This window comes from Anaerococcus hydrogenalis, assembly GCF_002871895.1.
Taxonomy (GTDB): Bacteria; Bacillota; Clostridia; order Tissierellales; family Peptoniphilaceae; genus Anaerococcus; species Anaerococcus hydrogenalis.
The window spans coordinates 115,344-173,014 of record NZ_PNHP01000002.1; the positions used below are offsets into that span (position 1 = coordinate 115,344).

Sequence of the window (57,671 nt, forward strand, 5' to 3'; positions counted from 1 at the left end):
AGGCAATTCCTATAATCGCCATAAGTATCCCCATTAACAATTGCTTTCTTTCTTTTAATTTTACATACTTTACAAGTTCTTTTGTTGCTTCAATACTAAAATAAATACTTAGTATTCCATAATTAAAGGAATTGAAGAAAAAAGCTTCAATTCCAAATAGGATGGCAGCAACAGCTAATCCGATTTGGCTGGAAACTTCACCTGCTTTTTTAAAAATGTCAACCACCATCTCATCGTGATCTTTATACTCCTGACGACTTCTTGCTAAAACTTCATCTCTTTTCATATTCATTCTCCTTTATTCTTTCGCCAAGTTTACTTGGTATTTATATTATATCATGCCAAGTTTTATTGTCAATAGTTCAGAATAAGTATTTTACTTTTCGAATGATATTCTTTAATACCCCCTTTGAACCCGTTTTTTTGTGCGTGAGAGGGCGGCACCGTTGGTAGGGAAATAAGTCGTAGAGATTAAGACTCCCCCTCCCCACGTAAAACTATCCTCCAAACCTATCTCCACTCTTTGCATGAATCTTTGAGTGACAAGATTTACAAAGACTCATAAGATTATCTTCGTCATTAGTTCCACCACGAGAAAGAGGAAGTATGTGATGTACTTCCTCTACCTTTGTCATTCTATTCTCTTTTAAACACATCTCACAAAGTGGATGCTCTGCTACATATCTTTTCCTTATAAGTCTCCATGCTTTTCCATAACGCTTATGGGTTTTAGGATCTCTTTTATATTTTTCATAGTTTCTGTTGTATTCTTTCTCATGTTTCTTGCAAAATCGTCCATCAACTAATTCAGGACAACCCGGATGTGAACATGGTCTCTTAGGTTTTCTCGGCACTTTATCACTCCATAAAGAAAGCCTTGAAGGTGAAATCTCCAAGGCTCTTTTAATTATTCTTTTGCTATTTTAACTATACTACAACTACTTACTCTCATTCTATCAACTTTACTACATAGATTTAATCGGAATAGAAATCTTTCCTAGTGCATTTCTATGGACATTAAAACAGTACTGAATTGAGTAATTCATATCTACTGCAATCTGCTCCCAAGTATTAAAACAAAGATATCTTTTTTCAAGCACTGTTTGTTCCTCTTTATCTTTTAATTCAAAAATCGAATTAGCTATTTCCTTCTTCAAGTCTACCAAATTATCTATATCCCTATTAATCTCTTCTTGGAGATCTATAATCTTAACAATAGTATCTTCAAGTTTTGATGGTCCTCTATTAGGACTCTTAGGCATATCTGATAAGGTCGATGTAGCTTTTGTTGCTAGAGCGTTGAGTGATTCAACTTGCTCCAGCTTTGAGTTTATTCTCTTGTCTAAATAAAAAGCTTGTTTTAAATATTCTTTTGCGTTCATTTCTTACCTCCATAATTTTTTGAGGTAAGTTCTCCATAGAACTCCTGCTCGTATATTAAGCTTATCAAATGTTCTTAGTGACATTCTATGACATTAACTCTCCAGATTTGCTTTTACTGCATCAATGAGTGCAGCTTGTGCCTTGTTCTTATTTTCTAATGCTTTCATCACGTCTTCATCAATAGTTCCTTTAGATAAGATATGATGAATTACAACTGTTTCTTTCTGACCCTGCCTATATAGTCTGGCATTGGTTTGTTCATAAAGTTCTAAGGACCAAGTAAGAGAAAACCAAATAAGTGTTGAGCCACCTGCTTGTAGGTTTAATCCATGACCAGCAGATGCTGGATGAATAATGGCAACTGGAAACTTACCTTGATTCCATTCTTTAAAGTCCTTACTTGTCTTAAGTTCTCTTACATCAAACCTATCTTTTATTCTTTTCAAATCTGACTTATACCAATAGGCTATTAGAACAGGTTTACCATTTGCACCCTCTATTAAATCTTCTAAAACATCAAGCTTTCTATCATGAATATGAATCATATTTTTATCTTCATCATAAACTGAGCCTGATGCCATTTGCAATAACTTATTAGAAAGGGCTGCAGCATTTACTGCATCTATATCTTTATCCTTAATACTAACAACCAAGTCTTTTTTTAAGGTTTCATAGATATCTCTTTCTTTATCTGATAGATTTACAAAGACTTCATTGTTTATCTTCTCTGGCATTTTTAGGTAATCTTCAGCTTTCATAGATACTGTGATATCTGATATCTTTTCATAGATTGCATCTTCAGCAAAAGGCAGTGGTTTGTAGGAATAAATGATTGGTCCATTTCTCTTATCTGGTTTGAAGTATATTTCCCTGTACTGACCAATGAATCTTCCAAGTCTCTCTCCCATATCAAGGAGTCTAAACTCAGCCCACAAATCCATTAGTCCGTTAGATGATGGAGTTCCAGTAAGACCAACTATTCTTTTTACCATTGGTCTAACTTTCATCAAGGATTTAAACCTCTTTGACCTATGAGATTTAAAAGATGATAGTTCATCAATTACAATCATATCGTAGTTAAATGGTAATTCGCTCTTATTTATTAACCAGTCTACATTTTCCCTATTGATTAGATAAATATCTGACTGCTCATTTAATGCTTTTATTCTTTCTTTTTCACTACCTATTACTACTGAATATTTTAATATATCAAAGTGGGACCACTTTTCTATCTCTTCCTTCCAAGTATCCCTAGCAACCCTTAGTGGTGCTATGATTAAAACTTTAGATATTTCAAAAGAATCAAATAGTAAGTCTTTTATAGCTGATAAGCTTATAACCGTCTTACCGAGACCCATGTCCAATAGAAGTGCAGATTCTTCATTTTCTTTTATAAATTCAGTTGCATATTGTTGGTATTTATGTGGAGTGTATTCCAATTAGTCACCTCCAATCCTCTTTATTATTTCATCAATGTTTTCTTTGGTATCAAGAACATAAACCTTAAAACCTAAGTTTTTAAATTGTCTTATTCTTTTTTTCTGAATTGGTCTTGGTTCTCCTCCAGGTCTTTTTGTTTCCACAAATCCTATCTTTCCTTTAGGTAGAAGTATTATCCTATCTGGTATTCCCGTCATTGAAGGAGATGTAAATTTAAGACAAAGACCTCCATGGATTTTTACCTTATCGACTAAGGCTTTTTCTATTTCGTTTTCTAGCATTGATATTTCAACCTTTCTAGTGATTGTGTGAAGGTCTCGAAGGTCTCTTCTATAACCTTTATATATATACTAATTTTAATTTTATTACTATATAAAAGTTATATATATGACCTTCGAGACTTGCACAATGTCTAAATTTACACAAAGTCACTTTTTAATTTTAACCCCTGAATCTTAATTCCATCACGGAGTTTCACTCTATTAAATCCATTGGATGAAAGAGCAGAATAAAAATCAGTTGTTGACCTTACATAGTCACCAATTCTTAGACAATAGGCCCTATATTCTCGATAGACTTCTCCAGATTTTTCTTCAAATGATGAATCAATCTCGCAACACTCATTTAAGAAATGCTTGAACCAGTTATTTGATTCTTTATATTCATTGATGGCATCAGCCACTTTTTTAGGTAGGCTGAATTTAAAATCTTCATCAATAGCTTTTTTAGCACCCTCGATTAACCACTTAAGAACTGCTCCCCCAGCCTTATCTACTAAATAATCAGTGTAGTTTTTAATATCACTACTTCTCTCTATTTTTGCCTCAAAAGGAATTACAATAAGCCTTCTCCAAGTACCTTCATCTAAAGCTCCCACCCTTGGTAAATGGTTAGTATATAGGACAAGGGTATGAGAGGGTATGAACTTGAATGGATCTCGATATTTTTTCTCTGCTACAATTTCATCTGTAGAACAAAGCTGTTTTACATTTGAAGTATTTAGTCTTAATCCTTCTTGAAGTTCTGCTGCAATTAAAAGTCTTTTGCCTCTTGTTTCAGCAAGTTCTGGTTTAGCATTTCTCTTAGAATTAACAGTAAGAATATCTGCTGAGATTGACCCACTATATAAGTTTAGAACTCTTGAGATAGTATTCCAAAATGTGGACTTTCCATTTCTTCCATCACCATAAGCTATAATTAGAGCCTCAATATAGACCTTTCCGATTAGAGAAATACCAGCCACTTTCTGCACGTATTCTATAAGTTCACTATCTTTTACAAAAAATGTATCTAAGGCATCAAGCCATATATCCATATTTTCATCACTTGGATCTACAGATGTTTCTTTGGTTATATAGTCTTCTGCCTTATGCTCTCTACATTCTCCAGTTTTTAAATTAACTGTAAAGGATGGAGTATTTAACAAGAACTCATCCGTATCAAGGTCTCTTTGGTCTATTTCAAGCATTGGCTTTGATTCTTTTAATGTTGCATGGATGGCTCTGGTGTCCCCTCGCTTTACAGCATATTTCTTATATGCCTCAAGCAAAGTTAATTTATAATAAATAGATTTTTGATTTTTATCAAAAACCTCCATTGCCTTTTTCTCACTCATTGAGGCCATAATATCTCTAACTCCTGATTCCTTAATGTCTTCATCCATTTTTAGAAACTCGTTGTCTATTTCTGCTAGTTGCTTTAGAACCAATTCTTGAGAATATTCTTGTGCTTTTAGTTCAGATTCCTCCCAATAAGAATCATTGTAAACAAGAAACCCTGTAGAAGGAGAAAAGCGAATTCTATCTTTGTATTCCCTAACAAATACTTCTGCTTGACCTATGTCTGAAAATTCTGACGGTCTTAAATTTATGCCTTCAGTATATTCTTCAGGTGGAACATAATCTTCACTTGCAGCTACCTTTTTATAGAATTTGCAAGCAGACCTCCATATTTGTTCTAGTTCATCATCTGGGAGTGGTGGTGAGCAAAGACTAGCTTTTTTATCAAATAGTTCTCTCGCCTCATCTGTATTTCCATATCGAACTAGAACCCTACCTGCAAAATGGTTCATAGTTGAATTTCTAGAGCCTTGCTGAATCAAGTCTTGAGAGTTATCGAAGTCTTCAAAGTCATCTTTTAGAATTTCTGTTACATATTTCCTTCCCCTAACTATTTCAACAGCAGGATTCTTAACTCCAAAGAAAAACCTCGCTCCATCTAAGGCATTACCATCAAAGAAAGTATAAGTCTCCGCTAAGCTTTCTTTTATTCCTACATATTCAGCTAAATTTGTGATCTTAGGAATTGGAAAATATATGTGCATTCTTGGTCTTGCAGCTTTTCCATTTTTTTCTTTTCTATGGTTTCTGCTGTAAACTATGGCAAATTTAACTCCATCAAATATTCTCTTTAAATCGTTAGTTGAAATCCAATCATCTGGATTTTCTGAATGGTCGTTGTCTATATCCATGGGAACACATTCTGACTCTATAAAATTATCATTGGACCTGTAGGAATTTTTATACTTAGCCATTACATGGTCAAAACTTGCAGCTTTCACAAAAGACCTAACATCTACTGCATTAAACTCATTTGGATAAACACAATTTGACTCCACTCCTATTAAATTCGAGGTATATATCTTCAATTAGGCACCTCCTTTATAAAGCGAATCTTCATTTTTCTCTTCTCAGCAATCTTTATTTCTTCAGCCATTCCAGTACTTATATAGTCACCAAAGACCCAGACTTCTTCACATTTTCCTAAAAGAACATAATTAAAATGCATAGCAAGTCTTCTTTCACTTTCATCACTCATAAACTGAGGAAATAACAGATGTGGTGCGATGGGAATATTTCCTTCATCTAAAGCATAGCGAGAATACTTCTGTGCCTTGATTACATTATTTTCTACATCTCCAGAAAATAGACTGCAGATATATACCAAGGGATAGTATTTAGTTTTTTTCATTAGGCTACCTCCATTAATCTTTCTTATAAAATTCACTTTCAAATCCATCTGCATCTAGAATAAGTCCAGGTGCCCAACTAGGAACTATGGACATAATTTGATTTACTTCCTTGATACTAGATGAATCACTTTCTATAACAACTTCGTCATGAATATGCATGACGATATTAAATCCTTTTTCCTCAAGTCTCGTCATAGCCTCAGCTAAAATATCTCTTGCTATTGCTTGAACTATATTCTCTACAAATTTTCCACCATAGGATTCAATCTTGTCCCATTTATTTCCAACTACGATTCCTTGATATACAATTGATTCTCCACCAAATCGATTCATCCCTATCTTTGCCTTTGGATAAGCAAGCCTTCTTTTTGAAGGTAGTTCTATAAATAGAATGCCTTTTTCATAGCTAATAACTAAATTCTTGTATTTTTCTTCAGTTCTAGTCTTTACGACTCTTTTTACTACAGAATCAATATCCCACCAAAGACTAACTATATTTGGATTTGCCTCTCGCCAGGAGTCGACTATTGATTGAAGTTCATCTTCAGATAAACCCATCTCAATACCCCCCATTGCTTTTAGAGCACCTAAGGCTCCTTGATAACCACAGGCTAAAGTCGCTATCTTTCCTTTTTGTCTAAGGTGACCATTTACTCCATGCTTTTCAACTGGGACGCCAAACATCCTCGATGCTGTTCTGCAATAGATATCTTCTCCATTTTCAAAGGCATCTAGCACCCATTGTTCTCCTGCAAGCCATGCTAGAACACGGGCCTCTATTGCTGAAAAGTCTGAAATAATAAACCTGGTGTCTTCTTTTGCTATAAAGGCTGTCCTTATTAGTTGGGATAAAATATCAGAAGGAGATTCATAGAGAATTTCCATAGTTTCATAATCTCTATTTTTTACAAGACTCCTAGCAAGTTCTAAATCCTTTAGATTGTTTCTCCTTAGGTTTTGAACTTGAATAAGCCTTCCTGAATATCTCCCAGTTCTACTTGCTCCATAAAATTGGATCAGACCCCTTGCTCGATTATCTTTTCCTTTTACATTTTTCATAGCATCATATTTTCTAACTGAAGACTTAGATAATTCCTGTCTAAGTTCCAGTACTTCTTTAATATCTCCTTCAGCATTTTTAAGAGCAGACTCTACATCTTTTTTAGCTAAGGAATCTATCTCTAAGCCTTTTTTATTAAGCCATTCTTTTAGCTGTAAGGGAGAGTTTGGATTTTCAAGACCAGTTAGTTCTATGGCTCTATCCATATTTTCATCTCGTAAGATTTCATCAAATTTAATAGCTGAATCAACTAAAACTTCATCAATCAAAATCCCTCTATCATTGATGTTCTGATCTATCCAGTAATTTTCCCATTCTGATTGAGGCATAGGAAAGGCTGATAGTTTTTTCTTTATCTCCATTTCTGTTTCTACATCTCTTTTGTTGTATTCATTAAATATAGACCACTTTTCCAAATCATGATGTGGTAAATTTCTTGTCCTCATACCATTGGCCTTAGTTGGTTTACAAGGAATAGAAAAATATCTTATAAGAGCCTTGCCTTCATTCATCTTTTGCTTATCAAGTTTTAAAACCTCTCCGACTTTTTCAAGCGATAGGGGGAGACCAAGATAGGCTGACCAAATCATAGTGCAGTACCAACCTTTTGGATTTAGCCTTTCACCAAGAAATCTTGAGAGGCACACCCTTTCAAAGTTTGCATTAAAAGCCCACTTTTCTATACTTTCATCACTAAATGCTGATAATATTTCTTCAGGAATAATCTCTCCATTTGCTAAATCTATAACCTGGACTTTCTGATCATTTAATGAATATGCAAAGAGGAGGATTTCAAAATCCTCACTCTCGGCATATTTGTATACACCACTTTTTCCTAAATCAACTGAAGAATAGGTTTCAAGATCTATGGATATTCTCTTCATAGTTATCACTTAATTCTTCTAATAGCCTCTTACATTCCTTAACTTCACGTTTAATATCTTCTATTCCAAATTGTATTTTTCTATATATTTCTCTAATTCTTGTATTTGATTCTTTTAGCTCAGCTTGAACATAACCAAACTTATACCAAACAAATGCCCAAACACCTAATATAGACGCTGTTATAAAATATTCCATTTCTACCTCCTATGCCAAGAAATCTTCATCATCATCTTCCATAGCATCGAAGTCATCTGCTGCATTAGACCTATTTCCTAGAGGTTGTCCATCTCTAAGTTTTTGAATATTTCCAAGGCCCACGGCCACTCCTTTATTGCCATTTACATTGTAGGCATAGAAGTTAAGAGATACCCTTGCATAAACTCCAGAATAAACTTCGCTCCTATCTAGGATTGGTTCTACATTTCTATCTACAATTTGAGGTGCTGTCATAGAGTTGGCATTTAAGAAGTATGCATCTGCATAAGCCTCATCATCTTTTTCTGTATCACCATCCCTTAATGGAAGTTTGATGGCTCTTTTATTTGGTTTCTTTCCATTAAATTTAGAAAGTCCTTCATCAATAGCAGCATCAACTGCTTTTTCAATTTTTTCGATTGTCTTTTGGTCACTCTTTGGAATTATGACCGATACTGAGTATCTTTCTTTGCCACCATTGATTGACTTTGGTTCCCAAACATTCGCATAGCTTAATCTAACTTCACCTGTAATTACTTTTGTTTTATTGATATTTGACATATTATTTACCTCCGAATTCTTCTTTAACATTGTCAATTTTTACTTCTTCTCGCTTGTCATCAATACTTACTAATGTCAACTTTCCTTTTGGCTTTTCTAATAATTCAGTAATATTTTCATCAAAGACTTTCTTACCTAATAACTTAGTCATAGCTGTGATGCCAAGTAATTTTTCTTCAAATGGATTGAATCCCAGTTCTTTTACTTTTTTGATAACTTCATCTTCATTTACATATTTTCTATTTGACCTACCTTCGACAAGTTTTAGGTCCTTCCATCTATGACCATTCATTGCTTTTTCTAAAGCATAGGCCTTTATATCTTTGGTCCATTGTTCCAGTTCATCTAATTTGGGTAGAATCTCTTCAATTTCATCATCCGATAGTTCTGGTGGTAGGGTAAATTCTTCTTGTGCTAGTTTTAGGTTCTCTTCTGCTCTTTTTCTGCATTTGTTCTTTGCTTTGCAGAAGATACACCATTCTCCACAAGAGAATTCCCCATGTCCTTTATAGGCTTTCTCAGCAATCTCTCGTACATATTCTCCCCACTTATAAAGTTCTGTCTTTTTAATTTCATAAGTTGATATATTACACCTTCTTGGTTGATAGATATGAAAATTTACTTTCTCAATATCATAAATTCCATCAAAGAGAATTAGAGCACCAAGTCCATATAACATGAGTTGAGTATTTTCCCTGGCATCTACTAAAAGTCCTTGACCGTATTTTAAGTCAATTACATGCAGGTCTTCTCCTCCAACTACTACACAGTCAGCTGTACCAAAGGACTCCTTAACATATTCTGATAGGTCAAGCCTTTCTTCCACAAAGACGGCTGGGCTTTCGTATCTACTTATAACTTCTGTTACATATGATGCATATCCTTCGGTTAACTCATCCATTTCTTCATCATAAAAATCTAAATCCTCTGTTGGGTCTTTAGTATCTAAACCTAATAACTTCTTTAGTTTATATTCTGCTAAGGCATGAGCTGAGGTGCCTTCAAGTGCATAGGGACTAACTTCATCTTCGTATTTTTGAGAGAGCCTAACGCTTGGCGGACAGTGAATCCATCTATTAGAAGATGATGCTGATAAAATAGCATGATCGCCCATTACAACTTCTCCACATCTGCTACCAAGCCTTTATAGTTACTTGGTTCAATCTTAGATAACTTTTTAGCTCCATACTTTTCTAAGAGTTCTCTTATCTTTGCTGTATGTCCTAATCTTGATTTGTCGGCTAGTATCTTTCTAACATCTTCAATCTCATAGGTCTTTTCGTTTTGTTTTACTTCCTCTCCCTCTTTAGGAACTTCCTCATCACTTTCTAAAGCTGTGAGAAGGACACCTATACTAGATGCAAGATTCTCTGCATCTTCTTTGATTTCCATTAGTAGCTTTATTCTTGACATCTTTTTCTCCTTTCTCGATTTCTCTAACGTCCACTGAATCAACTGTCATCCCAGGGTCTAATAGATAAATTTGTCTGTAGCCTCCAAACAAAAATTTTATTAATCTGTTTGGAATTTTTCCGACTGCACCTTTAAGGACATTTGTCTTTTGTCCTTTCTCATTTGTTACATTGATGATTATTTTGTGCCTCATGTTTGCCTCCTTTCTGAAAGGGTCATCTCCCTTACAAATCACAGGCAAAGAAAAAGGACGAGTTTTTAACCTCGTCCTAAAATATTTAAAAATTATTTTTAATTGTCTCTTTTGCTTTGTCCAAATGTTTCTTAACCCCAGCTGAAGATATGTTCATTAAATCTGCAATTTCTGACTGCTTGTATGCGTCTACATACATCAACTTGATTACTAATCGCTGTTTATCCGTTAATAAAGAAAGTATATCTTCCATATGCTCCGACCATTCAAATTCTTCATTCATGTCTTTGGATTTAATAGTTGCTATTAATCTTTTATCTGGATCAATATCCCCATCGTTATCGAAATCAAGAGATAAGTTATAATTTCTTGGGAATCTTTCCTCTACTTCTCCTTTTAACAAATCCTCATTAGGTTCATATCCATGACTCTTTTTAAAGTCGCTTATAAATTCTTGTTTCCACGCATCTATTTCAGCTTTCTCTTCTTTAGTTCGTTCAGGTCTTAGATTCTTATTGTTATAGTAAACTTCACTGTCATCTAAAGCATGTAGTTTTTTGATATCTATTTCTGTAATTCCATCTTTTCCTGGTTCTAATTCCACTTTTGTTTCATCTGCAAACCTATAAACATACATGGTTCTTTCATCAGATCTAGTCTTTCTAATTTTCAAAATATTCCTCGCTTTCTTCCCTGATAGCAAGGAGCGAGAAATACGAATTTTACCTACAGTTTATGGAGCATAGTTGTCTTTCACCTAAAAAAGGCCATAAGAAACTAGAGGTACTCCATATACTTCTTTCAAAATTGATTGAAATTAGTTTATGTATGTATCTCACGCCCTTATAGCTAATCAGGCTTGATGTAATTTGTAATAAAAAAAGCCTAATTCATCCGTTAAGATAAATTAGGCCGTCTTGCAGCTCTTAAAAATTTACGCTGATTTTTTGTAACTCTTTATGTCGTACTCTGTTTTATCTATTCTTTTAACTAAGGTGATACATCCACCTCTAGCTAGTTGAATACTTTGTCCGACTTCAAGTCTAACTTTAATTTCTTGTTTTTTATAGATATTTTGTAATATCCCAGTTTCCGATTCAATTTTACAAATAAGTTTATTATTTGCATCTTTTACTTCTTGAATTTCTTTAATAGGCATCTTCCTTTCTTTTATATTTTAGCTTGCGGTAGAATAACTTCTACATTAATGTTGATTTAATGGAACGTACAACTTAAAAAAAATATAAGCTATCTCGTTCCATCTATTCAACACAAATTATACCACACGTGTTGATTATGTGCAACACTTGTGCTATAATATTATTATAAGGAGGAAGTTTATGAAAGACACTTTGGGAAAAGTTATATCCAATAGACGTGAAGAGCTAGGAATCTCTCAGCGTGAACTGGCAAAAAAAGTAAAAATTAGTAATTCTACTGTTTCGAGAATTGAAAATGATGATAAAATCACTCCAGATAATAACACTCTTAAGGCTATATCTGAAGTTCTACAAGTCGACTATAACTATCTGCTTGCCTTAAATAAGCAAATAGATGATGAACCAGAAATTCGTATTATTCAGAGAGCAGCAAGAAACATGGATCAAGGAAAAAAAGAAGAGATGTTAAAGGTATTAAAGCAGCATTTTGAAGAAGAATTTGGTAGCGCAGATGGAGATATGCAATAGTGAGGTATACTCCAGATTATAAGATTTCCCTAGAGAAATCATATGAATTATTGGAAGATGCAGATATCTCTGAAATTCCTGTTGATTTAAATAAAATTATTGATTGCTTTAGCAATGAAATCAGTGTAAAAACTTACTCTGAATACATGAATGATGCTAACTGTTCTTTACAGGATGTGATTGATTTTTTCGATAGTGATTTAGGTGCCTGTAGTTATAGGCACGATACAAATAAGTATATTATTTATTATAATGACGTGGATAAAACTGAGAACTGGATTAGATTTACCATCGCTCATGAACTAGGACATATTTTTATTGGTCATCACCAAATGTATGGTGTTGATGTTCTATCCAGAAAGGGTGTTGGTAAACATAAATACGAAGAACTTGAAAAAGAAGCAAATAATTTTGCTAGAAATTTACTAACACCTGCACCACTTGCTGAACAAGTTGTAGCATTTGAAAAAAAGGAAAATCCTTCTACGCTTTCTAGTTTATTTGAAATTACTTATAATGCTGCAGAAGTAAGATTAAAATATATATCAAGAGATTTAAGAGATTTTTCTAATTCTATGTTAGCTTTTTTCAAAAACACATTTAATCCTCTGAGTATATATTGCCCTGAATGTGGTGTTGAACACGAAAAAGGAAAAAACTATTGTGCTAATTGTGGCTCTAAATCTTTAGCTTTTGGATTTAAATATAAGCGTTTATCTGATAGTAACAATTCTATTAAGTATAGTACTTGTATTATATGTGGTCATAAAAACTTTAATCGTCATGCAAAATTTTGTCCTATATGTGGGGTTCCTATATATAACTCTTGTTCTGATAACAAGGATCACGAAGTTAGACTAACTGATTATTACTGCTCAACATGTGGAAGTCCCACTACAATGAAAGATTATATTAAAGAGATTACAGAAAAAAGAGGTGAACGAGATATGCTTTATGAAGATGGTGTAGAATTTGATGAATCAACAATGAAAGTAAAAATTTGTCCTAAATGTGGAAACGAAGAATTTAGTGATAATGCATTATTTTGCAAAATATGTGGAACGAACTTATATAATGATTGTGAAGGAATTCACACTCAGAGTTTTAATAGTTTTGATGATATTGGTGAAATACATCATAACCCAAGTAATGCCAGATACTGCGAAACTTGTGGGGCTAAAACAAGATTTTTTATAGATGGAATCTTATGCGAACACAGTGAATACAATAAAGATTTTACTGATGATTCTAATTCAGGATTTGACTTTTCAAGTGATGATCAGATTCCTTTCTAACTAAAAGAACTAGCCTATTTATTTTTGGCTAGCTCTTTTTTTTAATATATTTTATATGTCTATTCTGTCCACTCTCCTATAAATATCTATCTTGTCTACACACCTCTACAATTTTTACTATTAATATGTTCCCAAAAGGTGTTTTCCAAATAGAAAAATGGCTTTTAAGATTTTTTAAAAAATCCTAAAAGCCATTGATTTCAAAAGTTTTATAGCTTGTTATTCTATTTCCTTGACATCAATGCTATAGTCTCCACGTGCGTTGTCTTTTGATTGGGAACATAATTTTTTATCCTCGTCATTCTTGTAGGAACACAATTTATTAATGTCATTGTCTTTGGCATTTTTTCTTTTATCTTTAAAGTTATTAGAATCTTGACTATCTTTAACTCCTGTTTTGAAATAGAATGTTAAATCATATGGATGAACTGTTCCGTCTTTGTCAATTCTACCCACCACAACTTTATCAACTATGCTTTCAAATACTGTTCTGTTAAATTCCTCTATAATTTCTTTATTTTCTAAGACCTTTTTAAATTGCTTTAATCTTTCTTTAATAGAGTCTTCATCTTTTATCGTTAGTTCCAGTGTTTTCTTTTCATCAAGTAATTCTTCTTTTTGTTTTGTAAGTTTTTTATACTTTTTAGCATAAACTTCTTCGTCTATACTATCTTCTAAATGAAGATCAACTAACTTTCTTTCTTGACTAATGATTCTATTTAATTGGTTTTCTATCTTTTTCAGATCCTTGACTAAAGTATTATCATTTATTTCTTCTTCAATAATTTTTAAAAAGTCATCTATTATTGTTGAATCTGCATGGCATAATTGCCTATAACTTTCAACAAATGCTTTTTCTATTGCTGCTTCTTGTATTCCTTTTGAATGAGGGCAATATTTTTTACCTTTTTTTGTTGATTTTACACATTGCCAGTTAATTTTTTTATAAATTGAACTAGTGTGCCATGTTCTTCTTGAAAGTATTTCACCACAAAATCCACATTCCAGCATACTTGAAAAAGCGTATTGTCTTGATAGTTTTTCTCTTTTTCTATCCTTATTAGCAATGGTGTTTCTGTTTTGTGCTCTTCTAAGTCTGATCTCCTGTGCCTTTTCAAAATCTTCTTTTGATATAATTGGCTCGTGATGATTTTCAATGTGGTATTTATCAGATTCACCAAAGTTTGCTAGTCTTCTTTTTGTTATGGGATCAACTGTGAAGGTCTTTCCCATTAGTATATCGCCAATATACTTTTCATTTTTAATTATTCCTAACACTGTAGTGTCAGACCATTTTGTTTTACCTCTAGGGGTGAGATATCCTTGCTCTTCTAGTTCCCTGCCAATGACTGAACCACCATTACCCTCTAAATATCTTTTAAAGATGTATCTGACAATTTTGGCTTCTTCTTCATTTATAGAGATAGTTTTTGTTGCAGGGTCATAATCGTATCCAAGACAACCTTGAAAACCAATAAGTTCACCTTTTTCCATTTTCATTTTCAGTCCTTTTTTCACATGGGCTGAGGTATTTTCTACTTCTTGTTGAGCTACTGAACTTAATATTGTTAATAGTAACTCTCCATCCATTGTCAAAGTATCTATATTTTCTTCTTCAAATACTACACCAACATTGTTTTCCTTTAATAGTCTTACATACTTTAAGGTATCTAATGTATTTCTAGCAAATCTTGATATAGATTTAGTAATTATCATGTCTATATCTCCATTTTGGCAATCACTTATTAGTCTCATGAAATCTGCTCTTTTAGTAGCAGTCGTTCCTGTTGTGGCTTCATCTGCATATATACCAGCTAAAGTCCAGTTCTTATTATTTTTTATTAGATTTGTGTAATAATCAACTTGCGATTTATATGATTCAAGTTGGTCTTTACTATCTGTACTTACTCGACAATATGCTGCAACACGTTTTAAATCTAAATCTAGTGCATTTCTATTTCTTGCTCCAGTATTTGAAGCTTTTATTACTTTTACTTTAGTATTCATTTTACCTCCTTCCCATTTTGTATCTTTCTACAGTGTTATTATATCACAAGATTAACTACTTTCTATTCATCTTCTTATAATCATTTTCTAATCTGTTCTTAATTTTTGTATATTCCTTATCATTAATTAATTTGAGATCATAAAGTCTACATAACATAGCAACTCTCATGCTATAAACTTTTATTGCTTGCATTTTAACCTCCTATGTAAGTTGATTTTTTTACCATGGTTAGTGGATTAAATTTGAAATATACTAATCTCACATAAGTATTTTCAAGAATATTCACACTTCAAAGTATTTTGATTTTTATAAAAAGATGACAAAATACCCCTCACCTTATATAGTGAAATTTGACCTCTTTGGTAACCTGAATTTTTATTTTTTATAGTATTTTTGAGTTTCAATGATTAATTTAAGCATAAAAAAATGAGGACTTATGCTACTAGGCATAAATCCTCTAAATTGAAAAAATATTATAAAATTTATTTTATGGAATATTATAAAAAATACTATTCACAACTTCTCGTTTTTCTTGCGTTTTTATCATATGTCCCTCTTGTAATTTACTAATGTATGCATTTTCATAAATAAGTGAAATCAATCACTTTATCACAAACTGACTCTAAAAACTCAACATCATGGGATATTATTAAAATCAACTTATCTTCTTCTTTTACTTTCTTTATGTTTTTAGCTACTATTTTCATATTTCTATAGTCCAATCCACTGGTTGGTTCATCGAAAAATAGAATTTTCTTGTCTGATAGTAAAGCTGATAAGATAATTACTCTCTGTTTTTGTCCTCCTGACAAGGTGTGAGGATTCCTATCACTGATATTTTTTAACTCCATATCTTTTAACCAAGTATCTAAAGCATTAACATCTTTAATATTTGATGTTAATACTATTTCATCTTTGACAGTGTCCGTGAATAACTGACAGTTCACTTCCTGCATAATAAGCAGGCTCTCATTTAGCCTACTTTTTATATTTAAATTCTCATCATCTTTTAAAATTTTACCTTTATTTTCTTTGTATAAGCCACATATAATTTTTGCTAATGTAGACTTCCCAATTCCATTTTCTCCAACAATCCCAATAATATTCCCATAGCAAAAATTAAGATCCTCAATGGACAAAATTATTTTGGTATTTCTTTTGAATATTAGATCTTTTAGCACTAATAAAGTCCCTTTATTTGAAGTTTCAATATCATCAAATCTTTCAATAGCTTTATAATCAGAATGCCTAAGTCCTGTTCTTATTCGTTCATCTTCACTTAGATTTTCAATTTCATCCATACTATATTCTCTGATGATTTTTCCATCCTCTAAGTATATTGCTCTATCAACAATGTCTTTTAAATACCACAACCTGTGTTCTGCAATAATAATAGTTTTTCCTAAAGATTTAAGCTTTTTTATTGTAAGCGATAATTCTTTCATTGACTCTATGTCTAAGCTTGAAGATGGTTCATCAAGAATAAATATCTCAGGATTTAATGCGTAAATGCTTGCTATAGCAATCTTCTGCTTTTCTCCTCCAGAAAGATTGAATATATTTTTATTCATCAAGTTTTCAAGATGAAGCTCTTTTTCAACTTCTTCAATCCTTTTGTTAATTACTTCTCTTTCTATTCCGTAATTTTCTAAACCAAAAGCAATTTCATCGGTTGTATTGGTTGTATAAAACTGTGTTTTAGGATTTTGAAAAACCGAGCCTACATTATTAGATAATTTATAAATTGGTGTGGTAAATGTATTCATACCATTGACCATAACACTGCCAGAAATGTCCCCATCATAAAACTCAGGTATTATGCCATTCATAAGCTTTAATAGAGTGGACTTTCCACAACCACTCCTACCACATAGAAGAATGCATTCCCCTTTTTTGATTTTCAAGTTTATATCTTTTAATGAGTAATCAGATCCTCCCTTATACTTAAAACTTAATTCTCTAATTTCAATCATAAATCCCACCCTGATACTTTCATAAATATTACTATTGATAAAATTAAAATCATAAGAATTAGAACACCAATATCATTTTTTCTAAACTTAATTAGGTGTCTACTTGTTTTGTTAACAGGAGCATCGAGTCCCCTTATAATGGCTGATTGAGAGAGCTCATCCCCAATTTCTATCACACTTACGAATAATGGCACAAAAAAATATTCCATAATTAATGTTGGTCTTCTTGTTAAATTGATTAAGTTAAAATTAATTCCTCGAGTTTTCATCGCCATATTTATATGACTCCATTCGTCTTTAATCGTAGGCAAACATCTAAATATTACAGAAATCATTATGAGCGAGTCTTTTGGAAGTTTTAATTTTTGTAAAGTTGCTACTGCACTGGAAACAGATGTGGAATTTAAAATCCATTTACCCACGATAATACATGGCAGAAACTTTCTTCCAATTGCCAAGATAAATAAAATTAAATTCAAAAGAAAATTCATATTAAAATAGGCTAAAGATTTTTCCAATACTACACTTATTACAAAAAATAAAATATACCTTATAGTGGATTTTTTATAGCCATCGCTAATAATAATGACAAGGAAAAATAATGTAATAAGGCTTTGATAGATCCAATCAAACCCTAAAAAAATTAAAATATTCGCACCTATAAGCAAGATAAGTTTTGTTCTGAGGTCATATTTTGACCCCAGAACAAACTTTGAATTTTCCATTATAAAACTCCTGCGGATTCCAACTTTTTATTTAGTATTTTCTTTGTAAAATAAGAACCAATCAAAGAGAATATAAATGTTCCTATAATCATAACTGGTAACATCCATATTGGTGTCCATGCTCTTACTGTGTTACAAAAGCTTTGATCTAATTTACCTTTTATTAAACTTTCAAAAAATGCTTCTCTCATAAGCCAAATTGGTAAGAATCCTCCAAATAAGTTTAGAGAAAAAAACATATGACTAATTGTATTTTTCTTAAAGTCTGTATAATTTCCACCTTTTGCTATCAACATAGCAATTATTCCGGCAGGCACTGCCACTAATGGTGCAATTGGAATATGTCCAGTTGCAACTAATAAAATACTTGGTAAAGTAGCTGCGATTACAATAGCAGTAGCTGACTTTGTCTTTGCAAGAAGCATATGATAGGTTGGTGCAGCAAATAGTGCTACAAGCATAGGCATTAGTAAAAATAAAACAGGGACTGGCATAGATATTGCCCCAATGACTGCATATGTTACTAAGTAAAGTGCAATCAAAACACCGGCTGTAACTGCATTTTTTGATGATTTCTTTTGTGTTTTCATAAATTTCCTCCTTTAAAATTGATTGTTACTGTACAATCTTCCATTCTTTAGACTTTTCTTGATAATTCCATAAGTCTTTATATAGTCCTTCATTTTTAATAAGTTCTTCATGCTTCCCAACTTCCTCTACCTTTCCTTTGTCTAAAACAACAATTTTATCAGCTCCCATTACGCTTCTTAATTTATGGGCTACAACCACAACTGTTTTATTTTTAATTAAATTTGATATGGCTTCCTGTATAATAAGTTCATTTTCAGGATCAAGCGAAGATGTTGCTTCATCAAGTAGTATTATTGGGGCATTTTTTAATATTGCTCTCGCTATTGATATTCTTTGTTTCTCACCTCCAGACAGAGTCGCTCCTCCTTGTCCAATCATAGTGTCAAATCCATCATCTTTTTTGACTATAAAGTCATAAGCTCCTGCCATTTTTGCAGCATTCATGATTTCATCTTTACTTGCATCTTCATTTCCAAATTTTATATTGTTATAAATTGTGTCTTTAAAAAGATACACATCTTGAAAAACAACAGAAAATTTATCCATTAATTTATCAGGGTCGGCTGTTAGCAAATCCACTCCACCAATTTTAATTGTCCCTTCATTAGGATCATAAAATCTGGAAATTAATTTAATTAGTGTAGATTTTCCAGAGCCAGAGTAACCAACAAAAGCAGTTAATTCATTTTCATTAATGTCTAGTGAAACATTATTGATAACCTTAGATTCCTTGTAAGAAAATGAAACATCGTGGATTTCAATTTTGTTGCTTTCGTTTACATCGGAATTTCCTGACATAGGTTTAGCGTTAAGTAAGTTAATGATTCTCTCTCCTGAAACTGATGCCGTTTGTAGACCTGTATAATTTACAAGTGCAAGCTCCAAGGGATCAAAAATCCTTGTGCCTACAAATAAGAACATTAAAAATGTATCAATTTCCAAAGATCCATTTATAAATAAATAGGAACCAACTAAACTCATCAAAGGAAGTCCTATTCTTAAAATCATACTTGCTATAGTAGTTAATGAACCAACCCCTTTCTCACTCTTAATATTTGCATTTCTTGAGTTATCTATATCTTCTTCAAGTTTTGTTAATGTATCATCTAAGCTGTTATAAGCTTTTAGAGTCTTAATGGCATCCAAATATTCATTTATATCTTCTTCCTCTTTTATCCTCATTTTCTTTGTTTTTAAATAAATTTGTTTCTGAAAGTTTTGCATGAGTGTAAGAAGTAGAACAGAAATAGGTAGTCCTATAAGTGTTGCTATTCCCATTTTTACATTAATTATCAAAAATAATATCGAGCAAAGAATCGCTACACATATACCACTGAAAAATTGAGGTAATTGATGCGTTACTGCCGTTTCAACTTTGAAAAAATCATTCATTAATGTATCTAAGATCTCCGCTGAACTTTTTCCTGAAATATAACCTATCGGCAATTTTCTTATGTGGTCTGCAAGCTCTATTCTTCCATCTGCACTTGTCTTGTATCCAAGTTCATAGGTATATTTTGTGGCTAAATTTTCCAATAAGAATGTTATTAAGAAAAATACTGCCATTATCCCAAAATACTTCCATAAAAGGCTCGTATCTATACTATCTGCACCTCTATTTAAAAATAGTGTTTCTACAATTTTCGCCAAAGCAATAAATGGTATAAGGTTGGAAATAGATGCCAAAACATTTAAAATAATTGATTTTCTTATATTATTCATCTTTCCTAATGTAATATTTCTTATCATTCATTCTCACTCCCTTCTATGTCCATTTGCCAAATATTTGTCTTCTTATAAATATCAAAGAGTCGCTTATATATTCCATCTGCAACGATTAAATCTTCATGCTTACCTCTTTCTGCAATTTTTCCATCAGATATTACTAAAATTTGATTTGCATGCTCTATGGTATTTAACCTATGAGCAATCATAATAACCGTCTTATCCTTAACCAATTCAGATAAAGCTTCCTGCATAAGATATTCATTTTCAGAGTCTGCAAAACTTGTTGCCTCGTCTAATACTAATATTGGTGCGTCCTTTAAAATCGCTCTTGCTACGGCAATACGTTGTTTCTCTCCTCCAGATAAATAAGTTCCTTTACCCAAAACTGTGTCATATCCTTCAGGAAGTTTTACAATAAAATCATGACATCTTGCCTTTTTACAAGCTTTTATGACATCTTCTTTTGTAGAACCTGTCTTTGCCATAGCAACATTATTGAAGACTGTATCTGTGATAAGATCACTGTCTTGAAAAACAAATGCTATCTTGTCCATTAAGGCGTTTATCGGAATATTTTTTATATTAACTCCACCGATTTTAATAGAACCTTCTGAAGGATCGTAAAATCTCGGTATTAGCGTTCCAATAGTAGATTTACCTGCTCCCGAATATCCAACTAATGCTGTAACTTCTCCTTGTTTAGCACAGAAGCTTATATTCTTTAAAACCTCTTCATTTCCATAAGAAAAGCTTACATTCTCAAATTCAAGATCATGACCTTTTATCTCTTCCTCACTATTTTCAATTGCAAATTCTTTTTGATCTATAATTTCGTAGATTCTCAAAACAACTTCATTTAGTAAATTCATTCCTTCTGCAAAATCTCTCAGTTTTAATGCAGGTACGCTAATGGCAGGTGCAAGAATCAAATAGAAAATAAAGACTGTAGCAAAATCCAAGTTATTATTTCGTGACATTAAAAGTATTCCTACTGGAACTATGAATGTAGCAACAGATAGAATAAACATTCTAAATGAGACAAATCCTGGTCTTATCATTGATGTCATCGAACTTGTAAAATCTCTATATTCTCCTACTGACTTTGAAAAAGTTTTAAATGATTTTATTCCCGTTCCAAATATTTTCACTTCCGGCATACCTTTAACGTATTCAGTAGTTGCTGAATTAATTTGATCCAAAATCACAAAGTTCTTCTCAAGTCCACCCGACTTTATAATCTTTGCCATGATTGCAATCTGAATTCCTAAACCGACAAATATAATTAACAAAGTCGTAAGACCTAATATTAAATTTATCTTCAACATAACAATTATCATTGCTAAAATTAGTACTAAAGTTGAAATTAAATTTGGTAATTGATGAGAAAAATATCCCTCAATTTGATTCATGTCCGATCCTAATACTTGCCTTATTTTTGACTTGTTGTCTCCAGTAAAAAATCCTAAAGGAAGATTCCCAATATGAAATAATATCTTCTTTTTTAAGTTAGCTATTAAAACATATGAAAACTTATGGCATAAAATACCGCCAATGTAAGTTAAGCAATATGACAATACCACTGCTGCAAGTCCATAGATGCAGAACTGTATTGTACTTTGTTCTAATTTTCCATATAAAAATAGAGATTTTATGACTTTGTATATCACCAAAATTGGACAAATACTTAATAGCATCCCAATACTAACAAATAATATTCCTCCTACAAGTTGTCCTTTTTTTATTTCACTATAGGAAATAATATCTTTGATTGATTTCTTCTTTTTCATCTAAAACATGCCTCCTTACCGAACGAGTTCGTTCATTTACCTTAAAACTAATACAAGGAAAACACCGTTGATGTTTCCCTTGTAAAATACTTATATTTTATTTTTCTCTACTGAGGTCTTTGAAATAGTTCGCTTATTATTCCAAAGGCTTCACTTGAATTTGTTTTGTTTTCTCCCTTAATAATATAGTCATTATATATTGTTCCAACAGCTCCGTATAAAATAAAAGCTGCAAAACTTCTCACATTTTCTCTGTTTATTCCCATATTATTTTCTATTTTTTTATTTTCAATTCCTTCAATTATAAACTCTGAATAGACATCTATAAATTTTCCAATGTAATGAATCAATTCCCATAGCCTGTACGAGTTATCTGTAATTGAATTCTCTTTTGAAAAATTATATCTAGTCGTGAACTGACCGATATCTTTTACTATAAGTTCTCTTAGAATTTTTATTCTTTCTTCGTAATCTATTTCCTTGTTTTGAAGGATACCTAACTTATTTTTTAATTTTTCATCAAAGTATGTTTCCATACACGCCAAGAAAATATCTTCTTTTGATTTGAAATAATAATAAAACATTCCCGGCGCTCCATTAACTTCTGCGAGAATATCTCTAACAGAAACTTTCTCATACCCATACTTTTCAAAAAGTCTGGATGCTATATTTATAAGTTCCTGTTTTCTTTCTTCTGGATCTTTTACATTTCTCTTTGCCAAAATCTCACCACCTATTGACCGACACTCGTTCTTTAATAAAGATTATCATTTTCTTATACTTTTGTCAATAGTGCCCTGAAATTATATTCTGAGTATGGTATAATTTTATTTACTATAAATAACACGCTTAACGCTTATAGTCTTAATTACACAATAACAGGGTCTGTAAATAATTTTGTGTATCAACCTAAATCCTGTTTAAAGGGTAATGGTTGATACATTTTTTATGCTTCAATCATCATTGGTGTAGCTACAACTTTTTCTACATCAACATTTTTATCTTCTAGATTATCTTCAAAATTCCCATATTGATTTAGGAACGAAAAAAAGAGCAAGTGGTTTTTCTTGTCCACCTGCTCTAAATATTTTTCATGTTCAGAGACTTTAAATATTTCTTCCTATCAATTATTTAATTTCCATGATTCCGCCTTAGTTTTTGCATTTATAAGGTCAGAATAAAGTCCATTATTTTTAATCAGTTCTTCATGATTACCACGTTCTACTATTTCTCCATCTTTTAAGACTAAAATCTGGTCAGCATTTCTAATTGTCTTTAGTCTATGAGCAATCATTATTACTGTCTTATTTTTTGTTAATGATTCTATTGCTTCTTTAAGCTTATCTTCATTTTCCGGGTCTATATTTGCTGTTGCTTCATCAAAGATTATGATGTCCGCGTCTTTTAGCATGGCTCTGGCTATGGAGATTCTTTGTTTTTCTCCACCAGATAGACTTGCTCCACCTTCCCCAATGATAGTGTTATATCCATCTGGTAAAGCTTCTATAAATTCATGACACCTTGCTTTTTTAGCAGCTTGAACTACTTCTTCATGGCTCGCATTTTGTTTTCCAAATTTTATATTGTTTTCAATTGTATCCTCAAATAGATATACATCTTGAAATACCATGGAAATTGAATTCATAAGGTTTTCTATCTTATAGTCCTTAATATTCTTTCCACCTATTAAAATTTCTCCAGAATTTACATCCCAAAATCTTGCTATAAGATTACAAAATGTTGTTTTACCAGATCCAGATGGTCCGACAATGGCAGTCATAGTATTTTCTTTTATCTCTGCTGATACATTTTTTAAAATTTGTCTATCATCATAAGAAAAGCTGACATTTTTAAATACAATATCATGATTTTTTATTGGCTCTGTAATACTTCCTTCTTTCATATCTTCCATATCATTTACATAAGAATAAGAATCTATTGCATTCTCAACCATTCTTAGCATAGCCATAGCAGAGCCAGATGTTATAAGCCCATCAAATATTACAAAACTTGCTATAAGTATCATAATAGTATTGACTATTTGACCATTTTCAACAAAATATAATTTTATTGAAATAAACAACATCAAACAAATTGTTATAGCTATTATGATTTTAGCTAATAAACTATATGGCATTATAGTTTTTTCTAAATCAAAAGAATATTCACTAGCACTATCAAAGCTCTTGTCAAGTTTTTTATTATTACTTCCTCGTAGATTATATGATTTTATAATTTGCATTCCTTGCAATGTTGATAAGACTTCTTTGGTAAGTGATACCTGAATCTCATGAATCTTATCTGCATTTTTACTTGACCTTTTTTGCATACGAGCAATGATCATTAAAAATACAATAGAACCAACTATTGCTACAATACCTACCTTATAAGAAAACAAAAATAAGGATAAGATAAAAACAATAGCATTAAGCATGCCACCGAAAACCATAATACACAAAGTTGGAACCCAAGTCTCTACATTATCTAAGTTAGTAGTCGCAATAGTTGTTAAATTTCCTAAACTTAAACTTGAGAAGAATCCCATGGGAACTTTTTTTATTTTTTCACCTAATTCAATTCTCTTGTGTCCAGCCATAAAATATCCGGCATGTGTTTGTTTGAGCATAGAGGAATTTTTTGAAATAATTACTCCGGCTATACTAATTAATAAAAATAAACTTGATATTCCTATTGTTTTAAAGCTTATATCCTTGTTTACTATCCCAAAAATCGCATAATAAATGGCTGCAAATTGTAGAGCATTAAAAATAGAACCGAAAAAATTAGCAAAGATTGATTTTTTTAGATACACTTGTTCTTCAATAGAAAAATTCCATATTTTTTTAAAAACACTAAGCATTTTCTTCTCCTTTCAAGGCAGTTTCCCAAAGATTGTGATAATCTTTTGATTCCTTCAAAAGCTCTTCATGACTTCCTTTACATGCAAGTTCTCCATTTTTAATTACAAATATATTATCTACATCTGTTATTGTCTTTAAACGATGGGCAATTATAATTAGAGTTTTCCCTTTGACAAGCTCTGATATTGCATCTTGAATCAAGGCTTCATTTTCAGGATCGATATAAGAGGTAGCCTCGTCTAAAATAACTATTGGAGCATTCTTTATCATAGCTCTTGCAATTGATATTCTTTGCCTTTCTCCTCCAGACAAATGTTTACCAGCTTCTCCTACTCTTGTATCATATCCATCTGACAACTTCATTATAAAATCATGGCAGGCTGCTTTCTTACATACTTCAATTATTTCCTCATCACTAGCATTTTTATTTCCTATTCTGATGTTATCTTTAATTGACATATCAAAAAGAAAATTATCTTGTGCTACATAGGAAATAACAGTAGATAACTTTTCAAGGGACATATCTTTAATATTTACATTTCCTATACTTATAGAACCACTATCTACATCCCAAAATCCTGAAATTAGTTTTGCAATAGTCGACTTTCCCGAACCCGATTCGCCTACTAAAGCATTCACACTTCCTTCTTCTATATTTATATTTATATTGTTTAGGACTTGCTTATCTTTTTCATAAGAAAAATCTACGTTTTTTATCTCTATATTATAATTTTTTATATCCAAATTTTCATTTTTATGAGATAATTCTCTCGCAGAAAGTATATTTTTAATCTCTTCGAAAATAGTTGACATTCTTCCAATATCATCTTCAAAAGTCATTACTCTCATAATATTTTGGATAGTCCCAAAAGAAAGGATTATCAATGTTAAAAATACACCACCATCTAGTGAACCATTCATACAGAAATATAAACCAAATGGTATAATTGTCAAAATACCAACTGGAGCAATAGACATACTTATCGCATAGTCTCTTGTATTTTCTCCCATCCAATCATAATAGTAATTTGCCTTTTTATACACATTGTCCCTGTATTTTCTATAAGATTTTTCGCCTTGATTAAATGTTTTAATAACCTCTATTCCATTTATATATTCAACCACGGAATTATTCATATCTTGGCCAATTTTAACTGCTTGTGGAAACTTTACCTTCATTCTTTTCATCGGCCCTGTCATAAAAAATCCACCAATAACTAATGGAATTAAAGATATTAAACTTAGTCTATAATCTAAAATTAACATGTAAACAAATAATATTATAGGTCCGATTAAATTAGCTGTCATCTCAGGTATCATATGAGCCAATGTTGTTTCAGTATTATCGACTTGATTTACAATTATGTCTTTTAACTTACCAGTAGATTCATTCAATATATCTCCTAATGGCATATTAAATAATTTTTCCATAAGGCTTTTTCTTATATCTCGTATTATTTTATAGGCTGTTTTATGAGAAATCATTGTTGACAAAAACATAAACACTTCTTTGATTATAAGACATGAAAGTATCAAGAAAATTTTATTTATATAGTAATAAAAATCTTGGCTACCATCAATTAATGATATAATCATCTTACTTAGAATAATATATACAAAAAGATTTGAAATTACTCCAAGTATTGCAAACAAGACAGAAATAAAATATGGTGCTTTATTTCTCTTAATGTATTTTTTTAATAGATCCATAAATTTAACTCCTTTCATCATCTTTTTTCATTACATTTATAAAATAAGTCTCTATCATTTCAGTTAGATATATCTTATTTTTTGTAAAATTCTCACGTGCATTCAAAATTTCGCAAGCCATCAATCCAGAATTCATAATATTAATCATAAATTCAAATGTTTCATCAGAAGGTAACACGTTAAACAAAGTAGAAAACAATTCTTTAAATACTTGTATGGACTCTTTTTTTATTTTCACATATAATTCTTTCAGATCATCATTTTCTTTTAACTCACATAAAAACATAACATAAAGCTTTACATAATCATTATCTGCAAGTATCTTGTCTATAATCATTCTTGAAAACAACTGTGGACTTAATATTAATCCTTCATCATAAATTGATTTTTGAATAATATCTTTTCTATTTAAATTACCTTCCATCATAATGTCGTATAAGATTTCATGCGTAGAACCATAATGATGATACAAGCCACCTCTAGAAAGTCCAGTAGCTTCCATAATGTCATTCATAACTGTATTTCTAAATCCCTTATCCAAAAAGACTTTAATAGCTGCTTGTCTAATCTGCTTTTTTCTTTCATCAGCTTCCATTTTCATTTCATAAATAACCTCCAAACCGACACTCTTGTCGGTATTATTGTATCAACTCTGATAATCATTGTCAATAGCTTCGCTTATACTTCTTTATTAATTTCTTTAAATGCGGTATAATTAATAAAACTGAATAAACGCTTAACGCTTATAACTTTAATAGCAAGCACAGTAAGTGTACGGACACTTACGAAAAAATTAATGGAGCAAACCTTTACGGAATGCTCCATTTTTTTAATTTTTACCTTGTTAGGGAGAGCCCTAAGACCCCGAAATATATTTTATAAAGGAGAATAAAATGGCAAATAGATTTAGAAATGAAAGAATAGAAATAAAACTAACCAAAGAAGAAAAAGAAGTTTTTGAAAAAAAATGAAACTTGCTAATTGCAAAACTATGTCCCACTTTCTTAGAAAATGTGTCTTAGAAAAAGAAATTTATGTTGTAGATTTAGAACCATTCAGAAACCTACAATGGCTACTTTCAAATGCAACAAATAATATAAACCAGATTGCAAAAGCTACTAATACAACTGGTGTTATTTACAAGAATGAAATTGAATCTATGAATAAGCAGATAGAAAAATTATCAAGAGAAATATGGCAGATCCATTCCCTACTTCTTAATAAATCAAAAGAAGGTTCTGGTGATTAGTATGGCAATTACAAAAATACATCCTATAAAATCAACCCTAAATTTGGCAATAGATTATATAACTAAGAGTGAAAAAACTGATGAAAAAATCTTGGTATCTTCATTTAAATGTCACCCATCTACTGCCCATATTCAATTTATGAAAACACGAAAAAATAATGATACTAAAGATACAGTTTTGGCTAGACATTTAATCCAATCTTTTCTACCAGGAGAGGTTGATCCTATAAAAGCTCACGAAATTGGAATGGAATTATGCAAGATTACTCCTTACAAGATCTAACACGTGTGGGCTTTATCAAATACGAAATAACTATGGAATTTACATACGTAAGGAGATGGAAAAATAACTTCTATCTCCTTGAAATATTATCTTAGTTTTTGAAGTCTATCCAAGAAATATGATGGATAGTTTGACAATAATACTCGTAATTTCTCTCTATTACTTTTTATTGTAGATTTTGTTTTCGTTTTTGTGCTACAGTCAAAATCACTTATTTCATTAGCAATTTTTTGCGAAATAATTCTATCTGCAAATCCAAGTTCATATATAAACACAGACTCTTTGTTCGGTAATCCATATCTTATTCTATAAATTATATCGCTTAAATTTTCCTGTGTATTTTCACTACAATCCTTGGTATTTAAAACTTCTATAATAGCCTGTATTATAGTTAATGAAGCATATCCAAAGTCCGAATCACATAAAGTTATTATGTCTTCCAATGATATATCTCTACTTCTTTTACCCCGCTTAACTAACAAATTTACTGATTTTGCATAGCTCCAGATTTCAATATAACTTTTACCATTAATCCATATTTTTAATAAATCATACACATAGCTATCATCAACAAATTTAGGAATAATCTTGCAAACCTCTGATTCTTTAAGTCTATTAGCAATAATTCTAATTAATTCATCAAAATTCGCATTTACTATTTCATACAAATTATTATCTATAAATATAGATAGTTCTTTCATTTTCAATATGCCTAACATGCTTTTTCTGTAAATCAGTTTATTAGTAACTTCAAGACTATCAATACTACTTTTAATAAGGTTATATATATTCTTCAATTCTTCTTTTTCTTCTTCATTTGCCAAGTAGTACCCATATGTAGATTTAATAATTTCAAAACTTTCATCTTCAACATCTACAAAGCCAAGTATAAAATTTTCCAATGATACTAGAATATGATCTATTTCATTCATTTTATAAAAAATTTCTTCACCACATTCCTTTCCTTGCTCTTTATATTCAATAATACCTTTTTTCAATTCAGTGTATTCAGCCTTATTAGAATATCTGGAATTAATGTATTTTTTCAAAAAGTCAAAACTGATTGTTCTATTATTTCCTAAATCAACTTCTCTGACTAATTTCAAAAGATTGCTAGAACACTCCTCAGAATTGTCAGCATTAAGCAAACGTTTATACTTATTTAATTTATAGTCTTCTTTACTATTTTTATAGATATTTTCTGTTAGAATGATAGTTCCTTCTGTCTCTTTTCCTGCTCTTGCTGTTCTTCCTATCAAATTATGGAAATCTCTAACTTTAATTACCTGTTTTGATTGATAAACACTTGATACGATTAAATATTTAATTGGCAAATTTACTCCTTGTGCCAATGTAGAAGTACATACTACACAACGAACTAATGATTTTTTCAAAGCATATTCTTCAGCAATTCTTACTCCGTTCGGTATACCTGAATGATGCCCCACAATACCATTTAATGCTGCCGTGTATAAATCATTTTCACCAAAATGTTCTCTTATTAAATATGCAATTTTTGAACACTCAGCATAATCTGACAAACGACTAAAATCTTCAAGAGAAACTCCTCTCTCTTTTAATTCAATAAATCTTAGCAATATCTTATTTACACTATCTTTTTTTGAGCAAAATATTGCAATACAGCCGTTTCTTATTAATTTAATAGCATAATAAATGCCTACATCTTGCGTATTATTTTTAAAATCAGGAAAATATCTTAATTTTTTCTCATTACCTTTTTTATTTATTTCTCTTGTTTGGACTACTCTTGGTACATAAAATTCTTCTTCTAGATATTTATTTGGATCCACAAAATAAAGATTACTATAAGCATTATTAACATTAGTCGATGTAAATGTATTAAAGGCTACCGTTTTCTCTGATGTTTTAATTGTATTATTTTTTATAACAATACCATCATCGTTAATCCACGCATTTAATTGCTCAGCATTAGAAATTACTGCTGAAACTAATATCTTCTGTGCATCTGGTCTAAGATAGCTATTTATTGTTGTCAGTAAAAGTTCGTAATCTGTTCCTCTTGATTCATCATCAAACAAATGCGCTTCATCAAAAACAATCATGTTAATACTTTCAATTATTTCCGTATCGTGTTTTAAAATATATTCCAACTTTTCTGGAGTCATAACAAATATTTTTTTACCAATAGACTCAGATTTAACCAACTCTATTTCGCTAGGTTCAGGAATATCAGAAAACTCAGTTACAGATATATTTTCATCAAACGCAAAAAACTTTTCCATATCAAGCATTATTTCCTTACATAAAGCTCTAAATGGAGCTACTACAACTACAATTGAAGTTCTATGTGATAGAAAAGCAGCTTGTACAGCAAGTGCTACAGATGTTGTTTTACCAGAGCTTGTTGGCATTTGAATAAAACCTGATTTTCCTTCGAAAATTCCTTCTTTACCTAGTAAAATCTGGGATGACCACATTTCTTTCATCAGCGCATTGTTCTTAAATGTTGAAATCCAATCGTTCTTGTCAATACCAGAATATAGTGGCATTAGATTAATACACGAATTATAAATTTTCTTTTTCAATATTGCTAATATAATATCTGTAAATAATATTTCTCTATCGTTACCAAGTTTATAAACATAACTTCTAAAATCATCAAAATTCGAGTTGTTAGGATTTTTGCAATCAAAAAACATATTATAGTAATCAACTAATTGCACAATATAGTTTCTGTATTTTCCATCTATCTTACCGACGTCAAATTTATGATTATTATCTAACATCCACATTATTACATTTTCTAATCCAGAAGCAAAAAACTCAAAATCACTTAAATCTGGCATAATACTAATCATTACTTTTGAACTACCATTCATATTACAGAAGTAATAAGTAACCGCTCCCATTAAAATATAATATGGATTCATCTCTATACTCATTTTGGATTGGAAATATGAATCAAAAAATCTTGACACAAAGTATAACTCTTCTTCCTTTTCTTTTGGAAGAATTATAGGTGCTTGTTCCATATTCCATATTTCATTAGCGATGTCTCCAACTATTCCAATGCAAAGTAATATGAGATCATTGGCTTGATCTTCAACTTCAATATGAAGATTCTCTGGCACTCCATATTCATACATTTTTGCTTTTGCTCGAACCTTTTTCAAATAGTACTTTGAAGTACTTTCTATCAGCATAAGCAAGCCCTCCTATATAAATCCCTTAAGAAGAGCTTCAATTCTTTAGAATGAATTATCAATATATTCGTAGATTTTATATTTTCATGCTGACTATTAACCACATCCAAAACCACTTGGTCTGAATACAATTCATTATCCAATACAGCAACTGCAAAAAAGTCTAATGTAAATGGATTGTCTGTTTTATTTTGAAATCTTTCTACTATTTTTGCCTCGTCATTTCTTGAACGATTAAGTAATCTCCTTTTTTCGGCATTTAGTGACTCACCGATTCGAACCCTATCTTTAATAGAGTGTTCTATAGCATCTTTAACTGTTTTTTCACACAACCTGTTTTTATTTCCAACTTTGCTAGAACGAGTTTTTACTTCAGCAACTATTAAGTGATCAGACTTACTTGGTTTATTAATATTTTTAACTTTATATCCTATCACATCACTTCCGGATACTGGCATATCAGGATTGACTTTTTCCAAATACCTAGTTCTAGTAATATAGTGCTTTAGAACAAAATTTATATAGTCATATACCAATATCTCTCCGAATTCCCCAGACATAGTTGAAGCACCCAGTTTATTTTGATGATTGGGAAATATATTCTTCTCCAAAAACTCTTTTTGCGTTAATCCTGTTCCTCGGACTAGAGACTCTAATAGAATTTCTTCAACATAATTATCCCTTAATCCCAAAGCCCAATTATTCAAACTATTATCATCTAACAATTCACTATTAAGTTTATAGACCTGAATTTCTTCTCCACTTGAGGTAGGTATTAATTTATCAAATATAAAATATTTACTATTATCAAAAAACAAATTCATCCCCCATTACTGTAAATTTTCTAATAATACAGAAATTAATGCCAAACATCTTTTATAGAAATACTTATAATGTAATTCCTTGCTAATATCTATTTTATTAATTTCATGATGTCTTATACGATAATTATTCCCAATATCCGTCAATGTTTTGAATTCAACATCAAACATCATTTCGATATTTTCATTTTCAAAGCTTATATCTTTAATAATTTTTTCTGCTGATTTTTTCTTATTCAAGGCAGGATAATAATACGTTTTAATTCTTTCAAAAGCATCCCATATTTTTTCAACAGCATAGGAGTACTTCCCTTTTCTATACAAGTCATCAGCCGTTGCAATTAACTCTTCAATACCTGCTTCACTAATTCTTATAGAAGAATCAAGTTCTATTGCTATATTATTGATTGAGTGTATTTCTCCACTCTTAAGCTCTATATTAATATCATTTAATTTAAAGATAGTATTTATTTCTTTTTCAAATTTTTCATATTCAGTAGTGTGACGACTAAAACTTTCAATAACATCAAATACAGTTGAAGGTGAAGTTCCCTCCTGAAAATCTTTAAACCCTTTTATTTCAACAAGTTCTTTATTAACATAATGTTTCGGCAAATAAAATTTATTAATATCTTCCAGAACACATTCACTACTATATTTTGTATAATTCCAGTTAGTTTTATCGGTCAAGTAAAATATTTCATCATACTCATTCATTACCTTAAAAAGTTGATATCTCACCCCATTAGGAAGTTTAACGCTAATTTTTTTATTTAGTATTAGAGATTTATTTCTTTCTGAAAAAGGAATATACATATCCGGTATTATTCTATATATTTTCCAGCTATAGACATCTCTTCCTGACAATTTACTTGTGGCAACTATCTCATATCCATCTTCTTTTAGTAAAACATTTATTCTTTCTAAATATCTTTCCCAAACCCCATTTTCATCCCTAACTTCTGGATGAAACACTTCGCAAATAAAATCAAGTAAAATATTATCTTCGCCATCAAACAGTTGAAATCTTTCGTCTTCGAATATCCAATCGTCTGGATAATCTCCATTATGTGTATGCATTATAATTTCTTCTTCTGCATTATCAACTCTTGAATCTATACTTTTCAAATCTGCTAAGTTATACAATCTTTTTAAAAATTCAACAATATCAAATCGACCATAATAAGGGTAAAAAATATTCTCTATTGATAACCAATTATCTTCTGTTATTCCTTTCCTGAATAAATCAAAAATATCTCGTCTTGTAACTCCTGTGATTTTATTCAAAATATAATCTCCTAATTTTATATTTTCACACATTCTACTATTTCATAAATATCATAATCTAAAACATTGCAGATCCTAAGCAAAACATCTGTGGTTATGGTTTGCCATTCTTAATTTTATAAAGCTAAATTTTCCAAATTTTGCTATTTTCATCAATTTCTTTTTGTCATATCTAAATCTATTAGTTTTTTTAATAATCCTTTATGACTAAAAGTTCTCAATATACCAATGTTGAAGACTTATATTTATTATATTATACCATTAAATGTCCGCTTAATATAAAAACGTTCTCCTTGAAATAACATTTAAGTATTAAAAAAAGAAGTAGAATAATTCCACTTCTATACTTAATATTTCTTGTCTATGATTTCCTAGACAATGTCTGGAATATTACATCTCATTAATTCTATTTGATAAAATTGTAACTACACTAACAACCTTATCAAAGTTCAAATCTCCAATATACTTATTTTCACTGAGATATACATCCCACAAGGATCTTAGGTATGAATCTTCTTTTATGTCCTCGATTATTTCCTCATAGTCTTTCATTATCTCCTGACTTCCTCTTTTCTTTGAGGTTCTCTCTATTGCCTCTTTTAAAATTTTATAATCTATCTGGTCTTTTTTTAGTTTGTAGACGGTGTATAGGTCGTAAAAGTCTCTCATTCTTGTTGTTGCTATATTTCTTCTGATTATGGTTTCGTATTTTTCAGCTAAAATTGTTTCTAATGGATATGCCATTATTTTTATATTTTATCCCATCATCTACATCTATATTTATAATTTCTCCTACGATTATTTATTATATTATCCAATATCCCATCATTAATTTTCCGAAATCAAAAAAGCACCTATAATTTTGTAAAATAGGTGCCAAAATTTATTTTTTAACTTTTAACTTCGTAATAACCAATAATCCAATTACAACCGTTAACCAATAACAAACCTCACATAGAAATAATATTAATAATATTTCTTTTGTATGAGTCTTATTTATATCATATTTCAAAAAATAAGAAACACCAAAAATAAAAAGTCCAAATATATTATACTTTAAGGCTTTTAAGAACGTATTTTTCTTCTCTGCAAGACTTCTTATCTTGCCCTTTATACTCTCGATATTAATCACGATAATACCTCCATATATTTTCTAATTTCATCTTCTATTTTAAATAATCTACTGTACTTTATGAGTCGTCTTAGATTTTTATTTGGTGATTTAAAGTATCTTTTTATGGCTTCTGTGAAAATCTGTTTATCTATTTTTTCGCTGTCGATTATGATATCGCAAATTGTTCGATCTATATCATAAACCGGAATAAGGCTATCTTGTGGTGATTTTATTTCTGTCTTTCCTTGTTCGTATAAATCTTTTTTTTACATAGTGAACTTGTAGATCTTCGTACCTCTTTTTGATATGGCTTGCATTGTAGCCTTGGGGTACAGATATATGGAATACATTTGGTGCCCTGTCGGATAGGTCGTGGAGGTAGAGGGCTGTTTGATGGGAAAATATAATTCGATTACTATTAGATGATATAAAACAAAATCGTCTATTACTTTTCCTTTTAATTGATATAGTCCTGGTCTTAATCTTTCTAGTTGCCCGCTCTTTGTTAATTCTGATAAATTATGCCTAGTATATCCAAGTTCTTCTGCTTCTTTGTTAGTTATTATTAAATTCTTTTGTATATATTCTTTAAGTGTATTCATAGTCCTCTCTCCCCCTCATTTTCGCTTTTATTATATGTTGTAAAAGCGAATATGTAAAGTTGGCTTGTGAATGCTTTATATTTTGAAAAGGATGTAACGAATCCTTACTCCCTTTAATAAAAAAAGAGCAGCCTTTTAAGCTACTCTTGTAGAAAGTACAAAATGAGTTAATTATATTTTTTGTGTTTCCTCATACCAGTTGCAAAACTACTCTTACGTTCATGTAGTTTTTTTGAGTCTTTTTAACATATCCTTCTTCATCTTTATCGAAGACAAAATGCTTATAAAACTGCTTAAAATGCAGGATTTCTAAATTTATATCTTTTGTATCAACGCTATAGCCTCCACATGTCTTGACCTAGGAAATTGGTCAAAGGCTTGGTATTTTTTTACTTTATATCCATTTTCCATAAATATTTCTATATCTCTTACTTGAGTTTTTGGGTTGCAAGATATATAGACGAATTCTTTTGGATTTATGTCCATTATTTTTTTGATTGCTTTTGGGTTTATTCCCTCTCTTGGTGGATCTAGGACTACTATGTCGTATTTTCCTTTTACTAAGTCGATTTTTTCTAATACATCTCCTGCTATGAAGTCTATATTTTCTATTTGGTTTTCTTTTGCATTGTCGAAGGCTTTTTCTACAGCTTCTTCTACTATTTCTATTCCCATTGCCTTATTTGCTGATTTTGCAAATAATTGGGTTATGGTTCCTGTTCCTGAATATAGGTCTAGGACATTTTTATTTTTATCTACATTTGCTAATTCTATGGCTTTTTGGTAAATTTTTTCTGCTGTAAATACATTTGGTTGGAAAAATGAGAAGGGTGAGATTTGAAATTTTAAGTCATTCATTTTCTCTTCTATATATTTTTTTCCAAATAATAGGTCCATTGAGTCAACTTTCACTGCATCTGACAAACTGTCATTTATTACATGATAAATTGATACAATTCTCCCATCTGTTCTTGCATTTAAAAGATTGTGGGCAAAGAGGTCTCTTCTCATTGGATCAAAAGATTTGTCAGAGCTTGTTACAAGGATTACCATAATTTCTCCAGTGTGCATGGCCTTTCTTATTATCAGATTACGAAGCAATCCTGTGTGGGCTTTTTTATGATAAAAACTTGTATTTTTTTCCCTAAAATAATTTTGTACATGTTTTCTAATCGATTCAAAATCTTCGTCTACAATATTACAACCTTCTGTATCGACAATTTCATAAAACCTATTTTGCCTATGAAGACCCAAAACTAAGGGACCATCCTTGTAGGAATCTCCAAAAGTATATTCCATTTTGTTTCTGTATCCTTTTATTTTTGGACTTCTTACTATAGAAAGTTCTTTCACATCTATATGATGATTTTTTAAAAGTTTTTGCATCATATTGTGTTTTAGTAAAAGTTCGGTTTCATATCCCATTTTTTGGTAGGAACAACCTCCACAAATTCCGGCATTAGGACAAAATTCTTTGGCATTTTCTATTTTGGATTCTTCCAAAACTTCCATAAACTTTCCCTTTTTATTATTTCCCCTGTTTTTGGTAATTTTTACCCTTACTTTTTGTCCTAGGACTCCCCCCTTAAATTGGACATTTTTTTCTTCATTTATTTTCCCAATAGATATATTCGGATAGGACATATCTATTATTTCTACATCTTTTATTGCTTTTTGTCTCATTTATTCTCCTCATTCCAAAATTTTTCAACCAAATTTTTTAATTCTTTTTTATTTTTAACTTCTATAAGATTTGACCAATGTCTTGGATATAATCTCCTATACTTATCCCACAAAAACCTATCATCAATCAAATAAATTATCCCCTTATCTTTTTCTCCCCTAATTAACCTTCCTGCAGCTTGGAAAATTTTATTCAAACCTGGAAATGTGTATGAATAATCGAAACCATTATGAGAAATTTGGTCAAAATGAGTCTTTATTAGATTTCTCTCATCACTTACACCAGGCATACCTACAGAAATAACCATAGATCCAATGAGTCTGTCCCCTTTTAGGTCTACTCCTTCAGAAAAAATTCCTCCTAGGACTAAAAAAGCTGTTTTTTTGCTTTCATATGTAAAATTTTGTAAAAATTTGTGTCTTTCTATAGGAGACATAGACCTCTCCTGAACCAAGATATCATCATTGTAATTTTCTTTATAATATTCATAAACATCTGTAAGATATGAAAATGAAGGGAAAAATATAAAATAATTTCCTTTTTTCGCATTAATAAATTCATGAATTAAATCAGCTATATCCATCAAATTGTTGTTTCTGTCCTTATATCGTGTCGAAATTGGACTTGCCAAAAGTGCAAAATTTTTCTTGTCAAAGGGAAGGTCCAAGTGAACTTTTAAGGAGTCTTCTGCCCCCAACATTTTTATATAAAAATTCATTGGAGAAAGAGTCGCAGAAAAAAATACACTAGATCTTGCCAGTTTATATTTTTCACTCAAAACCTGAGATGGATCTATACACTTAATTTCATATATTTTTTCCATAGAATTTTCATCATAGGTCAAAGTTTGATAAAAGCCCTCCCTAAAATTATCAGAAATTTTAAGGTGGTGGTTTATTTCAAAAAACATATCTTCTATTTTATCATAATCATCTCTTTTTTTATCCTTAATCAAGACTTTTTCTAATTTTTTTGAAAGGCCCATTAGTTTTTTGTCAAAATCATCATTATTATCAGTAGTATAATAGAATAATTTTTTTCCATAGTTTTTGTACATCTTTTCAAATTCATCCAAGATAGAGTCAATAGATTTAATTATTTTCAAATCTTTTTTGATATCCATGCCCTCTCTTAACTTTTTAAAACTTGTATCCACAAATTCATGGGAGAACATTTTTCTTGATCTTTCCAAAAGATTGTGGGCCTCATCAATCAAAAATATATATTCGTCAATACTTTCATCAAAAAATCTTCTCAAATAAACATTTGGGTCAAAAACATAATTATAATCACAAATAATAAGGTCAGAATAAAGGGCCAGGTCTAGTTCAAATTCTAGAGGACAAAGTCTATGTTTTTCTGCATAAGATGTAATTATATCAAAATCCATTATATCTTCATTTTCCAAAATATCTTTTAGGCCTTCATTTACCCTATCAAAATGGCCCCTGGCAAAGGGACAATCATCAGGATTACAAGAAATTTCATCATTAAGGCAAATTTTTTCCTTACTTGTCAAAGAAACGGCCTTTATTGATAAGTTTTTTTCTTTTAAAAGATACAAAGACTTTAGGGCTTCTTTTGCAGTAGTATTTTTGGCAGTTAAGTAAAAAATTTTATCAGATAGGCCCTCTCCCAAAGATTTTACAGCAGGAAAAATAGTAGAAATAGTCTTTCCAGTTCCAGTTGGAGCATCAACAAATAATTTTTTCTTATCCAAAATCGCCCTGTAGACTGCAACTGACATCTTTCTTTGTCCCTTCCTATAGCCACTATAGGGAAAGGTCAATTCTTTTGCGCTCTTATTTCTTTTTTCAAGATTTATTGATAAAATTTTTGAGAAATTAATATATTCTTTTAGTAAATTTATGTAAAAATCATAAAGTTCGTCAAGGCTCTTTTCTTTTTCAAAAGTTTTTGTCCTATAATCATCAAGTGAAACATAGGTTAACCTTATGGTAAGTTTTTTGAGATCTTTTTTTACACCATAAAAATACCCATAGCAAAAGGCCTGAGCCCAATGTAATTTATTAGAATCATCCAGTTTTTCCAAATTTCTTGTGGTAGATTTTATCTCATCTATTATTATTTGACCCTTTTTTTTCAAAAGACCATCAGCCCTACCCTCAACATGAAATTCCATATCATCTATTTTTGTAATATTAGTTAGGTAGTACTCAGCCTTATAATTTTTATCATAAGATTTTTGAATTTTTTGATGAGCCTTGATTCCTTGAACCATCCTATTATTGTCCCTAAAAGAATTATCAATATCCCCACTTCTCATAACAAATTCAATAAGTTTTCTAACAGAAGTTTTTATATACATGTAATCACCTTTTTTATTATATCATTTAATTAATCATAATTTTATTTTAAAAATAAAAAAGGACCTAAAAAGGTCCAATTTTTATTAAATTCCACGGCTTGCTCCGCCACCACCGGATGATCCGCCGCCGCCGGAGAAGCCTCCTCCAGAAAATCCGCCTGATGACCCGCCGGAGAATCCTCCAAATGATCCGCCACCGAATCCTCCAAATCCTCCTGTAAATCCACCGCCACGATAGTTTCCACGGCCTGCGAATAATCTTGAGAAAATTATAAATATTATAAATATAAATATCAATGTCCTAATATCTATTTCATCGTCTTGGTCTTCTTTTAGTCTTTCAGAATATTTATCATAATCACCATTTAATTCTACTTGATATTCTTCTGCTATTTCAGAAACTATAGCATTAAAGCCTTCTCTAATTCCTTTAGAAAAATCGCCCTCTCTCATATAATCAAGCATAAATTCGTCAATTATTCTTCCAACCTTACCATCATTTAATCTTCCCTCAATTCCATAGCCTGTGATAATTGAAATATCTTTTTTATCTTGGCCCTTTCTTTGGGAAATTAAAATCAAAACTCCATTATTTTTTTCCTTATCTCCAATTTTCCATTTGTTTAAAAGATCTGTTCCAACTTGCATGGGTTGGTCTTCTATATCTTTTAGTGAAACATAGATAACTTGAGAACCTGTTTTTTGCTCAAGTTCTTTGTTTACTTTTGTTAAATGGTCTTTGGTTTCTTGGTCAATTAAATTGAGCTCATCATAGTAGTAAGTGTTGGGTGATTCTGGTAAGTTTTCTGCTAATGATTTATTAGGTAGAAAAAGAAGAATAAAGGCAAATAAAATAGTTACTATTATATTCTTCCTTTTTCTCATAAATTACCTAACTTCCGAAATTTACTTTTGGTACATCTTGGGCTGATGCATCTGCTTCAAAATATTCTGCCTTATCAAATCCCATCATTGATGCAAAAATGCTTGTTGGGAAAGATTTTACCTTTGTATTATAAGCCTTAACTTCACCGTTATAATTTTTTCTTTCTACTGAAATTCTATTTTCTGTTCCTGCAAGCTCATCCATAAGTTGGGTAAATTGCTTATCAGCTTTTAATTCTGGATATGCCTCTGCAACTACATTTATGTTTCTAATTGCTTGGGACATTTGCTCGTTAGCCTCTGCTAATTCTTTTGGTCCCTTGGCGTCTTTTATTCCTGCCCTTGCATTTGTTACTTCTGTCAAAGTATCTTTTTCATGTTTTGAATATCCTTTTACAGTACTTACAAGGTTTGGAATTAAGTCTGCTCTTCTTTGAACCACATTTTGCACTTGAGCATAAGATTCGTCTAATTGTTCTTTTTGTTTTACAAGTCCATTATATGAAGGAATTAAAACAATGATTGCAAGAGCAATTATTGCAATTATTGCTATAACAATTCCTCCAATACCTTTTCTTTTTTTATTAATCTCCATTATATCCTCCTAAATTTATTTCTACTTTAATTATACCCATCTAAGAGGATTACTTTTTCATTTTCTAAAGATTTTTGTATATCAATTGTTCTTTGGTTAGATGAACCCTTAAATTTTAATCTTAAATCCTTTAATTCTTCCACAAAGAGTCCATCGACCAAGACATCACACATGGATAAAAGTTCTTTTGCATTTTCAATATTTACCAAAACTTCATACAAAAATCCCGAAAAAATCCAAATAGACTTATCCGATTCTTCTCTAATTTTTTTTACAATTTTAATCAAATCCTCTGTAGATTCAAAGGGTTCTCCCCCAAGAATTGTAAGTCCTTCTATTTCATCTTTTTTTAAGTATGAAATAATTTCTTGAGTTTGTTTTTCTGTCCACAAATTGCCAAAATTTGGATTCATATATTCCTTATTAAAACAATTTTTGCAATTTGCATGACAGCCTGTGACAAAAAACGAAGTCCTAATTCCAGGTCCATTTGCCACATCATATTTTCTAATTTGCCCGTATCTCATAAATCCTCCATAAAAAAAGTCTACTAATGTAGACTTTTTTATTATATATGCAAAACTCTTGCCTTTATTTCTTTGGTTCTTCCTTCATTCCAGAAATTTTCTCCCAAATATCCACAAGTTCTTCTTACAACTGTTAGTTTTGACCTGTCTTTGTTTCCGCATTGTGGACAATACCATTCGTTGTCGTCATTTAAAAGCATTTCTCCATCATAATTACATTTTGCACAATAATCGGATTTTGTGTTAAATTCTGCATATTGAATATGGTCATAAATATATTCGACAATTTTGCCAAGAGCCTTCAAATTATTTGCCATATTTGGAATTTCTACATAAGAAATACAACCACCTGATGACATATCTTGGAATTTTGACTCAAAATCAAATTTTTCAAAGGCAGAAATTTCTTCTCTTACATCAACATGGAAAGAATTTGTATAATAACCCTTATCTGTTACATCTTCAATTTGACCAAATCTTTTTTTATCAATTGATGCGAACCTATTTGTAAGATTTTCAGCTGGAGTTCCATAAACTGCAAATTGTAAACCTGTTTCTTTTATCCATTCTTCTTTTTTCTCGTTTAATAGGTTCATTATTTTAAAGGCAAATTCTTTTCCTTCTTTACTTGTATGGCTTACACCTTTTACAAGTTTACAAGCTTCATAAATGCCAATATAACCAATTGTTACTGTTGCATAACCATTTTTTAAAAGTGGTTTTATTTTTTCGTGAGGTTTTAGTCTTGCTATTGCCCCGTGTTGAAAATGTATTGGAGATGAATCGCTTGTTACATCTTTTAGGTGTTCATACCTTAGAATTCCTACTCTTTTTACAAGATCCATTCTTTTATTTAAAATTTCAAAGAATTTTTCTTCGTCATTACCTGCTAGTATTCCAATTTGAGGGAGGTTGATTGTACAAACTCCTATATTAAATCTGCCATCAAATTTATAATCTCCATTTTCATCCTTATATGGTGGCAAAAATGCCCTGCAGCCCATTGGTGAAAATACATTTCCCTCGTAATTTTCTCTCATTTTTTTGGCAGAAATATAATCAGGATACATTCTTTTTGCCGTACATTTTATGGATAATTGAGTTAGGTAGTGATATTTGCTTTCCTCTTTTACATTATTTTCATCCAATACATAAATTAATTTTGGGAAGGCTGGTGTTACATAAACTCCTGCTTCATTTTTTATTCCTTGGATTCTTTGTTTTAGAATTTCTTCTATAATTTTTACAGTTTGGTCAAGGTAAGGATCTTTTTCATCTGTATGCATAAATAAGGTTACAAAGGGTGCTTGACCATTTGATGTCATAAGGGTATTTATTTGGTATTGGATAGTTTGAATACCTGATTCCAAATCTCTTTGGGTCAATTTTTCAGCCATTTTTTTTATTTCATCTTCATTTGATAAAATTTCTTTAGCTAATTTATAATTTTTATTGTAGGAAACTTCCAAATATTTTGAAAGACAAGAAATATTGATAGATTGGCCACCATATTGGTTTGAAGCAATTTGGGCAATAATTTGGGTCATTACATTACATGCTACTTGGAAAGATTTGGGCCTTTCTATTGTTTTTCCATTTATAACAGTTCCATTATCGAGCATATCTTTCATATTTACCAAGCAACAATTAAAAATTGGTTGGATTAAATAATCTAAATCATGAATATGTATTGCTCCATCTTCATGAGCTTCTACAAGGTCGGCATCAATTAATTTTCTTTTTGCCAAATCTTTTGAAACTTCACCAGCTATTAAATCTCTTTGAGTTGATGCAATTAATGGATTTTTGTTAGAATTTTCATCCATTACATCTATATTTGTTCTTTCAAGTAGGCCGATTATGTCATCGTCAGTTGTGTTTGCTGCTCTTTTGTAGGCTTGGACTGACCTGTAGGCCTCGTATGATTTTGCTGTTGCAGGATTCTTCTTATCAATTAATTTGTAATAAACCCTATCTTCTATTTGATAAATTGAAATTTCTCTTTTATTTTCGACGCTTTTTTCAATTTCATTTGCAATTTCTTCTGCTTGATTTTCTATAAAAACACCATTTGGTGAATTCATAGCCTTTTCTATGGCTATTTTTATTTTTTCTTTGTCAAAATCTACCTTTTGACCATTTCTTTTTACAACTTTAGGCATTTTTTCAACTCCTTTATTAATACTATTATAGTATACCATATATAGATATAATAAAACAAGGGGCACTATATATTGTGTTTTTTAGGTTTTTTTATTGTATATTTCTATCCAAACTTTGGGCTTTTTTGTGACCTTATGTATAAATATAATCTTAAAAATTATTTTTTTTATAAATCTTTCTTTAATTTTAGGCAAAAGAAAAAGAGAAAATTTCGAAAAGAAATTTTCTCTTTTTATATTTATTCTTTAATTTTTAACTTGATATACCAATTCATTATTTTTATCTAAATCTATTATGACATGGTCGCCTTCCATGATATTACCTTCAATAATTTTTCTTCCCAAGTTTGTTTCGATATTTGCTTGTAAGAATCTCTTGATTGGTCTTGCACCGTATTCTACATCATAGGATTTTTCTAAGATATATTCGTGAGCAGCTTTGCTAAGCTCGATTGTAATTTCACGATCTTCAAGTCTTTTTGATATATCTTCAATTTGAAGGTCGATAATTTTATAAACTTGATCACTTGTAAGTGGTTTAAACATAACTATGTCATCAATTCTGTTTAAAAATTCTGGTTTGAATGATGCTTTTAATGCCCCATCGACAAGTTTTCTATTTTCTTGATCAATTGTTCCATCTTCTTTTAATCCATCGATTAAATATGATGAACCAATATTTGATGTCATTATTATAATTGTATTTTTAAAGTTTACAGTTCTTCCTTGACTATCTGTAAGTCTACCATCATCAAGAACTTGTAATAAAATATTGAAAATATCTGAATGGGCTTTTTCAATTTCATCAAATAAAATTACTGAATAAGGGTTACGTCTTACAGCTTCAGTTAATTGTCCACCTTCTTCGTAACCAACATAACCTGGTGCAGCTCCTATTAATCTTGATACAGAATATTTTTCCATGTATTCTGACATATCAATCCTAATCATGTTTTTTTCGCTATCAAACATAGCTTCTGCAAGTGATTTTGCAAGCTCTGTTTTACCAACTCCTGTTGGTCCTAAGAAAATAAATGATCCAATTGGTTTATTTATATCTTTAAGACCAGATCTTGCCCTAATTATTGCATCTGAAACCTTATCTACTGCTTCATCTTGACCTATAACTCTTTCATGTAATTTGTCAGCTAGTCCTAAAATCTTACTTCTTTCGCTTTCAACTAATTTATTTACTGGAATATTTGTCCAATTTGAAACTACATCTGCTATGTCCTCATCAGTAACTTCTTCTTTTATTGATGAATTATTTTCTTGGTCTTTTTCTTTTTCCTTTAATTTCTTTTCAAGCTCAGTAAGTTTTCCATATTTAAGCTCAGATAATTTTTCAAAATCATAGTTTCTTTCTGCTTTTTCAATCTCAACTTTTACCTTGTCAATTTCTTCCTTTATATCTTTTACAGAATTTATAGAATCTTTTTGACTTTTCCACTTGTTAAAATCAGCCTCATATCTTTCCTTAGCATCTGCCAATTCTTTTTCTAAGATTTCTAGTCTTTTCTTACTTTTTTCGTCATCTTCCTTTTTTAAGGCTGCAATTTCTATTTGAACTTGTAAAATTCTTCTTTTTTCCTCATCCAAATATTCTGGCATTGTATCAATTTCAGTTCTTACAGTTGCGCAAGCTTCATCCATCAAATCTATGGCCTTATCTGGCAAAAATCTATCAGTAATATAACGGTTTGAAAGCTCTGCTGCAGCTATAACTGCTTGGTCTTGAATTCTAATTCCATGGTAAATTTCGTATTTATCTTTAATTCCCCTTAAAATTGAAATTGTATCTTCAACACTTGGTTCATCAACCAAAACTTTTTGGAATCTTCTCTCAAGAGCTCCGTCTTTTTCAATATATTCCCTGTATTCATTTAAGGTTGTTGCACCTATTACTTTTATCTCTCCACGAGCAAGCATAGGTTTCATAATATTTGAAGCATCCATTGAACCTTCAGTTTTACCAGCTCCAACAATTGTATGAAGCTCGTCGATAAACATAATAATTTGTCCTTCAGATTTTTTTACTTCATCTATAACTGACTTTAGTCTTTCTTCAAATTGTCCCCTGTATTTTGCTCCTGCAACTAAGCTTGCCATATCAAGGGCAAAAATTGTTCTTCCTTGAAGTGGTTCTGGCACATCCTTATTTACAATTCTTTGGGCAAGGCCTTCAACAATTGCAGTTTTACCAACACCAGGTTTACCAATTAAAACCGGATTATTTTTCTTTCTTCTTGAAAGAATTCTTTGGCAGTTTCTAATTTCAGTATCACGTCCAATAACTGGATCAATTTTTCCTTCTCTTGCCTCTTTTGTCAAATTTCTACCGTATTTTTCCAAAGGATTATTTGTTTCTTCTGGATTATCGCTGGTAACTTTTTGACCATTTCTGACCTTTTTAAGCTCATTTGAGAAATTTTTTGCATTTAAGCCGATTTCCTTAAAGTAATCACTTAATTCTGTATCTTCATTTAAAATAGTTAAGAAAATGTGTTCAGTTGAGATAAAAGAATCTCCCATTTTCTTTGCGCAATCTTCACTTTTTAATAAAATTCTTTGGAAAATTGTATTTGGGTAAATATTTGCTGAACCGGATTGGCTTGGCAAGTTTTCCATTTTTTCTTCCATTTTATTAAGTACTTTTTTGTACAAGCCCATATTAGCTAAAACTTGGCTTACGAATGAATTTGAATCTTCAACCAAGGCATAAGCTAGGTGGATAATGCCAACTTCTGGGTTGGCATTTTTGATAGCTAGTTGACTTGCTTCATTAATAGCTTCTGTTGATTTTTGAGTAAATTTGTTAAAATCCATAGTGTCCTCCTAATTTAATTCCTTTAATTTTTTATATAGGTCAATTTGATCTTTACTTAAATCTTTTGGATTATCGATAAGAATTTCTATATAAAGATCTCCAACTTTTCCTTTCAAATCTTTATATCCCTTACCTTTAATCCTTATTTTATTTCCTGCTTCAATTTTTTCAGGAATATTTATTTTAAACTTTCCATTTGGACTGTCGACTGTGATTTTTTCACCAAAGTAGGCATCCCAAGGACTTACTCTTTCTTTTTTAATAATATCCAACCCATCTAGTCTATAGGTTGAATCTTCCTTGATTTGGACTTTTACATAAATATCTGCATTCAAATTATATTTTGAACCATCAATTTTTAAATTTTTCCCACTTGTCATTCCACTCGGAATATTTATATTAATTTCTTTTATAGAATTTGTTTCTTTATCTTTTAATTTGAGCGTTCTTGCTACACCGCTCATTGCTTCATCTAGTGATATATTAACCTTAGCTTTAATTTTTGATTTTTTAGCTTTTGTAAATCCATTTTTAAAACTTGATCCGAATCCTCCAAAATTTGTTGATGAAGACCTTGATGAAGATCTTCCTCCTCCAAATAATGTTTCAAAAAAATCTGAAAATCCAGAGGATCCTCCTGTACTACTCGTGTAGGTATAAGATCCATTTCCAGCTCCAAAATTTGAAAATAAATCTGAAAATCCATATTGAGATGGGTCAAAATTTTGACCTTGACTAAAGTTTCCGCTTTGACCAAACATATCATATTGTTTTCTCTTATTCTCATCAGATAAAACTTCATAAGCTTCATTTATTTTTGCAAATTTTTCACTGGCTTCTTTATCATCAGGATGAAGGTCAGGGTGGTATTTTTTCGCAAGCTTCCTATAAGCTTTTTTAATTTCATTAGCATCTGCTTTTTTATCTACACCTAAAATTTCATAATAATCTTGATATTTCATAAAACCTCCATCATCCTCTGACTATCTTTGACCTTAATTAAACTATACTAAGTTTATATCAATTTGCAAGTTTTTTATTAAGATAAAATTAATTTTTATATGTTATAATATAAGAAATATTTCAATTAATTTAAAGGAGTTTATTTTGAAAAAAAAGACTAAAATACTCCACGTCTTAGGAGATTTAAATATTGGAGGAATAGAAAGTCTACTTATTTCAATATTTAATAATATAGATAGGGATGAGTTTGAATTTGATTTTTTAGTTCACAGTATTGGAAGTAATCAAAATTTACAAAAAATAGAAGCACTTGGTGGAAAAGTTTATACTATTGATAAATTTAGTCCAAAAAAACCTTTTAAGTATAAAAAAGATTTAGAAAACTTTTTATCTAACCATAAAGAATATAAAATTCTCCACTGCCATTTTAGGGGTACTGAATCAACTATACTTAAAGTGGCTAAAAAATATGGATTAACTACCATATCTCATATTCACGGCTTGGATTATGGTAGCGGCATTAAAAAAATTATTAGAGATTGTTTAAAAAAAGATATAATTAAATATTCTGACTATAAATTTGCATGTTCAATTGAAGCTGGAGAACTTATGTTCAAAAATAATAAATTTACCCTTATTAAAAATGGTATAGATTTAGAAAAATATATATACAATGAAGATATAAGAAATGAAATTAGAGAAAAATTAGATCTAAACGAAAATAAAGTAATGGTTCACATTGGTAGTTTTTTACAGCTTAAAAATCAAAAGTTTTTGATTTATTTAATGAAGGATTTAGTAAAAATTGATAATAAAATTATTCTACTGCTTGTGGGAGATGGATATTTAAAAGAAGAATCGGAAAATTTAACAAAAAAATTAAATTTAGAATCTAATATTAAATTTTTAGGATCAATATCAAATGTAAATGAAATTTTACAGGCAGCAGACCTATTTTTATTACCATCTTTAAATGAAGGTTTACCCTTATCTGCAGTAGAAGCTCAAAGCGCTGGTCTTAAGTGCTTACTTTCTGATAGTATACCTAAAGATGTAAAATTAACAGAAAATGTAGAATTTATTTCTCTTAATGATAAAGAAAAATGGAAAGAAATGATTTTAGATAGTTTTATCTACCAAAGAAAAAATCTTTATAAAACTATTGATGATAAAGGATTTAATATTAAAAATACCTGTAAATACCTAGAAAATTTCTACAAGAGCATAGTATAAATTAAGGGTTTAGAAAAATAAGTTTTCTAAACCCTTTTTTATTTATTTTAATAAAATTTTTAATTTGATTATTTGAATATATAGTAAAATACCTCTTTTGCCATGTCTTAATTTAAATTGGTCTATATAGTCTTTGTATTTGTTATATAAGCTTCTAATTTCATTTTTATCATAGCTCTTTTTTAAAGCAGTTACTAATTTAAAAACAATTGAAGATGGTATCCTATACTCTTTTATTGCCCTAATTTCTAAATCACTTAATTTTAAATTCGTATCATTCAAAAGACCTAATGATGATGATATAGATTTTTCAATTTGATCGATGTTAAAACTTGATAAGCTATCATTCTTATGAAAAATCCTATAATAAGTAAGATATTCTTTTACAAGGCTTATTTTATTAGCTTTAGAAAGAGCTTTGACTAAAAAATCTGTATCTTCAGACCAATTTCTTCCTATTTCAAATCTTAACTTGTTTTTTTCTATTAAAGACCTCTCAATTAAAAATGATGCTATTTGATGCCTATTGCTACCTATTATATAATGGTACAAAAAGTTTTTTTCTTCAAAAGAAGTTGATAATTTTGATACATCATCTCCAAGAACAACTTTTGTAGCACAACATACAATATCTGAATTTTCAGCTTTAGCTTTTTGGACCATTTTTTTAGCATAATCTTTATCTAGAAAATCATCAGAATCTAAAAAACATATATAATCATCTCTTGACTTATCCAAACCATTATTTCTAGCTGCAGAAACTCCTGAATTTTTTTGATAAATATATTTTATATTTTTATTATTTTTTTCTAGATTTTTAATTATTCTTGCGCTATCATCATTTGAACCATCATCAACTACATAAATATTTATATCTTTATAAGTCTGTTCTAAAACTGACTTTATACATTTTTCTATAAATTTTTCATTATTGTATACTGGTATAATCACACCTATACTCATATATTCTCCTTTCTAACTTATTTTTTTTATTGGTTTTAAAAACAAACTTTTCTCAAAATTGTTCATTGAAAAAATCCATATTGTTATAAGATAAGAAACAGTAAATAATAATACATATATTGCAAAAAGATATATATTTGAAATTTCTATCTTAAAAAACATATATGCTAGTAATATTGAAGGAATCATTCCCCTCATTACGCTTAATATTTCTTTAAAATAATACTTTATATCTATTCCTATTTTTTTATGATAATAAATATTCATTATAATCCCATTTCCTATAGTAACTGTAAGAGCTGTTCCCATAGCCGATCCTATAGGTCCAAACTTTATTGCTAAAGGAATCGAAATAATAAAATTGGATATAGCTACTATAAAAAATACAACAGACATAAATTTGTGTAAGTTTTTCGCTCTTTGTATATCTACTCCTATTGCTTGTATTAAGGATAATAAAGATGATGTCATTAATATTATAGCAACATAATAACTTTCTATATATGTATCATCTAGCCAAATTTTCGAAATAAAATACTTACCAAAGGCAAAAAATCCTAGTAAAATAAGCATTAATATATATAGTTGTACTCTTGAAATTTTCGCAAATAGTTTGGTTAACTCAAAATCATTTTCTCCACTGGCAACCATCTTATTTACTTGCGGTACAAAAACAGATACTACTGATGATGAAAGTTGCTGATAGGCTCTGTATATAATTGAACCCATGGCATATATTGTTACAGATACGCTCCCAACGAATTTTCCTAGTACAAATTTATCAACTGACCAATTTATTTGTTCAGTCATCATTGACAAAAATACAAATCCTGAAAATACACTAATCGCTCTTAAAAGATTCCTATCTAATTTTGAAAAATCAAATCTCATAGATAATTTTTTTACTGCAAAATATCCATTTGAAATAAATGCAAACAAACTAATCATACTTGTTGCAATTACAAGACCTACCGATTTAAATCCAATCATTAATAATGGAATACCTAAAATTGGAGATAAAAAAAGCCTAATTAACATTATTATTCTTTGAAAAATAAATTTCTCATTTGCAGAAATAAATGATTCAAATACACTTGTAGGAAAAGTTAAGGCTATATTAAAAATTAAAATAGACATTAATTTCTTTGAAAGTCTTATTTCTTCTCTAGTAAGTTTTCCCTTTAAAATTATATCTAATTTTACTATTAATATAAATCCTAAAATTAAAGATATTAGCGACATAGTTAAAAAAACTATCATAAACAAACCATTTAATTTTTTTATACCATTATCATCATCTTTAATCTTATACTTATAAAAGAATCTAATATAAGAAGATCCAAAGCCTAAAGATAATAAGCCTAAATATGCAACAAGAGATGCAGTTAATTCATAAACTCCATATTCTGCATCACCTAAATATCTTAAAATAATAGGTGTGTAAAAAATAGTTAAGAAAGTATTTAAAATTATAGATAGATAAGATAAAATTGCACCTGTTTTCCTTTGATTTAATTTCATATTTCACCTTTTCTTATTAAATTTTTTAAAAAATTATAACCTCCATAACTGGAGGTTATAATTTTAATGATCATATTTAATTAAAGATATAACCTTGTAATCTTTTAATTCATCTCTACCTTTTAAATCTGTAAGTTCAATTAAAAATTCTAAGCAAACAACTTCTCCACCCAAAGATTCTACCAAGGATGCACAAGCTTTGGCTGATCCTCCTGTTGCTATTAAATCATCTATAATTACAACCTTATCTCCCTTATTTAGGGCATCTTCGTGAATTTCTATCTTACTTTGCCCGTATTCAAGGTCATATGATAAAGATTTTATTTGACCTGGAAGTTTTCCTGGTTTTCTTACTGGGATAAATCCAACGTTTAGCCTATCAGCAAGGGCTGCTCCAAAAATAAATCCCCTCGATTCAATTCCTATAATATAATCAAAATCCAAATCTTTTAATTTTTCTGCCATTAAATCCATTGTTTCTTTGTAGGCTTGTTTGTTTTTTAGAAGGGTTGTTATATCTTTAAATGAAATACCTTCTTTTGGATAATCTTCGATAACTCTAATTGTTGACTTGATGTCCATATTCTCTCCTTTATTCTTCTAATAAATAATTATATAAAATTTTATTTCTTATATCAATTGTTGCTTCATTGTCTGGTATATAATAAGAAATTCCATCAATCATATCAGGATAGCCTGGTATAGTTTGTGTGTTTATTTCTGCATCGTCAATATTTCTAAATGCCCATGCAAATGATAAGATTGTTGACATTTTTATATTTGAATCCATATTGGAATTTATTTTTGATACTACTCCTGGGATTTTTATTATATTTTTTATCTTGGTCATATTTTTTATAAATTGTACAACAAAATCTTGTTGGCAAGCTATTCTTCCTAAATCTGCATTGGCATAGCCTTTTCTAAACCTACAATAATCGAGAGCTTGTTTCCCATCGAAATAATTAAGTCCAGGCTTAATGCCTTGAGCTGAGGCAATTTGTTCTGGAACATTTATTTCAACACCACCTAAGGCATCTACCCCATCTTCTACAGCTTTAAAACTAACTTCTGCGTAATAATCTAAATCAATTGATAAAAAATCTCTTATAGTTTTTATTGTTTCATCCATTCCACCGTAAGAATGGGCTGCATTTATTTTATCTAGATTTCCTTCTACATAAACTCTTGTATCCCTTGGAATTGATAAAATATCTATACTTTTTGTATCCTTGTTCATCAAAACTAACATCAGGGTATCTGTTCTTGTATTTAATTTCTCACCAGTAGAATCAACCCCTGCGAATACAAATAACAACTCATTTTCATTTTTTTGTTCAATCTTGTTACCTTGACCTAGGTCTTCACCTGTAAATTTATTTTCATCCTTGATAACTGCCGATGAAATAAATCCTTTTATAAATATAAAGGCAAAACCTACTGTTATAAGCATCAAAATTATAAGTATTGTCTTAATTAATTTTTTTTTGATATTCATTTACACCCCTTAAAAGAAAAAACTAGAAAAAGTATATATAATTATACCCGCTATAACATTTCCTACAGAAATTGTTAAAAAAGATTTCATTTTTTTTAGGCCAAGAATAGATGCAATAAGTGATCCCATCCAAATCCCTGTTCCTGGAAGTGGTATAGCTACAAATAAAAATAAGCCTAGATATTCATATTTTTTTATATTTCCTTCTTTTTTCTTGGCCTTTTTTTCAGCCCAAGCTACTAGTTTTTTTAATGAGTCTTTTTTTTTCATATAATCAAATATTGGCATAATCCACATCAATATAAATATTGCAGGAACTATTGATCCAATTATAGAATAAATATATGTTTGAAATGGTTTTAATCCCATTGCAAGTCCTATCGGAATTGACCCTTTTAATTCTATCAAAGGAAGCATACTAATAATAATTAGAGCTACTTGATTTGAAAAATTAGATCTAATTACCTCTATTAGATTTTGCATTTCTTCTCCTTATTTTTATTGTTTCTAATTTATTATATCATATTACTTTAAACATTAAAAAAACCGAAACCAAGTTTTACTTGATTTCGGAAAAGTTTTATTTTGAAGCCTTATTAAAATATTTATCTGATTTTGTATCTTGCTTCATTTCATAATAAATTAAAGAATTTAATTTATTATTCCTTTTTTGGAATTCTTCGTCTTTACTTACTTCTTCACCCTTATTATTATATATTTGCTTAGTAGAAATTATTGGATAATCTTTGTGCATGTCTAGCATATATTTTTGATATGCTGACAATTTAATTCCTCCAGCTTTTTCTAATAAGTATGGGGTCAACTGATTTACAGATATATTTACATCTTTTTCTTCATCAATATCATAATTTGCCCAAATAGTAAGTGGTGTATAGAATACGTCTTTATTTGTATAATTGCCACCTGACTTAATTAGTTTCATGAATACATCATAGTTTTGTGGTTGATGATCACCAAATATTGCTATAATTGTTGGCTCTTTATATGATTTAAAATATTCAACAAGATTTTTTAAATCTTCATCTGATTTTTTTAGTAAATTTACATAATGGCTTGCCCCTTGGTCATCTCCATTAGTTTCATTTAAGACTTTTATATCTCCAGGAACATTTGAAGTATAACCTCCGTGGTTTTGCATGGTAACAAGGTATGCAAAAAGTGGCTTGTCAGATGATTTATTTTCAAATTGTTCTTTAATTTTATCAAAAGCTACTGAATCTTTCATAAAACCATTTGTTGGTTCAAAACTTTCAGGGCTATTATCATAATCACCCAAAAATGCTACATTTTTAAATCCAAGATTTGGCCAAACTTCTTGTCTTGAATAGTTTGTTGGCTTGTTTGGATGGGTTATAAATGTTTGATATCCTTGGTCTTCTAAAACTCTTGCTACTGATGTGTGTCCATCTTTTACATATTGTTGGAATGGATATGCTCCTAGTGGGAAAAATGTTAATGGAACTGATGTTAAAGTCTCATATTCTGAATTTACAGTTCCTCCGCCCAAAACTGAAACATAAGCATTACCCTGAATTGCATTTTCATCTAGAGATCTTTGGAAGGCTATTGGATTTTCACTTAGTTTTAGATTTCCCTTTCCATAATAATCTGCTAGGGCTTCTGATTGAATTATTACAATATTTGGTTTTTTAGTATCTTTTGTACCTATGTCCTTGTTGTAATATTCTTCCAAAGTATTTTCAACTTCTTTTTCATCATAGCCTTTTGGGGCTGTAAGTATTTGATTTGCAAAAATTCTATAGAAACTATAAGGTGAACCTTCAACATAATAGGTTCTTGATGGTCTCCATAAGTTTACCCCAACTCCATTTTGTTTTATAAAATAATTTACACTTACTACGGTAATTATGGCAAACATACTAGCATAGCCTACTAATTGTTTTACGTAAGATTTTTTAGAAATTTTTATTTTTCCTTCGTTTATCGAAGAAATTACAAACATCCACAAGCTTGCTAATGAAAATGCCATTAATGAATGACCACTAAGTTGGATTACTGTATCTTTAGCAACATCAGCTGCCACTCCCAAGGATCCCAAGAATGCCGGAATAAGTGGAGAATCTCTCAAAATATATAAGGCATCATTTGCAATTCCAAATGCAATGGAAATTAGGAGTATAAAAATCATCGATAGTCTTTTTTTCCTAATTACTATATAAATTAACACTTGAATTAAAAACAAAATCAAGGCATTTATTAGTACATAAATCAATTCCATTGATGAAAAATTTGGATTGTATGCTGATTCTAATATATAAAATGATAAAAATGGGTTTAGGATAAATAAAACCCAGTTAGCAATGTTAATTTTTTTATTTTCTGGATATTTCTTGTAAATACTTTTAATTCCAAGAGATGCCAAAAATACCATAGATACAAATACTATAATATCCTTATAAGTATATGGTGCATTAAAAAACCTTGTGTAAACTTCATCAGTAACGTGATTTTTAATTTTTAACATTCCAAATAAAGAGATTGCAAAAACAATAAAATTTAAACTGTAATCTTTTATTATGTATAAAATTTTATTATTTTCTAAATCCTTGATTCTTTTCAAGATATTGTAAATAAAGAAGCTAAATAAGATTATTGATCCAATAAAAATCAAACTTTGCACTACTATTGATAAGAAGTCTGTGTAATTAATATCTACATAGGACCTATTATCTGTTGAGTTTGCATACATAGTCATAGTGTGATCTTTTAAATAAGACATTACTGCTGTTGCATACTCTGGGCCAGTTTCGAAATTTACTGTAAGTTTATTAAACATCAAGCTAGGACTTGGTTTAAAACTTAATTTATTATCTTTACTATAACCCTTTGTTTGAATTGGATAACCAGTTTTTGTATTTGATTTTTTCCAACCCTTCATATCTACTTTATCAAGATCTAATAACTTGTCTCCTTGATAAATCGAATTAATTTTAAAATTATCTGAATACTGACTACCAGATTCAGTTTGACTTATTTCAATATTTTCATTTGTATAAACTTTGAAAGAAAAATCTTCTATAAAGCTTTGTAAAAAAAGCATGATTATCAAAGATACTACAAAAGAAGATATTTTTAGTTTTCTGTCCTTTTTTATTTTAATCCCCTCTTTTCTTTTATTAAATTCTTATTTATCTAATATTAAATTATTGTAAACTTTTACGATACAATTATACATTATATCCTAAATTATGTAAATAAGATGTCTTATTTGTAAAGTTTCTTTACTAAAAAATATTATAGTATAATATTTAAGAAAAAGAAAGGAAAAAACATGTTAAATGAAAAACTAGATATATATATAAAAGATGATTATTATCCCTTTCATATGCCAGGTCACAAAAGAAATAATAATATTTTAAATAAAAAACTATCCTACCAAAGAGATATTACAGAAATTAGAAATTTTGATAACTTAAATGATCCCAAGACTATTTTTAAGGATATGGAAGATAAATTAAAAGAAATATATAAGGCAAGTGATTTTATTATTTCTACAAATGGATCAACTTGTGGAATCTTATCCTCCCTTAGGACCTTAACAAAAGACAATAAAAAAATCTTAGTTCAAAGAAATTCTCACAAGTCTGTTTTTAATGCAATAGAAGTTTTTGACTTAGATTTTGATTTTATAGGTGTAAAAACTGATGAAAATGATATGGCTTACGACATTGACTATAAGGATTTAGAAGAAAAAATAAATAAAAACTCTTATTCCTTAATTTTTATCACCTCTCCTTCCTACGAAGGTTATATGGTAGATTTGAAAAAAATAAAAAAACTTATAGAAGATAAAAATATTTACTTGCTTGTGGATATTGCCCATGGGTCTCATACTATCTTATCTGAATATGAGAAAAATTTTACCTATGACCTTGCTATAACATCTTTTCACAAAAATTTATCTGCCCTAACACCTGCAAGTGGAATTATAGTTAAAAATAAAAACATTGATATCAAAGAATTAAGAAGAAATATGGCGATTTTTCAAACATCTTCCCCCTCTTATCTTATAAGTGAGTCAATTGATGATATGATAGAAAATTTCCCAATTTTTTTTAGACTTTGGGATAATTTGCTTGACAATTTAAATGACCTTTACAAGATTAAGTTAAAACATCTAAAATTTATAAATTCAGATAAAAAAGACCTATCAAAAATTGTAATATCTTGTAAAAATACAAATATCAATGGCAATGACTTGGCTGATTTAATATATAAGGAAAAAATTGAAATTGAAATGGCAACCACCTCTTATGTAATATTAATTTCTAGTATTTTTGACACCAAGAAAGGTTTTGAAAGATTAAAATCTGCCCTAATAAAAATTGACTCAAGTTTAGAATATAAAAAATCAAATTTTAAATTTTACTTCTTGGATTCTGAGAAAAAATATTCTATTAATGAGGCCCTTAATAAAAATATTTCAAAAATATCCTTAGATAAGGCTCAAAATAAAGTTTCAGGCTCCTATATATATGCCTATCCACCCGGAATTCCCCTTCTTCTTCCAGGAGAAATTATAAATAAAGATATAATTGATCAAATTAAATACCTTGATATGATGGGAGTTGACTTATCAATTGATGATTTTGAAATTCCTATTATAGATTGACAAAAATAAGCTCTTTTGTTAAGATTAATTTATAGAAAACAAAGGAGATACATATGAAAAGAATTATTACTTTAAATACAAGAAATCTTCACAAAAGTAAAAAAGACGGTGGCTGTGGTGAATGTCAAACATCTTGCCAATCAGCTTGCAAAACATCTTGTGGAGTTGCTAACCAAGAATGTGTTAACACAAAAAATAAATAAGGGCAAGCCCTTATTTTTTTTATTGAATAAATCTATACTATTTTACTATAAATTAAGGAGAAAAAATGATACACCAATATAAGGCAAAGGGTTATAATATTGTTTTGGATGTATATTCCGGATCTGTTCACCTAGTTGATGAAATTTCTTATAATATTATAAGCCTATTAAATAAAAATAAAGATAAAGCATACATAGAAAATGAAATTAAAAATTTACATAATATAAATCAAGAACAATTTGATGAGGCTTATAATGAAGTAAGAGATTTGGTTGATGAAAAAGTCCTATTTTCAGAAGATGATTTTAAGGATTTAACAATCGATATGGATAAAAGAAAAACTTACCTAAAAGCTATGTGCTTAAATGTAAGCCATACTTGCAATCTTTCTTGCGAATATTGTTTTGCAAAAGAAGGAAGATATCATGGACCAGAAGCCATCATGACAGATGAGGTTGCCAAAAAATCCATTGATTTTCTTTTAGAAAATTCTGGATCTCACTATAATTTAGATATTGACTTTTTTGGTGGGGAGCCACTTTTAAATTGGGATTTGGTAAAAAATACCGTTGATTATGCAAGAAGTAAGGAAGAAGAATTTAACAAACATTTTAATTT

The 57,671-nt window shown here is 30.0% G+C and carries 49 protein-coding genes and 5 pseudogenes (2 of these 54 cut by a window edge); 8 read left to right on the plus strand and 46 right to left on the minus strand.

Features of this window, described 5'->3' with window-relative positions; translation table 11 throughout:
• From CJ192_RS03545 to CJ192_RS03615, 15 genes are all read right to left on the minus strand, one after another.
• Nucleotides 1-292: the 5' portion of a DUF6442 family protein gene (locus tag CJ192_RS03545; RefSeq protein WP_244897277.1), read on the minus strand. It extends 32 nt beyond the left edge of the window; only the first 292 of its 324 coding nucleotides appear in the window; the start codon lies at nt 290-292; its stop codon lies off the left edge, out of view.
• Nucleotides 293-497: 205 nt separating this feature from the next.
• Nucleotides 498-854 (minus strand): HNH endonuclease, encoded by a 357-nt coding sequence (locus tag CJ192_RS03550; protein WP_094206276.1) that lies wholly within the window; start codon nt 852-854, stop codon nt 498-500.
• Nucleotides 855-965: 111 nt separating this feature from the next.
• Nucleotides 966-1,382 carry a DUF1492 domain-containing protein gene (locus tag CJ192_RS03555; protein WP_102197799.1) on the minus strand — a complete coding sequence of 139 codons (417 nt, stop codon included), beginning with the start codon at nt 1,380-1,382 and terminating at the stop codon, nt 966-968.
• 93 nt (nt 1,383-1,475) lie between these two features.
• Complete coding sequence (locus CJ192_RS03560) at nt 1,476-2,822, minus strand: DEAD/DEAH box helicase (RefSeq protein WP_102197800.1); 1,347 nt, start codon at nt 2,820-2,822, stop codon at nt 1,476-1,478.
• The gene (locus tag CJ192_RS03565) at nt 2,823-3,104 is read right to left on the minus strand and encodes a VRR-NUC domain-containing protein (RefSeq protein WP_102197801.1); all 282 of its coding nucleotides are present in this window, start codon (nt 3,102-3,104) and stop codon (nt 2,823-2,825) included.
• Nucleotides 3,105-3,241: 137 nt separating this feature from the next.
• Nucleotides 3,242-5,470, minus strand: coding sequence for a phage/plasmid primase, P4 family (locus tag CJ192_RS03570; RefSeq protein WP_102197802.1), 2,229 nt, complete (start codon nt 5,468-5,470; stop codon nt 3,242-3,244).
• Nucleotides 5,467-5,793, minus strand: a complete 327-nt coding sequence (locus tag CJ192_RS03575) for a DUF7768 domain-containing protein (RefSeq protein ID WP_180960883.1) — start codon at nt 5,791-5,793, stop codon at nt 5,467-5,469. The genes CJ192_RS03570 and CJ192_RS03575 overlap by 4 nt, the downstream gene beginning before the upstream one ends.
• A gap of 13 nt (nt 5,794-5,806) precedes the next feature.
• Nucleotides 5,807-7,738: a DNA polymerase gene (locus tag CJ192_RS03580; RefSeq protein ID WP_102197804.1), complete on the minus strand. Its 1,932-nt coding sequence runs from the start codon at nt 7,736-7,738 to the stop codon at nt 5,807-5,809.
• Entirely contained in the window at nt 7,713-7,934 is a 222-nt protein-coding gene (locus CJ192_RS03585) for a hypothetical protein (RefSeq protein WP_102197805.1), read from the minus strand. The genes CJ192_RS03580 and CJ192_RS03585 overlap by 26 nt, the downstream gene beginning before the upstream one ends.
• A 9-nt stretch (nt 7,935-7,943) precedes the next feature.
• Nucleotides 7,944-8,495: a DUF2815 family protein gene (locus tag CJ192_RS03590; RefSeq protein ID WP_102197806.1), complete on the minus strand. Its 552-nt coding sequence runs from the start codon at nt 8,493-8,495 to the stop codon at nt 7,944-7,946.
• Nucleotide 8,496: 1 nt separating this feature from the next.
• Nucleotides 8,497-9,609: a DUF2800 domain-containing protein gene (locus CJ192_RS03595; protein WP_102197807.1), complete on the minus strand. Its 1,113-nt coding sequence runs from the start codon at nt 9,607-9,609 to the stop codon at nt 8,497-8,499.
• A complete protein-coding gene (locus CJ192_RS03600) occupies nt 9,609-9,908 on the minus strand; it encodes a hypothetical protein (protein ID WP_102197808.1) in 300 nt (99 codons plus the stop codon). Before CJ192_RS03600 ends, CJ192_RS03595 begins: the two co-directional genes overlap by 1 nt.
• The gene (locus CJ192_RS03605; protein WP_065735283.1) at nt 9,850-10,101 is read right to left on the minus strand and encodes a hypothetical protein; all 252 of its coding nucleotides are present in this window, start codon (nt 10,099-10,101) and stop codon (nt 9,850-9,852) included. The genes CJ192_RS03600 and CJ192_RS03605 overlap by 59 nt, the downstream gene beginning before the upstream one ends.
• Before the next feature lie 85 nt (nt 10,102-10,186).
• The gene (locus CJ192_RS03610) at nt 10,187-10,774 is read right to left on the minus strand and encodes an RNA polymerase sigma factor (protein ID WP_102197809.1); all 588 of its coding nucleotides are present in this window, start codon (nt 10,772-10,774) and stop codon (nt 10,187-10,189) included.
• Nucleotides 10,775-11,035: 261 nt separating this feature from the next.
• Nucleotides 11,036-11,260, minus strand: a complete 225-nt coding sequence (locus CJ192_RS03615) for a hypothetical protein (protein WP_102197810.1) — start codon at nt 11,258-11,260, stop codon at nt 11,036-11,038.
• 181 nt (nt 11,261-11,441) lie between these two features.
• Between CJ192_RS03615 and CJ192_RS03620 the strand changes: the two genes are divergently transcribed.
• Complete coding sequence (locus tag CJ192_RS03620; RefSeq protein WP_102197811.1) at nt 11,442-11,789, plus strand: helix-turn-helix domain-containing protein; 348 nt, start codon at nt 11,442-11,444, stop codon at nt 11,787-11,789.
• 50 nt (nt 11,790-11,839) lie between these two features.
• The gene (locus CJ192_RS03625) at nt 11,840-13,084 is read left to right on the plus strand and encodes an ImmA/IrrE family metallo-endopeptidase (protein WP_146001767.1); all 1,245 of its coding nucleotides are present in this window, start codon (nt 11,840-11,842) and stop codon (nt 13,082-13,084) included.
• 219 nt (nt 13,085-13,303) lie between these two features.
• On the opposite strand, the gene CJ192_RS03630 is transcribed toward CJ192_RS03625, so the two are convergent.
• The 12 genes and pseudogenes from CJ192_RS03630 to CJ192_RS03675 form a co-directional block, all read right to left on the minus strand.
• Entirely contained in the window at nt 13,304-15,091 is a 1,788-nt protein-coding gene (locus CJ192_RS03630; protein ID WP_102197813.1) for a recombinase family protein, read from the minus strand.
• Nucleotides 15,092-15,146: 55 nt separating this feature from the next.
• The gene (locus tag CJ192_RS09285) at nt 15,147-15,284 is read right to left on the minus strand and encodes a hypothetical protein (protein WP_180960884.1); all 138 of its coding nucleotides are present in this window, start codon (nt 15,282-15,284) and stop codon (nt 15,147-15,149) included.
• A gap of 389 nt (nt 15,285-15,673) precedes the next feature.
• The gene (locus tag CJ192_RS03635; RefSeq protein ID WP_102197814.1) at nt 15,674-17,065 is read right to left on the minus strand and encodes an ABC transporter ATP-binding protein; all 1,392 of its coding nucleotides are present in this window, start codon (nt 17,063-17,065) and stop codon (nt 15,674-15,676) included.
• Complete coding sequence (locus CJ192_RS03640) at nt 17,062-17,790, minus strand: energy-coupling factor transporter transmembrane component T (RefSeq protein WP_036755849.1); 729 nt, start codon at nt 17,788-17,790, stop codon at nt 17,062-17,064. Before CJ192_RS03640 ends, CJ192_RS03635 begins: the two co-directional genes overlap by 4 nt.
• Entirely contained in the window at nt 17,790-18,380 is a 591-nt protein-coding gene (locus CJ192_RS03645) for an MptD family putative ECF transporter S component (RefSeq protein ID WP_102197815.1), read from the minus strand. Before CJ192_RS03645 ends, CJ192_RS03640 begins: the two co-directional genes overlap by 1 nt.
• A gap of 25 nt (nt 18,381-18,405) precedes the next feature.
• Complete coding sequence (locus CJ192_RS03650) at nt 18,406-20,130, minus strand: ABC transporter ATP-binding protein (RefSeq protein WP_102197816.1); 1,725 nt, start codon at nt 20,128-20,130, stop codon at nt 18,406-18,408.
• Entirely contained in the window at nt 20,127-21,896 is a 1,770-nt protein-coding gene (locus tag CJ192_RS03655) for an ABC transporter ATP-binding protein (protein ID WP_102197817.1), read from the minus strand. Before CJ192_RS03655 ends, CJ192_RS03650 begins: the two co-directional genes overlap by 4 nt.
• 107 nt (nt 21,897-22,003) lie before the next feature.
• A complete protein-coding gene (locus CJ192_RS03660) occupies nt 22,004-22,618 on the minus strand; it encodes a TetR/AcrR family transcriptional regulator (protein WP_071125856.1) in 615 nt (204 codons plus the stop codon).
• A gap of 227 nt (nt 22,619-22,845) precedes the next feature.
• Nucleotides 22,846-23,010, minus strand: a pseudogene (locus CJ192_RS09445) (sigma-70 family RNA polymerase sigma factor); the annotation flags it as partial.
• A 9-nt stretch (nt 23,011-23,019) separates the two neighbouring features.
• A complete protein-coding gene (locus tag CJ192_RS03665) occupies nt 23,020-24,756 on the minus strand; it encodes an ABC transporter ATP-binding protein (protein WP_004827283.1) in 1,737 nt (578 codons plus the stop codon).
• Nucleotides 24,749-26,467, minus strand: coding sequence for an ABC transporter ATP-binding protein (locus CJ192_RS03670; protein WP_036755840.1), 1,719 nt, complete (start codon nt 26,465-26,467; stop codon nt 24,749-24,751). Before CJ192_RS03670 ends, CJ192_RS03665 begins: the two co-directional genes overlap by 8 nt.
• A 4-nt stretch (nt 26,468-26,471) precedes the next feature.
• Nucleotides 26,472-27,068, minus strand: coding sequence for a TetR/AcrR family transcriptional regulator (locus CJ192_RS03675; RefSeq protein ID WP_004827281.1), 597 nt, complete (start codon nt 27,066-27,068; stop codon nt 26,472-26,474).
• A gap of 292 nt (nt 27,069-27,360) precedes the next feature.
• Here CJ192_RS03675 and CJ192_RS03680 point away from each other — a divergent pair.
• Nucleotides 27,361-27,716: pseudogene (locus CJ192_RS03680) on the plus strand (plasmid mobilization protein).
• Nucleotide 27,717: 1 nt separating this feature from the next.
• A pseudogene (locus CJ192_RS03685) lies at nt 27,718-27,978 on the plus strand (relaxase/mobilization nuclease domain-containing protein); the annotation flags it as partial.
• Nucleotides 27,979-28,085: 107 nt separating this feature from the next.
• Here the strand turns inward: CJ192_RS03685 and CJ192_RS03690 are convergent.
• The 13 genes and pseudogenes from CJ192_RS03690 to CJ192_RS03760 form a co-directional block, all read right to left on the minus strand.
• On the minus strand, nt 28,086-31,184 hold the full coding sequence (locus CJ192_RS03690) for a DEAD/DEAH box helicase (protein WP_004828910.1): 3,099 nt from the start codon (nt 31,182-31,184) through the stop codon (nt 28,086-28,088).
• Complete coding sequence (locus tag CJ192_RS03695; protein ID WP_039931243.1) at nt 31,178-32,002, minus strand: Hachiman antiphage defense system protein HamA; 825 nt, start codon at nt 32,000-32,002, stop codon at nt 31,178-31,180. Before CJ192_RS03695 ends, CJ192_RS03690 begins: the two co-directional genes overlap by 7 nt.
• Before the next feature lie 12 nt (nt 32,003-32,014).
• On the minus strand, nt 32,015-33,292 hold the full coding sequence (locus tag CJ192_RS03700) for an AbiJ-related protein (protein ID WP_039931242.1): 1,278 nt from the start codon (nt 33,290-33,292) through the stop codon (nt 32,015-32,017).
• 390 nt (nt 33,293-33,682) lie between these two features.
• Nucleotides 33,683-34,045: pseudogene (locus tag CJ192_RS03710) on the minus strand (nucleotidyl transferase AbiEii/AbiGii toxin family protein); the annotation flags it as partial.
• A gap of 375 nt (nt 34,046-34,420) precedes the next feature.
• Nucleotides 34,421-35,008 (minus strand): annotated as a pseudogene (locus CJ192_RS03720) (type IV toxin-antitoxin system AbiEi family antitoxin domain-containing protein).
• A gap of 315 nt (nt 35,009-35,323) precedes the next feature.
• On the minus strand, nt 35,324-36,691 hold the full coding sequence (gene rlmD / locus CJ192_RS03725; RefSeq protein ID WP_102197819.1) for a 23S rRNA (uracil(1939)-C(5))-methyltransferase RlmD: 1,368 nt from the start codon (nt 36,689-36,691) through the stop codon (nt 35,324-35,326).
• Nucleotides 36,688-39,021 (minus strand): ATP-dependent DNA helicase, encoded by a 2,334-nt coding sequence (locus tag CJ192_RS03730; protein ID WP_102197820.1) that lies wholly within the window; start codon nt 39,019-39,021, stop codon nt 36,688-36,690. The genes rlmD and CJ192_RS03730 overlap by 4 nt, the downstream gene beginning before the upstream one ends.
• Before the next feature lie 84 nt (nt 39,022-39,105).
• The gene (locus tag CJ192_RS03735) at nt 39,106-39,906 is read right to left on the minus strand and encodes a TPM domain-containing protein (protein ID WP_102197821.1); all 801 of its coding nucleotides are present in this window, start codon (nt 39,904-39,906) and stop codon (nt 39,106-39,108) included.
• A gap of 7 nt (nt 39,907-39,913) precedes the next feature.
• The gene (locus CJ192_RS03740) at nt 39,914-40,501 is read right to left on the minus strand and encodes a LemA family protein (RefSeq protein WP_102197822.1); all 588 of its coding nucleotides are present in this window, start codon (nt 40,499-40,501) and stop codon (nt 39,914-39,916) included.
• Nucleotides 40,502-40,527: 26 nt separating this feature from the next.
• Nucleotides 40,528-41,028: an anaerobic ribonucleoside-triphosphate reductase activating protein gene (nrdG, locus tag CJ192_RS03745; protein WP_102197823.1), complete on the minus strand. Its 501-nt coding sequence runs from the start codon at nt 41,026-41,028 to the stop codon at nt 40,528-40,530.
• A gap of 41 nt (nt 41,029-41,069) precedes the next feature.
• On the minus strand, nt 41,070-43,190 hold the full coding sequence (gene nrdD, locus CJ192_RS03750; RefSeq protein ID WP_102197824.1) for an anaerobic ribonucleoside-triphosphate reductase: 2,121 nt from the start codon (nt 43,188-43,190) through the stop codon (nt 41,070-41,072).
• A 246-nt stretch (nt 43,191-43,436) separates the two neighbouring features.
• Nucleotides 43,437-46,016 carry an ATP-dependent chaperone ClpB gene (clpB, locus tag CJ192_RS03755; protein WP_102197825.1) on the minus strand — a complete coding sequence of 860 codons (2,580 nt, stop codon included), beginning with the start codon at nt 46,014-46,016 and terminating at the stop codon, nt 43,437-43,439.
• A gap of 9 nt (nt 46,017-46,025) precedes the next feature.
• Complete coding sequence (locus CJ192_RS03760) at nt 46,026-46,979, minus strand: DnaJ C-terminal domain-containing protein (protein WP_102197826.1); 954 nt, start codon at nt 46,977-46,979, stop codon at nt 46,026-46,028.
• Between the two features lie 145 nt (nt 46,980-47,124).
• Here CJ192_RS03760 and CJ192_RS03765 point away from each other — a divergent pair, with 145 nt between their 5' ends.
• Nucleotides 47,125-48,213 carry a glycosyltransferase gene (locus tag CJ192_RS03765; protein ID WP_102197827.1) on the plus strand — a complete coding sequence of 363 codons (1,089 nt, stop codon included), beginning with the start codon at nt 47,125-47,127 and terminating at the stop codon, nt 48,211-48,213.
• A gap of 42 nt (nt 48,214-48,255) precedes the next feature.
• Here the strand turns inward: CJ192_RS03765 and CJ192_RS03770 are convergent, their stop codons facing one another.
• The 6 genes from CJ192_RS03770 to CJ192_RS03795 all read right to left on the minus strand — a co-directional run bounded on the left by CJ192_RS03770 (nt 48,256) and on the right by CJ192_RS03795 (nt 55,277).
• On the minus strand, nt 48,256-49,176 hold the full coding sequence (locus tag CJ192_RS03770; RefSeq protein WP_102197828.1) for a glycosyltransferase family 2 protein: 921 nt from the start codon (nt 49,174-49,176) through the stop codon (nt 48,256-48,258).
• 12 nt (nt 49,177-49,188) lie between these two features.
• Nucleotides 49,189-50,697: a lipopolysaccharide biosynthesis protein gene (locus CJ192_RS03775; protein WP_102197829.1), complete on the minus strand. Its 1,509-nt coding sequence runs from the start codon at nt 50,695-50,697 to the stop codon at nt 49,189-49,191.
• Between the two features lie 63 nt (nt 50,698-50,760).
• Nucleotides 50,761-51,279: an adenine phosphoribosyltransferase gene (locus CJ192_RS03780; protein WP_102197830.1), complete on the minus strand. Its 519-nt coding sequence runs from the start codon at nt 51,277-51,279 to the stop codon at nt 50,761-50,763.
• A gap of 10 nt (nt 51,280-51,289) precedes the next feature.
• The gene (locus CJ192_RS03785; RefSeq protein WP_102197831.1) at nt 51,290-52,195 is read right to left on the minus strand and encodes an LCP family protein; all 906 of its coding nucleotides are present in this window, start codon (nt 52,193-52,195) and stop codon (nt 51,290-51,292) included.
• 9 nt (nt 52,196-52,204) lie between these two features.
• Nucleotides 52,205-52,678 carry a COG2426 family protein gene (locus CJ192_RS03790; RefSeq protein ID WP_004817363.1) on the minus strand — a complete coding sequence of 158 codons (474 nt, stop codon included), beginning with the start codon at nt 52,676-52,678 and terminating at the stop codon, nt 52,205-52,207.
• A gap of 97 nt (nt 52,679-52,775) precedes the next feature.
• Nucleotides 52,776-55,277 carry a sulfatase-like hydrolase/transferase gene (locus CJ192_RS03795; RefSeq protein ID WP_244897278.1) on the minus strand — a complete coding sequence of 834 codons (2,502 nt, stop codon included), beginning with the start codon at nt 55,275-55,277 and terminating at the stop codon, nt 52,776-52,778.
• A gap of 231 nt (nt 55,278-55,508) precedes the next feature.
• On the opposite strand from CJ192_RS03795, the gene CJ192_RS03800 reads away from it, so the two are divergent.
• From CJ192_RS03800 to scfB, 3 genes are all read left to right on the plus strand, one after another.
• A complete protein-coding gene (locus CJ192_RS03800) occupies nt 55,509-56,849 on the plus strand; it encodes an aminotransferase class V-fold PLP-dependent enzyme (RefSeq protein WP_102197833.1) in 1,341 nt (446 codons plus the stop codon).
• Nucleotides 56,850-56,902: 53 nt separating this feature from the next.
• On the plus strand, nt 56,903-57,052 hold the full coding sequence (gene scfA / locus CJ192_RS03805) for a six-cysteine ranthipeptide SCIFF (RefSeq protein WP_004817312.1): 150 nt from the start codon (nt 56,903-56,905) through the stop codon (nt 57,050-57,052).
• Between the two features lie 65 nt (nt 57,053-57,117).
• Nucleotides 57,118-57,671 carry the 5' end (the start) of a thioether cross-link-forming SCIFF peptide maturase gene (scfB, locus tag CJ192_RS03810; RefSeq protein WP_102197834.1) on the plus strand. Its footprint extends 832 nt past the window's final position, so 554 of the gene's 1,386 nt are visible here — the first part of the coding sequence; the start codon lies at nt 57,118-57,120; its stop codon lies off the right edge, out of view.

Coding starts and splice junctions, on each gene's coding strand:
- scfA (WP_004817312.1), top strand. CDS start 56,903: ATGAAAAGAATTATTACTTTAAATACAAGAAATCTTCACAAAAGTAAA.
- CJ192_RS03595 (WP_102197807.1), bottom strand. CDS start 9,609: ATGGGCGATCATGCTATTTTATCAGCATCATCTTCTAATAGATGGATT.
- CJ192_RS03630 (WP_102197813.1), bottom strand. CDS start 15,091: ATGAATACTAAAGTAAAAGTAATAAAAGCTTCAAATACTGGAGCAAGA.
- CJ192_RS03735 (WP_102197821.1), bottom strand. CDS start 39,906: ATGAGAAAAAGGAAGAATATAATAGTAACTATTTTATTTGCCTTTATT.
- CJ192_RS03740 (WP_102197822.1), bottom strand. CDS start 40,501: ATGGAGATTAATAAAAAAAGAAAAGGTATTGGAGGAATTGTTATAGCA.
- CJ192_RS09285 (WP_180960884.1), bottom strand. CDS start 15,284: ATGCAAGCAATAAAAGTTTATAGCATGAGAGTTGCTATGTTATGTAGA.
- CJ192_RS03675 (WP_004827281.1), bottom strand. CDS start 27,068: ATGAAAATGGAAGCTGATGAAAGAAAAAAGCAGATTAGACAAGCAGCT.
- CJ192_RS03600 (WP_102197808.1), bottom strand. CDS start 9,908: ATGTCAAGAATAAAGCTACTAATGGAAATCAAAGAAGATGCAGAGAAT.
- CJ192_RS03775 (WP_102197829.1), bottom strand. CDS start 50,697: ATGAAATTAAATCAAAGGAAAACAGGTGCAATTTTATCTTATCTATCT.
- nrdD (WP_102197824.1), bottom strand. CDS start 43,190: ATGCCTAAAGTTGTAAAAAGAAATGGTCAAAAGGTAGATTTTGACAAA.
- CJ192_RS03580 (WP_102197804.1), bottom strand. CDS start 7,738: ATGAAGAGAATATCCATAGATCTTGAAACCTATTCTTCAGTTGATTTA.
- CJ192_RS03670 (WP_036755840.1), bottom strand. CDS start 26,467: ATGGATCTATTAAAAAAATACATTAAGAGAAATAAAGCACCATATTTT.
- CJ192_RS03635 (WP_102197814.1), bottom strand. CDS start 17,065: ATGATTGAAATTAGAGAATTAAGTTTTAAGTATAAGGGAGGATCTGAT.
- CJ192_RS03770 (WP_102197828.1), bottom strand. CDS start 49,176: ATGAGTATAGGTGTGATTATACCAGTATACAATAATGAAAAATTTATA.
- nrdG (WP_102197823.1), bottom strand. CDS start 41,028: ATGAGATACGGGCAAATTAGAAAATATGATGTGGCAAATGGACCTGGA.
- CJ192_RS03760 (WP_102197826.1), bottom strand. CDS start 46,979: ATGAAATATCAAGATTATTATGAAATTTTAGGTGTAGATAAAAAAGCA.
- CJ192_RS03590 (WP_102197806.1), bottom strand. CDS start 8,495: ATGTCAAATATCAATAAAACAAAAGTAATTACAGGTGAAGTTAGATTA.
- CJ192_RS03645 (WP_102197815.1), bottom strand. CDS start 18,380: ATGAAAACACAAAAGAAATCATCAAAAAATGCAGTTACAGCCGGTGTT.
- CJ192_RS03665 (WP_004827283.1), bottom strand. CDS start 24,756: ATGCTTAGTGTTTTTAAAAAAATATGGAATTTTTCTATTGAAGAACAA.
- CJ192_RS03615 (WP_102197810.1), bottom strand. CDS start 11,260: ATGCCTATTAAAGAAATTCAAGAAGTAAAAGATGCAAATAATAAACTT.
- CJ192_RS03555 (WP_102197799.1), bottom strand. CDS start 1,382: ATGAACGCAAAAGAATATTTAAAACAAGCTTTTTATTTAGACAAGAGA.
- CJ192_RS03785 (WP_102197831.1), bottom strand. CDS start 52,195: ATGAATATCAAAAAAAAATTAATTAAGACAATACTTATAATTTTGATG.
- CJ192_RS03605 (WP_065735283.1), bottom strand. CDS start 10,101: ATGAGGCACAAAATAATCATCAATGTAACAAATGAGAAAGGACAAAAG.
- CJ192_RS03655 (WP_102197817.1), bottom strand. CDS start 21,896: ATGAAAAAGAAGAAATCAATCAAAGATATTATTTCCTATAGTGAAATA.
- CJ192_RS03780 (WP_102197830.1), bottom strand. CDS start 51,279: ATGGACATCAAGTCAACAATTAGAGTTATCGAAGATTATCCAAAAGAA.
- CJ192_RS03575 (WP_180960883.1), bottom strand. CDS start 5,793: ATGAAAAAAACTAAATACTATCCCTTGGTATATATCTGCAGTCTATTT.
- CJ192_RS03585 (WP_102197805.1), bottom strand. CDS start 7,934: ATGGAATATTTTATAACAGCGTCTATATTAGGTGTTTGGGCATTTGTT.
- CJ192_RS03620 (WP_102197811.1), top strand. CDS start 11,442: ATGAAAGACACTTTGGGAAAAGTTATATCCAATAGACGTGAAGAGCTA.
- CJ192_RS03790 (WP_004817363.1), bottom strand. CDS start 52,678: ATGCAAAATCTAATAGAGGTAATTAGATCTAATTTTTCAAATCAAGTA.
- CJ192_RS03690 (WP_004828910.1), bottom strand. CDS start 31,184: ATGCTGATAGAAAGTACTTCAAAGTACTATTTGAAAAAGGTTCGAGCA.
- CJ192_RS03730 (WP_102197820.1), bottom strand. CDS start 39,021: ATGTATATAAAAACTTCTGTTAGAAAACTTATTGAATTTGTTATGAGA.
- CJ192_RS03650 (WP_102197816.1), bottom strand. CDS start 20,130: ATGATAAGAAATATTACATTAGGAAAGATGAATAATATAAGAAAATCA.
- CJ192_RS03640 (WP_036755849.1), bottom strand. CDS start 17,790: ATGGAAAATTCAAAGTTTGTTCTGGGGTCAAAATATGACCTCAGAACA.
- CJ192_RS03795 (WP_244897278.1), bottom strand. CDS start 55,277: ATGCTTTTTTTACAAAGCTTTATAGAAGATTTTTCTTTCAAAGTTTAT.
- clpB (WP_102197825.1), bottom strand. CDS start 46,016: ATGGATTTTAACAAATTTACTCAAAAATCAACAGAAGCTATTAATGAA.
- rlmD (WP_102197819.1), bottom strand. CDS start 36,691: ATGAGACAAAAAGCAATAAAAGATGTAGAAATAATAGATATGTCCTAT.
- CJ192_RS03565 (WP_102197801.1), bottom strand. CDS start 3,104: ATGCTAGAAAACGAAATAGAAAAAGCCTTAGTCGATAAGGTAAAAATC.
- CJ192_RS03800 (WP_102197833.1), top strand. CDS start 55,509: ATGTTAAATGAAAAACTAGATATATATATAAAAGATGATTATTATCCC.